51 protein-coding genes are annotated in these 50,940 nt (G+C 61.2%); 16 read left to right on the plus strand and 35 right to left on the minus strand.

The annotated features are described in order from the left end of the window. Positions 1-115 precede the first annotated feature (115 nt). The 9 genes from HX839_RS18820 to HX839_RS18860 form a co-directional block, all read right to left on the minus strand. On the minus strand, positions 116-880 hold the full coding sequence (locus HX839_RS18820) for an ABC transporter ATP-binding protein (protein ID WP_008432141.1): 765 nt from the start codon (positions 878-880) through the stop codon (positions 116-118). Positions 881-893: 13 nt separating this feature from the next. Then, positions 894-2,012 (minus strand): succinylglutamate desuccinylase/aspartoacylase family protein, encoded by a 1,119-nt coding sequence (locus HX839_RS18825; protein WP_177067531.1) that lies wholly within the window; start codon positions 2,010-2,012, stop codon positions 894-896. Between the two features lie 9 nt (positions 2,013-2,021). Then, positions 2,022-2,732 carry an ABC transporter permease gene (locus HX839_RS18830; RefSeq protein WP_003209532.1) on the minus strand — a complete coding sequence of 237 codons (711 nt, stop codon included), beginning with the start codon at positions 2,730-2,732 and terminating at the stop codon, positions 2,022-2,024. After that, entirely contained in the window at positions 2,729-3,457 is a 729-nt protein-coding gene (locus tag HX839_RS18835) for an ABC transporter permease (protein ID WP_008432134.1), read from the minus strand. The genes HX839_RS18830 and HX839_RS18835 overlap by 4 nt, the downstream gene beginning before the upstream one ends. Positions 3,458-3,514: 57 nt before the next feature. Next, positions 3,515-4,294: a transporter substrate-binding domain-containing protein gene (locus tag HX839_RS18840; RefSeq protein ID WP_003213667.1), complete on the minus strand. Its 780-nt coding sequence runs from the start codon at positions 4,292-4,294 to the stop codon at positions 3,515-3,517. A gap of 329 nt (positions 4,295-4,623) precedes the next feature. Beyond that, positions 4,624-6,258 (minus strand): ATP-dependent DNA ligase, encoded by a 1,635-nt coding sequence (locus HX839_RS18845; RefSeq protein WP_008432132.1) that lies wholly within the window; start codon positions 6,256-6,258, stop codon positions 4,624-4,626. Beyond that, positions 6,255-7,259, minus strand: coding sequence for a ligase-associated DNA damage response exonuclease (locus HX839_RS18850; protein WP_003213671.1), 1,005 nt, complete (start codon positions 7,257-7,259; stop codon positions 6,255-6,257). Before HX839_RS18850 ends, HX839_RS18845 begins: the two co-directional genes overlap by 4 nt. Before the next feature lie 194 nt (positions 7,260-7,453). Then, a complete protein-coding gene (locus tag HX839_RS18855; protein ID WP_177067532.1) occupies positions 7,454-9,895 on the minus strand; it encodes a penicillin acylase family protein in 2,442 nt (813 codons plus the stop codon). A gap of 233 nt (positions 9,896-10,128) precedes the next feature. Continuing rightward, complete coding sequence (locus HX839_RS18860; protein WP_003213676.1) at positions 10,129-10,773, minus strand: glutathione binding-like protein; 645 nt, start codon at positions 10,771-10,773, stop codon at positions 10,129-10,131. 96 nt (positions 10,774-10,869) lie between these two features. Between HX839_RS18860 and HX839_RS18865 the strand changes: the two genes are divergently transcribed. Next, positions 10,870-11,421 (plus strand): cysteine hydrolase family protein, encoded by a 552-nt coding sequence (locus HX839_RS18865; RefSeq protein ID WP_177021281.1) that lies wholly within the window; start codon positions 10,870-10,872, stop codon positions 11,419-11,421. Positions 11,422-11,579: 158 nt separating this feature from the next. Here HX839_RS18865 and HX839_RS18870 read toward each other — a convergent pair whose 3' ends face one another. The 5 genes from HX839_RS18870 to HX839_RS18890 all read right to left on the minus strand — a co-directional run bounded on the left by HX839_RS18870 (position 11,580) and on the right by HX839_RS18890 (position 17,794). Then, the gene (locus tag HX839_RS18870) at positions 11,580-12,368 is read right to left on the minus strand and encodes an ABC transporter ATP-binding protein (protein ID WP_177021282.1); all 789 of its coding nucleotides are present in this window, start codon (positions 12,366-12,368) and stop codon (positions 11,580-11,582) included. Further along, positions 12,365-13,423 carry an iron ABC transporter permease gene (locus HX839_RS18875; protein WP_134325843.1) on the minus strand — a complete coding sequence of 353 codons (1,059 nt, stop codon included), beginning with the start codon at positions 13,421-13,423 and terminating at the stop codon, positions 12,365-12,367. Before HX839_RS18875 ends, HX839_RS18870 begins: the two co-directional genes overlap by 4 nt. Positions 13,424-13,584: 161 nt before the next feature. Continuing rightward, positions 13,585-14,700 carry an ABC transporter substrate-binding protein gene (locus HX839_RS18880; RefSeq protein ID WP_177021283.1) on the minus strand — a complete coding sequence of 372 codons (1,116 nt, stop codon included), beginning with the start codon at positions 14,698-14,700 and terminating at the stop codon, positions 13,585-13,587. A gap of 28 nt (positions 14,701-14,728) precedes the next feature. Further along, positions 14,729-15,409 (minus strand): Fe2+-dependent dioxygenase, encoded by a 681-nt coding sequence (locus HX839_RS18885; RefSeq protein WP_003213688.1) that lies wholly within the window; start codon positions 15,407-15,409, stop codon positions 14,729-14,731. A 3-nt stretch (positions 15,410-15,412) separates the two neighbouring features. Beyond that, a complete protein-coding gene (locus HX839_RS18890; protein WP_003213690.1) occupies positions 15,413-17,794 on the minus strand; it encodes a TonB-dependent siderophore receptor in 2,382 nt (793 codons plus the stop codon). A gap of 196 nt (positions 17,795-17,990) precedes the next feature. Here HX839_RS18890 and HX839_RS18895 point away from each other — a divergent pair, with 196 nt between their 5' ends. Beyond that, positions 17,991-18,701, plus strand: a complete 711-nt coding sequence (locus tag HX839_RS18895) for a response regulator (protein ID WP_003213692.1) — start codon at positions 17,991-17,993, stop codon at positions 18,699-18,701. Beyond that, positions 18,698-20,089, plus strand: coding sequence for an ATP-binding protein (locus HX839_RS18900; RefSeq protein ID WP_177067533.1), 1,392 nt, complete (start codon positions 18,698-18,700; stop codon positions 20,087-20,089). The genes HX839_RS18895 and HX839_RS18900 overlap by 4 nt, the downstream gene beginning before the upstream one ends. Positions 20,090-20,229: 140 nt before the next feature. On the opposite strand, the gene HX839_RS18905 is transcribed toward HX839_RS18900, so the two are convergent. From HX839_RS18905 to HX839_RS18920, 4 genes are all read right to left on the minus strand, one after another. Beyond that, the gene (locus tag HX839_RS18905) at positions 20,230-20,430 is read right to left on the minus strand and encodes an SEC-C metal-binding domain-containing protein (protein ID WP_003213695.1); all 201 of its coding nucleotides are present in this window, start codon (positions 20,428-20,430) and stop codon (positions 20,230-20,232) included. Then, positions 20,427-20,927 carry an LEA type 2 family protein gene (locus HX839_RS18910; protein ID WP_177067534.1) on the minus strand — a complete coding sequence of 167 codons (501 nt, stop codon included), beginning with the start codon at positions 20,925-20,927 and terminating at the stop codon, positions 20,427-20,429. The genes HX839_RS18905 and HX839_RS18910 overlap by 4 nt, the downstream gene beginning before the upstream one ends. A 61-nt stretch (positions 20,928-20,988) precedes the next feature. Then, a complete protein-coding gene (locus tag HX839_RS18915; protein WP_177009888.1) occupies positions 20,989-21,459 on the minus strand; it encodes a YchJ family protein in 471 nt (156 codons plus the stop codon). 4 nt (positions 21,460-21,463) lie between these two features. Beyond that, positions 21,464-21,961, minus strand: a complete 498-nt coding sequence (locus HX839_RS18920) for a DUF6231 family protein (RefSeq protein WP_008432105.1) — start codon at positions 21,959-21,961, stop codon at positions 21,464-21,466. A 180-nt stretch (positions 21,962-22,141) separates the two neighbouring features. Between HX839_RS18920 and HX839_RS18925 the strand changes: the two genes are divergently transcribed. From HX839_RS18925 to HX839_RS18935, 3 genes are all read left to right on the plus strand, one after another. Further along, a complete protein-coding gene (locus HX839_RS18925; RefSeq protein WP_008432103.1) occupies positions 22,142-22,837 on the plus strand; it encodes an OmpA family protein in 696 nt (231 codons plus the stop codon). 128 nt (positions 22,838-22,965) lie between these two features. Continuing rightward, positions 22,966-23,259 carry a DUF1145 domain-containing protein gene (locus HX839_RS18930; protein WP_177067535.1) on the plus strand — a complete coding sequence of 98 codons (294 nt, stop codon included), beginning with the start codon at positions 22,966-22,968 and terminating at the stop codon, positions 23,257-23,259. Continuing rightward, positions 23,252-24,010 (plus strand): hypothetical protein, encoded by a 759-nt coding sequence (locus HX839_RS18935; protein WP_003213707.1) that lies wholly within the window; start codon positions 23,252-23,254, stop codon positions 24,008-24,010. The genes HX839_RS18930 and HX839_RS18935 overlap by 8 nt, the downstream gene beginning before the upstream one ends. Positions 24,011-24,112: 102 nt before the next feature. Here the strand turns inward: HX839_RS18935 and HX839_RS18940 are convergent, their stop codons facing one another. Next, positions 24,113-24,577: a CopD family protein gene (locus tag HX839_RS18940; RefSeq protein WP_003213709.1), complete on the minus strand. Its 465-nt coding sequence runs from the start codon at positions 24,575-24,577 to the stop codon at positions 24,113-24,115. Between the two features lie 99 nt (positions 24,578-24,676). On the opposite strand from HX839_RS18940, the gene dinG reads away from it, so the two are divergent. The 6 genes from dinG (at position 24,677) to HX839_RS18970 (ending at position 33,206) form a co-directional block, all read left to right on the plus strand. Continuing rightward, positions 24,677-26,821 (plus strand): ATP-dependent DNA helicase DinG, encoded by a 2,145-nt coding sequence (gene dinG, locus HX839_RS18945; RefSeq protein WP_008432096.1) that lies wholly within the window; start codon positions 24,677-24,679, stop codon positions 26,819-26,821. Positions 26,822-26,916: 95 nt separating this feature from the next. Next, positions 26,917-29,244, plus strand: coding sequence for a beta-galactosidase (locus HX839_RS18950; protein WP_008432094.1), 2,328 nt, complete (start codon positions 26,917-26,919; stop codon positions 29,242-29,244). Positions 29,245-29,336: 92 nt separating this feature from the next. Continuing rightward, complete coding sequence (locus HX839_RS18955) at positions 29,337-30,482, plus strand: EstA family serine hydrolase (protein ID WP_003211696.1); 1,146 nt, start codon at positions 29,337-29,339, stop codon at positions 30,480-30,482. Positions 30,483-30,624: 142 nt separating this feature from the next. Then, complete coding sequence (locus HX839_RS18960; RefSeq protein ID WP_177021286.1) at positions 30,625-31,785, plus strand: OmpA family protein; 1,161 nt, start codon at positions 30,625-30,627, stop codon at positions 31,783-31,785. A gap of 27 nt (positions 31,786-31,812) precedes the next feature. Beyond that, positions 31,813-32,460, plus strand: coding sequence for a pyridoxamine 5'-phosphate oxidase (gene pdxH, locus HX839_RS18965; RefSeq protein WP_003211693.1), 648 nt, complete (start codon positions 31,813-31,815; stop codon positions 32,458-32,460). Between the two features lie 281 nt (positions 32,461-32,741). Continuing rightward, on the plus strand, positions 32,742-33,206 hold the full coding sequence (locus HX839_RS18970) for a glycine zipper 2TM domain-containing protein (RefSeq protein WP_003189251.1): 465 nt from the start codon (positions 32,742-32,744) through the stop codon (positions 33,204-33,206). A gap of 75 nt (positions 33,207-33,281) precedes the next feature. On the opposite strand, the gene HX839_RS18975 is transcribed toward HX839_RS18970, so the two are convergent. The 3 genes from HX839_RS18975 to nhaA all read right to left on the minus strand — a co-directional run bounded on the left by HX839_RS18975 (position 33,282) and on the right by nhaA (position 36,187). After that, a complete protein-coding gene (locus HX839_RS18975) occupies positions 33,282-33,617 on the minus strand; it encodes a hypothetical protein (protein WP_008432085.1) in 336 nt (111 codons plus the stop codon). Further along, positions 33,614-34,843 carry an S-type pyocin domain-containing protein gene (locus HX839_RS18980; protein ID WP_177037026.1) on the minus strand — a complete coding sequence of 410 codons (1,230 nt, stop codon included), beginning with the start codon at positions 34,841-34,843 and terminating at the stop codon, positions 33,614-33,616. Before HX839_RS18980 ends, HX839_RS18975 begins: the two co-directional genes overlap by 4 nt. A 156-nt stretch (positions 34,844-34,999) precedes the next feature. Continuing rightward, a complete protein-coding gene (gene nhaA, locus HX839_RS18985) occupies positions 35,000-36,187 on the minus strand; it encodes a Na+/H+ antiporter NhaA (protein WP_003211688.1) in 1,188 nt (395 codons plus the stop codon). A gap of 213 nt (positions 36,188-36,400) precedes the next feature. On the opposite strand from nhaA, the gene HX839_RS18990 reads away from it, so the two are divergent. Then, positions 36,401-37,498 (plus strand): PLP-dependent cysteine synthase family protein, encoded by a 1,098-nt coding sequence (locus tag HX839_RS18990; RefSeq protein ID WP_173406096.1) that lies wholly within the window; start codon positions 36,401-36,403, stop codon positions 37,496-37,498. Between the two features lie 135 nt (positions 37,499-37,633). Here HX839_RS18990 and HX839_RS18995 read toward each other — a convergent pair whose 3' ends face one another. Together HX839_RS18995 and HX839_RS19000 are read right to left on the minus strand one after the other, a co-directional pair. Beyond that, on the minus strand, positions 37,634-39,247 hold the full coding sequence (locus HX839_RS18995; protein WP_003211683.1) for an NAD(P)/FAD-dependent oxidoreductase: 1,614 nt from the start codon (positions 39,245-39,247) through the stop codon (positions 37,634-37,636). A gap of 107 nt (positions 39,248-39,354) precedes the next feature. Next, positions 39,355-40,026 carry a COG3650 family protein gene (locus HX839_RS19000; RefSeq protein ID WP_003211681.1) on the minus strand — a complete coding sequence of 224 codons (672 nt, stop codon included), beginning with the start codon at positions 40,024-40,026 and terminating at the stop codon, positions 39,355-39,357. Positions 40,027-40,198: 172 nt separating this feature from the next. Between HX839_RS19000 and HX839_RS19005 the strand changes: the two genes are divergently transcribed. Continuing rightward, complete coding sequence (locus HX839_RS19005) at positions 40,199-40,558, plus strand: hypothetical protein (RefSeq protein ID WP_003211679.1); 360 nt, start codon at positions 40,199-40,201, stop codon at positions 40,556-40,558. Positions 40,559-40,574: 16 nt separating this feature from the next. Here the strand turns inward: HX839_RS19005 and HX839_RS19010 are convergent, their stop codons facing one another. Then, positions 40,575-41,174 carry a short chain dehydrogenase gene (locus HX839_RS19010; protein WP_003211677.1) on the minus strand — a complete coding sequence of 200 codons (600 nt, stop codon included), beginning with the start codon at positions 41,172-41,174 and terminating at the stop codon, positions 40,575-40,577. Positions 41,175-41,278: 104 nt separating this feature from the next. On the opposite strand from HX839_RS19010, the gene HX839_RS19015 reads away from it, so the two are divergent. Then, positions 41,279-42,187, plus strand: coding sequence for a LysR family transcriptional regulator (locus HX839_RS19015; protein WP_177067536.1), 909 nt, complete (start codon positions 41,279-41,281; stop codon positions 42,185-42,187). On the opposite strand, the gene HX839_RS19020 is transcribed toward HX839_RS19015, so the two are convergent. The 10 genes from HX839_RS19020 to HX839_RS19065 all read right to left on the minus strand — a co-directional run bounded on the left by HX839_RS19020 (position 42,184) and on the right by HX839_RS19065 (position 49,902). Further along, positions 42,184-42,669 carry a DoxX family protein gene (locus tag HX839_RS19020; RefSeq protein ID WP_177067537.1) on the minus strand — a complete coding sequence of 162 codons (486 nt, stop codon included), beginning with the start codon at positions 42,667-42,669 and terminating at the stop codon, positions 42,184-42,186. The genes HX839_RS19015 and HX839_RS19020 overlap by 4 nt on opposite strands. Further along, complete coding sequence (locus HX839_RS19025; protein ID WP_003211670.1) at positions 42,666-43,442, minus strand: DUF2063 domain-containing protein; 777 nt, start codon at positions 43,440-43,442, stop codon at positions 42,666-42,668. Before HX839_RS19025 ends, HX839_RS19020 begins: the two co-directional genes overlap by 4 nt. Then, a complete protein-coding gene (locus HX839_RS19030; RefSeq protein WP_177067538.1) occupies positions 43,439-44,314 on the minus strand; it encodes a DUF692 domain-containing protein in 876 nt (291 codons plus the stop codon). The genes HX839_RS19025 and HX839_RS19030 overlap by 4 nt, the downstream gene beginning before the upstream one ends. A 26-nt stretch (positions 44,315-44,340) precedes the next feature. Then, on the minus strand, positions 44,341-44,646 hold the full coding sequence (locus HX839_RS19035) for a DUF2282 domain-containing protein (RefSeq protein WP_003211666.1): 306 nt from the start codon (positions 44,644-44,646) through the stop codon (positions 44,341-44,343). A gap of 260 nt (positions 44,647-44,906) precedes the next feature. Next, a complete protein-coding gene (locus HX839_RS19040) occupies positions 44,907-45,608 on the minus strand; it encodes an ABC transporter ATP-binding protein (RefSeq protein WP_003211664.1) in 702 nt (233 codons plus the stop codon). Position 45,609: 1 nt separating this feature from the next. Next, entirely contained in the window at positions 45,610-46,377 is a 768-nt protein-coding gene (livG, locus tag HX839_RS19045) for a high-affinity branched-chain amino acid ABC transporter ATP-binding protein LivG (RefSeq protein WP_003211663.1), read from the minus strand. Further along, entirely contained in the window at positions 46,374-47,627 is a 1,254-nt protein-coding gene (locus HX839_RS19050; RefSeq protein ID WP_003211661.1) for a high-affinity branched-chain amino acid ABC transporter permease LivM, read from the minus strand. Before HX839_RS19050 ends, livG begins: the two co-directional genes overlap by 4 nt. Continuing rightward, positions 47,624-48,547: a high-affinity branched-chain amino acid ABC transporter permease LivH gene (livH, locus tag HX839_RS19055; protein WP_003211659.1), complete on the minus strand. Its 924-nt coding sequence runs from the start codon at positions 48,545-48,547 to the stop codon at positions 47,624-47,626. Before livH ends, HX839_RS19050 begins: the two co-directional genes overlap by 4 nt. Next, complete coding sequence (locus HX839_RS19060) at positions 48,547-48,729, minus strand: hypothetical protein (protein WP_003211657.1); 183 nt, start codon at positions 48,727-48,729, stop codon at positions 48,547-48,549. The genes livH and HX839_RS19060 overlap by 1 nt, the downstream gene beginning before the upstream one ends. 45 nt (positions 48,730-48,774) lie before the next feature. Further along, entirely contained in the window at positions 48,775-49,902 is a 1,128-nt protein-coding gene (locus HX839_RS19065; RefSeq protein ID WP_087693197.1) for a branched-chain amino acid ABC transporter substrate-binding protein, read from the minus strand. 340 nt (positions 49,903-50,242) lie between these two features. On the opposite strand from HX839_RS19065, the gene HX839_RS19070 reads away from it, so the two are divergent. Beyond that, positions 50,243-50,545 (plus strand): DUF2288 domain-containing protein, encoded by a 303-nt coding sequence (locus HX839_RS19070; RefSeq protein WP_003211652.1) that lies wholly within the window; start codon positions 50,243-50,245, stop codon positions 50,543-50,545. Positions 50,546-50,940 lie beyond the last annotated feature (395 nt).

Genomic DNA, 50,940 nt, shown 5'->3' on the forward strand with positions numbered 1-50,940 from the left:
TGGTGGGGCAAGAGCGTTTTGCTTACTTTTGCGCTGTTCAAAAGTGAGCCGCTGTAAGAGCGGAACCATAAGTGGCCGTTACCTAAATAACGGATATACACCCAACCCCTGCGGGCTACTTCAAATTCCCACTCAAAAACTGCTGCAACCGCTCGCTCTTCGGATTACCCAGCACATCCTCCGGCGCACCCTGTTCCTCCACCAACCCCTTGTGCAAAAACAGCACCTGGCTCGACACCTTGCGCGCAAAGCTCATCTCATGGGTCACCATGATCATCGTCCGGCCTTCCTCAGCCAAACCCTGGATCACCTTCAACACCTCACCCACCAACTCCGGGTCCAGCGCCGAAGTCGGCTCGTCAAACAGCATCACCTCCGGCTCCATCGCCAGCGCCCGGGCAATCGCCACCCGCTGTTGCTGGCCACCCGACAAAAACGCCGGATATTGACCGGCCACCCGCGCCGGCAACCCAACCTTGTCCAGATACCGGCGAGCGCGATCCTCGGCGTCCTTCTTGCTGCAACCCAGCACCCGGCGCGGCGCCATGGTGATGTTCTCCAGCACACTCATGTGGCTCCACAGATTGAAATGCTGAAACACCATCGCCAACCGCGTACGCAGGCGCTGCAACTCAGCATCATCCGCCACGCGCATCCCATGGCGGTCACTGACCATGCGAATCTGCTGCCCATCCAGCGTCATGGCGCCGTCATTCGGCTGTTCAAGAAAATTGATACACCGCAAAAAGGTACTCTTGCCCGAGCCACTGGCGCCGATCAAGCTGATCACATCACCGGTCCTGGCCTTGAGCGAGACACCTTTGAGCACCTCATTGTCGCCATAGCTTTTATGCAGGCCTTCAACGGTCAATTTGTACATGGGGCGTGCATCCTCAAGGCGAAAGTAGGTAGCCGCTGCGATAGGCTTCAGTGCCGGCGACATGGGCAATGACCATCCCGGCAGTGGCCATGCGCCGCAGCGAACGAGCGTAAAGCAGCCCGGCATTGCGGCAATGCACTGGCGTTACGCGGTCGGAAATGGGGTCGATGATTTCGGCGATCAGTTGCCCGGCGTCCACGTATTCCCCAGGCAGCGCGCTGAATACCAGCAAACCGCCCACGGCTGTGGCCACCGGCTCGACGCCCGCCAGCGGTGTGGCGGGGTAGGGCAATTCCGGCAGCGGTGCCGGCTCGCCGCTGATTGCGCCGAAGTGAATCAGGTAATCGATGATCGCCTGGCAGTCGAGGCTGGCCAGGCCGTGGTTGACGTCGCCCTGGCCGCGCAATTCGACGGTGACGGAAAAGCTGCCCATCGGAATCGGGAAGCGCTCGCCAAACCGTTGTTGCAATTGCCACCACACCAGCGTGAAACACTCATCGAACGACTGCCCACCGGAATCGGTGGCCAACAGGCTGGCCTCCGAACCGATATAGCGCGCCAGCGGCTCCACCTGCGGCCACGCCTCGGGGGTGGTGTACAGGTGTGCAACGGCTTCGAAGTCGCAGTGCAGGTCCAGCACCATGTCGGCATCACACGCCAGGCGTTGCAGCACCAGGCGTTGGGATTCCAGTTGTGTGACGGGCGTTTGCGCCGCCAGGGCCATGGTCAGCGCATCACGGATCAGTTCGACGTTGTGCGCAGGATCATCTCCCAGCAGGCCTTCGACTTGATTGCCAACCTCGTCGGACAGGTCGACAAACAGGCGGTTGAAGTTCTGCCCGCTTTCCAGCTCGTAGCGGCCCAGGGGGATGTCCATCAACACCTGTTCCAGGCCGGTCGGGTTGGCGATCGGCACCAGCACGATCTCGCTGCGCAGGCGGCCGGCCGCAGCCAGCTCCGCCAGGCGCGCCTTCAAGTGCCAGGCCACCAGCATGCCCGGCAATTCGTCGGCGTGCAGCGACGACTGGATGTAGACCTTGCCTTCGGCCTGCTCCGGCCGGAAGTGGAAACTGTGAATTTGTCGCTCCGTGCCCGGCACCGGCGCCACAAGTGGATGAATCTGATGACGCATGAAGGCTCCTTAGTGGCTGGGGCCGAGAAAGGCCAGCCAGCGACGCTCCGCCAGACGAAACAGACCGACCAGGGCAAAGGTCACGGTCAGGTAGATCAGCGCAGCGATACCGAATGATTGAAAGGTCATGTAGGTGGCCGAGTTGGCGTCCCGGGCGACTTTCAGGATATCCGGGATGGTCGCGGTGAAGGCCACCGTCGTCGAATGCAGCATCAGGATCACTTCATTACTGTAGTACGGCAGCGAGCGGCGCAGGGCCGACGGCATGATCACGTAGGCATACAGCTTCCAGCCGCTGAGGCCGTAGGCTTTCGCCGCTTCGACTTCGCCGTGGGCCATGCTGCGGATCGCCCCGGCAAAAATCTCCGTGGTGTAGGCGCAGGTGTTGAGGGCGAAGGCGAGGATGGTGCAGTTCATCGCATCGCGAAAGAACGCATCCAGCACCGGCTGCGCGCGAACCGCCGCGATGCTGTAGATCCCGGTGTAGCAAATCAGCAGCTGGATATACAGCGGCGTGCCGCGAAACAGGTAGGTGTAGAACTGCACCGGCCAGCGCACCCAGCGATTGCGCGACACCCGCGCAATGGACAGCGGGATCGATACCAGGAAGCCGATGAAGATCGACGCGCTGAGCAGCCACATCGTCATGGCCAGCCCGGTGATGTGCTGGCCGTCGCTATAAAGGAAGGGGCGCCAGTATTGCTGGATAAGTTCGATCATCGCACTGCCTCCCGGGAGCCTGCGGAGTAGCGCCGTTCGAGGCGGCGCAGGACGAAGTTGGACGCGCTGGTGATCAACAGGTAGATAAACGCGGCGATCACCAGGAAATAGAACAGCTGATAAGTACTCTTGCCGGCATCCTGCGCGGCCTTGACCAGGTCGGCCAGGCCGATGATCGACACCAGTGCCGTGGCCTTGAGCATCACCATCCAGTTATTGCCGATGCCCGGCAGGGCGAAGCGCATCATCTGCGGGAAGGTCACGAAGCGAAACCGCTGGCCACGCGTGAGCCCGTAGGCCGTGGCGGCCTCCAACTGGCCACGGGGCACGGCGAGGATCGCGCCGCGAAAGGTCTCGGTGAAATACGCACCGTAGATAAAGCCCAGGGTGATCACCCCGGCGCTGAATGGGTCGATCTCGATGTAGTCCCATTCCATAAAGTCGGTAAAGCTGGTCAGCCAGATTTGCAGGCTGTAGAAAATCAGCAGCATCAGCACCAGGTCGGGCACGCCGCGAATCAGGGTGGTGTAGATCTGCGCGGGAATCCGCAGGAACGGCAGGCTGGACAGTTTGGCAGTAGCCCCGAGCAGGCCCAGCAACACGCTGACGGCCAGGGAGAACACCGACAACTTGACAGTCATCCAGGTGCCTTGCAGCAACAGCGGGCCGAAACCCTTCAAGCTGAAGGCACTGAGCCCCAGGGTTTGCAAAAGATCTTCGAACATAAATCAGGACCTATGGCGATAAAAAAGCGCCCCTCCAGAGGAAGGGCGCCCCAGGCATTATTTGCCGCTGTACAGGTTCAGATCGCCAAAGTGTTTCTTCTGGATGGTGGCGTAGGTGCCATCATCGTGTAACGCTTTGATACCTTTATCCAACAAGGCCTTGAGGTCTTTGTTACCTTTTTTGATACCGACCGCAGTTTTGGACGGCAGCAGTGGATCGTCGATGGCCTTGCTGACTTCGTAGTCAGCACCGGCTGGCGACTTCAAAAAGCCCAGTTCGGCTTGCAGCATGTCCTGCACGGAAGCGTCCAGGCGGCCGGAAGTCAGGTCGGCGTACACCTGGTCCTGGTTGGCGTAGGCCTTGGTGGTGACACCGGCCTTGTCCAGTACGGCCTTGGCGTAGGCTTCCTGGATGGTGCCTTGCTCGTAGCCAACGCTTTTACCCTTGAGGGACTCAGGCGTGGAGTAGTTCGCGCCCTTTTTGAACACCAGGGAAGTTGGGCCGGAGAACAGCTCGTTGGAGAAGTCGATCGCCTTTTCACGGGCTTCGGTCACGGTCATCGAGGAAATCACGCCGTCAAACTTGTTGGCGTTGAGGCCTGGGATCATGCCGTCGAAATCACTTTCGACCCACTTGCACTTGACCTTCAGCTCGGCACAGATGGCATTGCCCAGGTCGATATCGAAGCCCACCAGGCTGCCGTCAGCGGCTTTAGACTCAAACGGCGCGTAGGACGGATCGACACCAAAACGCAATTCCTTGTATTCCTTGGCCAGCGCGGAACCGGCGGCCATGCACAGAGCCAGTGCAGAAAGGGTCAGCAATGCTTTTTTCATTATGTAATCCCTGGAAACCAAGATAAGCGCTTGTGGCGCGGTTAGGACTGTTACTGAACGGTGTCAGACCGGACTCAAGTAGCAATTTCTGCACCATAGTTCCGAATGGTCGTTTTAAAAGGTGAGATTAAGGAGTTGTGCCAGTAGGAAATGCCCGAAAATGGGCATTGATCAATCTATGCATTATTTTGGGGCGTGTGAGGTTTTCAAACGTGGGAGCGGGCTTGCTCGCGAATGCGGTGGATCAGTCGGTACATGTATTGACTGACACACCGCATTCGCGAGCAAGCCCGCTCCCACATTGATCGGTGGCGTTCGTGAGAGGCGTGTCAGGCCAGTAAATCCTGCAGGGTCGCCAGGTTGTCGGCTTCCTCGACGGCCTTGTCCTGGCGCCAGCGCAACATCCTCGGGAAACGCACCGCAATTCCGCTCTTGTGCCGCTTGGACAGGGCAATCCCTTCAAAACCCAGTTCAAACACCATGCTCGGCGTGACGCTGCTCACCGGGCCGAATTTCTCCACGGTGGTCTTGCGTACGATGGCGTCGACCTTGCGCATTTCTTCATCGGTCAGCCCCGAATACGCCTTGGCGAACGGCACCAACGTACGCTCAGTACCGGGCGGGCCGTCCCACACCGCAAAGGTGTAGTCGCTGTACAGGCTGGCGCGCCGGCCATGGCCGCGCTGGGCATAGATCAGCACGGCATCGACACTGAACGGGTCGACTTTCCACTTCCACCACACGCCCATGTCCTTGGTCCGGCCCACGCCGTAGAGCCCGTCCCGGGCCTTGAGCATCATGCCTTCCACGCCCAGGCTGCGAGACGCCTCACGCTGCTCTGCCAAGTCTTGCCAGCTATCGCCGATCAGCACTGGCGACGTGCGCAACGTTGGCTGGTCGCAGTCGCTGACTACCAGCTCCAGTTGCGCCCGGCGTTCGGCCTGGGTGTGGTTGCGCCAGTCTTCGCCGTGGTGTTCCAGCAGGTCATAAGCCAGCACGGCGACCGGCGCGTCTTCGAGGATTTTCTTGCCCAGGGTCTTGCGGCCGATACGCTGTTGCAGCAGGGCGAAGGGTTGCACCGAGTCCTTCCACACCACGATTTCGCCGTCGATCACCGTGCCATCGGGCAGGCTGTTTTCCAGGTCATGAAGCTCCGGAAAGCGCTCGGTGACCAGTTCTTCGCCCCGAGACCAGACCCACAAGCGGCCTTCGCGCTTGACCAGTTGTGCGCGGATACCGTCCCACTTCCATTCCACTTGCCAGTCAGCAGGGGAGCCGAGCAAGGCATCGAACTGTTCCACCGGCTGGGCCAGGCCATGGGCGAGGAAAAACGGATAAGGCTGCCCGCCACGCTGGGCGTGTTCGTCGGACGATTCGGCGGCAATCAGCTTCAAGTAGCCTTCGGCCGTCGGACGGTTCGACAGGTCGGTGTAGCCCACCAGCCGCTGGGCCACGCGTTTGCTGTCCAGCCCGGCCATGGCGGCCAGGGCGCGGGTGACCAGCAACTTCGACACACCGACCCGGAAGCTGCCGGTGATCAGCTTGATGCAGAGCATCAGGCTCGGCTGATCCAGCTGGGCCCACAACGCGGGCAGGCGTTCTGCCAGTTCTTCTGGCGGCAGGCCACGCAAGGGCAGGAGTTTTTCTTCCAGCCACACGGCCAGACCATCGTCCGAGGTGTGGGGCGATTCCGGTAACAGCAGGGAAATGGTTTCCGCCAGGTCGCCTACCGATTGATAACTTTCTTCGAACAGCCACGGCTCAATGCTCGCGGCTTCGGTGGCCATGTCCCGCAGCAACCGGGTGGGCACCAGTTGTCGGGGCCGGCCGCCGGATAAAAAGTACACCGCCCACGCAGCATCTTCCGCGGGCGCCTGTAGGAAATAAGCCTGCAAGGCGGCGAGCTTGGCGTTGCTGGAGGTGGTGGCGTCGAGGTTGGCGTACAGCTCGGCGAAGGCTTTCATGACGTGGCCTCCTCTTCGTCATCGCCGTATTCGGTGGTGAATCCCTGGGCATCCAGGCCCTTTTCCCGCAGGTGCCTGACCAATACGCCCACAGAACCGTGGGTGACCATTACCCGCTCGGCACCGGTTTGCTCGATGGCCCATAACAGTCCGGGCCAATCGGCGTGGTCCGAGAGCACAAAGCCGCGATCCACGCCGCGCCGCCGCCGGGTGCCGCGCAGGCGCATCCAGCCGCTGGCGAAGGCGTCACTGTAGTCGCCGAAGCGGCGCATCCAGGTGCTGCCACCGGCGGAGGGCGGGGCGATGATCAGGGCCTGGCGCAACAAAGGGTCGGTCTTTTTGAAGTCGCCGGCGTAGAGGGTTTCAGGGATATAGATGCCAGCTTCGCGGTACACCCGGTTCAAGGGTTCGACCGCGCCATGGCTGAGGATCGGGCCGATGCTGGCGTCGATGCCGTGGAGAATCCGCTGGGCTTTGCCGAAGGAATAACAAAACAACACGCTGGCCTTGCCGGCGGCGATATTGGCCTGCCACCAGTCGTTGATCCCGGCAAAAATCTGCGCCTGGGGCTGCCAGCGGTAGATCGGCAGGCCGAAGGTCGATTCGGTGATAAACGTATGGCAGCGCACCGGTTCGAACGGCGCGCAGGTGCCGTCGGGCTCGACTTTATAGTCGCCGGAGGCGACCCAGACTTCACCCTGGTATTCCAGGCGCACCTGGGCGGAGCCGAGGACATGGCCGGCGGGGTGGAAACTCAAGGTGACGCCGTGGTGGCGCAGGCTTTCGCCGTAGGCCAGGGTTTGCAGGTTGATGTCCTGGCCGAGGCGCGAGCGCAGGATGCCTTCGCCGGGGGCGGCGGCCAGGTAGTGTTGGTTGCCGGTGCGGGCGTGGTCGCCGTGGGCGTGGGTGATGACCGAACGTTCCACCGGACGCCAGGGGTCGATGTAGAAATCCCCGGCGGGGCAGTAGAGGCCTTCGGGCCGGGCGATAACAAGGTCCATGGGCGTGCCGTGGAGGTGGGCTTGTTAATTAGGAGGCGAGGGCGGGTGGAGAAGTTCTATCGGAATGCATGCGATCAACTGGGGGAGCTGGCTTGCCGGCGATGCTGGCGACTCGGTCTGACAGTCAGACCGGGTTGATGCCATCGCAGGCAAGCCAGCTCCCACATTGATTTGGTTGAGGCTGGGAAACCGGGTTACTTGCCCGGCACCAGCGTCAACCGCGTCTTCCCGTACACCCCGTCAAAGTTCTGTGGCTGCATCGGGAAGCTCAGGTATTGCGCCTTCAGCCACGGGTCGATGCCATTGGCATAGTTCGGGCTGGCCGGGTTGCCGGATTGGCCGATGCCGCTTTGGCCCATCATCGGTTCCGCCAGGCCGAAGTCGACAATCATCCGCAGCGCCGGCACCTGGGTCGTGTCGAAACTCTGGCCCCAGCTATACGGTGCACTGTTCAGGGTGTTGTGATCGCCGCCCGCGGCCAGTGGGCCGCGAATGGCCTGGCCGCTGGTGTTCTTCCAGGTGTAGCTGTGCAGTTTGCCCCACTGCCAGGCCTTGTGATCGGCGCCCAGCGCGCTGTCGCCTGCGGTGATCGCGGCGGCCAGGCTGCGGGCGAGGATCGCCGGCTTGTCGGTTTTCTGCCCGGTGCGGGCGTCATTCCAGAACGGGCTGTCTTCGCGCCCCAGCAGGTGGTCGGCCACCGCCGAGTACGACAGGTTGGCGTTACCGATAAAGGCTTTCCAGGTGGCGCTGTTTTCCGGACCGAGTTCGTCGAGGAAAATCTGCTTGGCGCTTTCCTGCAGGAACAACTCATAAATCGCCGCGTCGGCGGAGGTGGATGCCAGCCGACCGTCGAAGGCCATCAGGCGGCCCAGTGCTTCCCGCGCCTTGGCCTGGTCTGCCACCGGCAATCCATCGATCGCCTGTTTCAGCGGCTGGGCCATGCCCGGCGCCTGGAACATGCTCTTGAGCTTGGCGGCAAACGTGGTGGTCTGGTCGTACTGCATGGCAATCATGCTGCGGCTGTCATGCTTGCCGCTGCCGGCCAGTTGCGCGATACGTTCGGCGCGTTCCGGCGCGGCCCACGAGTTGGACAGTTGCATGCCGTAGCCACGGGGAATGGTGCGCTGGTTGGCCGTGCCGATCCAACCCTGGGCCGGGTCCTGATCGTAGGGGTGCAGCATCGCGTCGGCGTAGCCATCCCAGTCGAAACGCCCGTCCCAGCCCGGCGATGGCACCAGGCCTTCGCCTTCACGGCGGTTGGGGAACCGCCCGGTCACTTGCCAGCCAATGCTGCTGGCGTCGGCGAAGACCATGTTCAAGGCAATTGCGCGAATTTCCCGGGTGGCGTCAGACGCTTTACCGGCGGTTTGCGCACGGGACAGGTCGAAGAACGCGTCCAGGCTCTTGTCGTCCTTGAAATCGGCGGTTTGCAACGCCAGGCCGTAGCCGCTGGTCAGCGACTGGGCACTGTTGAGCAGCGGCCCGTGGCGGGTTTCGTACACCGCTTCGCGAATCGGCCGCTGGCCCTTGGCGAAGTAGGTTTCGTTGCGCACGATGGCGGGCAGCCATTTGCCGTTGTTCTCGTAGTACAGCGCGTTGCCCTGGCGCTTGACCTTCTCCAGGAATACGTCCTGGGTGTCACCCGAGACCTGGCTCATGCTCCAGGCCACCTTGCCGTTGAAGCCGGAAAGCAGGGTTGGCAAACCGGCGATGGACACACCGGCGGCCTGGTATTTCGGCGAGCGGATCTGCACGTAGTTCCACAGCGACGGGGCCTGCATCGAGGTCGACAGGTCATTGGCCAGCAGGCTCTTGTTACTGCGGCTGCGCTGCGGGCCGATCGCCCAGTTGCTGGAGCTGGACGTGCCCAGGGTGTTGAGGGTGTCGAGGTGCTCGCTGAGGCTGGTCAGCGCAGCGAGGCCCGGGATCTGGCCCAGGTTGATGCCCTTGAGCTTGTCGGACTCGGCCACTGGCAGCGGTTCATCCGGGTAGCTCGGGGTCAGCCAGGCGAGTTTGTCGGCACCGACTTTTTGCGCGAGCACCAATGACGACAGCTCTTCCTGCAAGTTGGTCGACTCGCTGAAATTCAGCAGGCAGAACAGCAGCGCCGAATCTTCCGGCTTCCAGTATTCAGGCTTGTAGCCAGTCTGGGCCAGGTCTGGCGGCAGCTTGTCGCGGTAGCGGAACAGGTAGGCGTTGACCCCGCGCGCATACACCTCAAAGAAGCGCTTGAGGCGCGGCGACGAGGCGTTATACAGCTCGCCGGCGCTTTTGCGCAGGTTGACCGCCCGCATGAAACGGTCGACATCCAGCACATCCGGCCCGGACATTTCCGCCAGGCGGCCCTGGGCCAGCAGGCGCAGGGTGACCATCTGGGTGATGCGGTCGCTGGCGTGCACGTAGCCCAGGGTGAACAGCGCATCGTGGAAGGTGCTGCTTTCAATCAGCGGGATGCCCTGGCTGTTGCGGCGCACCGAAACGTTCTGCGCCAGGCCCTTGATCGGCTGTACGCCGGAAACCGGAGGCAGGGTGTCTTGGGTGCTCTGTAACTGGCAACCGGCCAGGCCCAAGGCACTGGCAATTGCCGCGGCAACGCCGAACCGGGGAAGAAAGTGTGAGAGGGCTGGCGAGGCCATGGCAAAGCTCCTGCGGGGGGTAGCGTCAGTAAAGGCGCTACGTTAGTGAGCGCGGCGAAACGACGCAAGCGGGAGGCGATGCTTATTTCAGGATTTGCGTAAGGTTTCCAGTCGGGCACAAATCAGTGTGGGAGCGGGCTTGCTCGCGAATGCGGTGTATCAGCTAAAAGCGTTGTGGCTGATCCACCGCATTCGCGAGCAAGCCCGCTCCCACATTTTGATCCCGTTGACCTTCAGGATTTTGGCGGATTGACCTTCTGCACCAGCTCATAGGCACGCACCGTCGCCGGGCGTTGCTTGATGTGGTTGAACCAGCGTTCTACATGTGGGAAGTCTTCCAGCTTCTGGCTCTGCCACTTGTGGGAAACGATCCACGGGTAGATCGCCATGTCGGCAATGCTGTATTCCTCGCCGGCCACGAACGTGCGGTCGGCCAGGCGCCGGTCCAGCACGCCATACAGGCGGGCGGTCTCATCCACATAGCGTTTGATCGCGTAGGGAATCTTTTCCGGGGCGAACTGGCTGAAGTGGTGATTCTGGCCGGCCATCGGCCCCAGGCCACCCATTTGCCAGAACAGCCATTGCAGCGCTTCCTGACGACCACGCAGGTCCTGGGGAATGAACTTGCCGGTTTTTTCCGCGAGGTACAGCAGGATCGCACCGGATTCGAACAGGGAAATCGGCGCGCCGCCGTCGGTCGGGTTCTGATCGACGATGGCCGGGATGCGGTTATTGGGTGCGATCTTCAGGAAGTCGGGCTTGAACTGATCGCCCTGGCCGATGTTGATCGGGTGTACCTCGTAAGGCAGGCCGGCTTCTTCCAGGAACAACGACACTTTGTGACCGTTGGGGGTGGTCCAGTAATACAGGTCGATCATGAAGCTCTCCAAGGGTGGTGATGCTTGAGCGAATGCCTGTAGGTATAGGTGATGTTAGGGTGACGAAAATTCAATGAAACATTTGGGTCTATCGATATGGAAATTCGTGCGGGCGCAGCGTTGATTCTGATTGACCAGCAAAAAGGCATTCATCATCCCAGGCTGGGACGGCGCAATAATCCGCACGCCGAGGCGCGCATGCTGGCGTTGCTGGCGCATTGGCGGCGCGAAGGCTGGCCGGTGATTCATGTGCAGCATCTTTCCCATTCGCCGGAATCGGTGTTCTGGCCGCAGCAGTCGGGGGTGGAGTTTCAGGATGCATTTATTCCGCAGGCGGGTGAGCAGTTGATCCAGAAACGGGTGCCGGACGCATTTTGTGGGACGGGGCTGGAAGCGAGGTTGCATGAGGCCGGGCTTCGGCAAGTGGTGCTGGTGGGCGTGGCCACCCATAACTCGGTGGAGGCCACGGCCCGCAGTGCCGGCAACCTGGGGTTTGAGACGTGGGTTATCGAAGATGCCTGCTACACCTTCGACAAGGCGGACTTTTTCGGGCAGATGCATTCGGCGCAGGCGGTACATGCCATGTCGTTGGGTAACCTGCACGGCGAGTACGCCACAGTGATTTCCTCCAAACAGTTGCTGGAGTGACCGTTGTGGCGAGGGAGCTTGCTCCCGCTGGACCAGGCTGGAGCTCCAGTGCGAAGCGCTCCCGAGTGCCTCACCTCAGTCCGCCTGAAGACGCGCGTGCACAGATTTTGGGGCTGCTACGCAGCCCAACGGGAGCAAGCTCCCTCGCCACAGAGGATCTAAGCCACCGCGCCGTCCACCAACACCTGCAACGTTTGTTGTGAGCATCGCTCGATGCGTACCCGCACACCATAGACTTCGGCAAACAGCGCCGTATCCAGCACGTCATACGCCGCGCCACTGGCGTACAGCCTGCCCTGGCGCAGCACCGCGATATGGTCGGCATAGCGCGCCGCGAGGTTGATGTCGTGCAGCACCACCACGGCGATCAGGTTGTGTTCCCGCACCAGGTCGCGCACGCAATCCATGACCTTCAACTGGTAGTTCAAGTCCAGCGCACTGGTGGGTTCATCCAGCAGCATCACCTGTGGCCGGCGCGCAATCAGTTGCGCCAGGCTGACCAGTTGCCGCTGGCCGCCGGATAACGTGCTCAATAGCTGATCCGCCAGATGAGCGATGCCAATCCTTTGCAACGCATCAAAGGCCTCGCGCATGCACGCGTCGCTTGAAAGCGCAATGCCCTCGACGTTCGCCACCCGCAGCGCCGCGATCACGCTTTCCATCACACTCAGGCTCAAGCCCGGCGGAAGGTTTTGCGGCATATAGGTCACACGCCGGGCGCGGTCACCGACGGACATTTTCGTCAGGTCCAGGTCACCCAATCTGACAACGCCCTGCATCTTTTCCAGCCCCGCCACCGCCCGCAGCAACGTCGACTTGCCCGCACCGTTCGGCCCGATCAACGCGGTCAGGCTGCCGTGGGCCAGGGTTGGCAAACTCAGGTCATGCACAATCTGGCGCCGGCCATAGCTGACCTGGGCGTTCTGAATCGACAGCCCGCTGCTCATAACTGCCTCCCGCGCTTGAACACCAGCAACACGAAAATCGGCACGCCCACCAGCGCGGTGACGATACCCACGGGTACGATCACCCCGGGCATGATCAGCTTGCTGGCGATGGATGACAGCGACAACAGTAACGCGCCGACAAGCGCGCTGGCCGGCAGCAGGAAGCGCTGGTCTTCACCCACCAGAATCCGCGCGATGTGCGGACCCACCAGGCCGATAAATCCGATGGTTCCCACAAACGCCACGGCGGTGGCCGACAGCAGGCTGATACGCAACAACGAGAAAAACCGCAGGCGCTTCACATCGACACCGAAGCTTTGCGCGCGGTCTTCGCCCATGCGCAACAGGGTCAGGCGTGGCGCGGCCGCGAAGGAAAAGGGCATGACCACGGCGACCACCAACGCGAGGATGCCGAGCTTGTCCCAGTTGGCCCGGGTCACGCTGCCCAGGGTCCAGAACACCAGTTGTTGCAGCACATCTTCGGTGGCGACCAGTTGCAACAGGGCGACCACCGCGTTGCAACTGAACACCAGGGCAATCCCGAACAGCACCAGGCTTTCCACCCCGGCACCGCGCAGCCGCGACATGGCTTGCAGCAAAAAGACCGAGGCGGCGGCAAACACAAAGGCTGAAATGGAAATCGCCGTATTGGCCGACACCCACAGCGTCGTCACCGGAAACACAATCACCAGGGACGCGCCCAACGCCGCCGCCGAGGAAACCCCCAGGGTGAATGGACTGGCGAGCGGGTTGTTAAGGATCGCCTGCATCTCGGCGCCCGCCAGCGACAGCGCGCAACCGACCAACACCGCCATCAAGGCGTAGGGCAGGCGCACGTTCCAGATGATCACCTGGTCGGTGGCGCTCAGGTGGGCCGGGTGCAGCAAGCCATCGAGCAGGGCGCCAAGGCCCATGCCCGACGGGCCGCTGGCCAGGTCCACGAGGATCGCGCACATCAGCGCGCCACCCAGCAGGGCCAGCAGCCAGCAACGACGCGCGAGCAGGCGGCGATAGCCTTGGCTGGCGGTGGCGAGGTCGAGGGTTTGAGTGGTCATTGGATTCGCAGCCTTGAAAACGACGAAAATCCCTGCCGGTACACGGTCAGTGTGGGAGCTGGCTTGCCTGCGATGGCGATGGTGAATCCAACACCGCTATCGCAGGCAAGCCAGCTCCCACAGGAACCGTGTACAGGCAGGGAATGGGTTGTGAGCCTTAGTTACTTGGCCTTGCCATCAATCCAGTAAGCACCCTGCAGCGGCATGCCGAGGAACTGTTGGTTCATCGCTTCCATGGTCGCCTTGGGATCCAGCTTGGCGAACAATTCCGGATGCACCCACTTGGCCAGCGCTTCAATCGCCAGCAGGTTGTACGGCGAGTTGTAGAAGTCATGCCACAGACCGTGGGAATTGCCCTCACGAATCGCCCGAAGGTTCACAAACTCAGGGCGGGCCAGCACGGTATCAAACGCGGCACGCGCGTCTTCGTTGCTCACGCCAGCACCCAGAATCAACCCGGGCTTGTGATTGCCGGTGGCCACATACACATCCGGGTCAGCTTTCAGCGCGTACTCGACACTGATATCTCCCAGCGCCCCCGGCACCACGTCGGCGGCGATGTTGCGCCCGCCCACCAGCTTGATCACTTCACCCATGCCGCTCTTGCCAGTGGTGTGCCCCGGTGCCTGCCAGGCGCCGGCCAGCAATTCCAGGAACACGCTCGGGCGCGGCCCGGCCGGCAAGGTGGCGACGGCGTCGGTGATCACCTTGATGTGCTGGTCATAAAAGTCGAGGAACGCCTTGGCCTGGGTTTCCCGGCCCAGGGCCTGGCCCAGGGCGGTCATGCTGGCGTGGGTGCCTTGCACCGGGTTGATGCGGAAGTCGACGAACAACACTGCAATGCCCGCCTTGGCCAACACGTCCGCCACCGGGCTGTGTTCAGTCGGGCCATGGCCGGAAATGCTGAACACCGCCAGGTCCGGTTTCAGCGAAAGAATTTCCTCGGCGCTGACGCTTTGCTCCGACGCCTGGCCAATCAGCGGAATGTCTTTTACCGTCGGAAATTTCGCCACGTAGGCGTTATAGGTGTGGGCGTCCAACAGTTTCAAGTCATTCTGCCAGCCGACAATCCGTTGGAATGGCGCGTCCTTGTCCAGCAAGGCAAAGGCCGAAATCAGCCGGCCTTCGCCGAGCACCACGCGCTGCACGTGGTCTGGCACCTCGACCTTGCGGCCCAGCACGTCGGTGACTTCATGGGCGGCGGCGGTTTCGGCGTGGCCGAGGATCAGCACGGCAAACAGCGCGCCCAGCTTGAGGAAGTTGCGGGGTTTCAGCATGGCGAGAACTCCAGGTGAAGGCGGCGCATCAGACATCGCTCCAGCGCCGCAAAAGGTTGTGATAGGCGCCGCTCAGTTGCAGCAGCGCGTGGTCGTCGGCGTGTTGCGCGGTGAGGCGTTGAATCGCCACGTCCATGTCCAGCAGCAGTTGGCGCTGGCTGTCTTCGCGCACCAGGCTTTCGACCCAGAAGAAACTGGCGATGCGCTCGCCGCGAGTGACCGGGTTGATCTTGTGCAAACTGCTGCCGGGATAAATCAGCAGGTGCCCTGCGGGCAGCTTCACCGCGTGCTCGCCGAAGGTGTCGCGGATCACCAGTTCGCCGCCGTCGTAGCTGGCCGGATCAGCCAGGAACAAGGTGGCGGAGATGTCGGTGCGCACCCGTTCGCGCACACCCTTGAGGCCGCGAATCGCATTGTCGATATGCCAGTCGAAGGCTTCGCCGCCGCTGTAGCGGTTGAACAGCGGCGGGTAGATTTTCTTCGGCAGGGCGGCGGACATGAACAGCGCGTTGTCCGACAGCCGCGACAGAATCTGCTCACCCAGGCGAATCGCTACCGGCGCGTCTTCCGACAGCTGCCGGTTGTTTTTCGCCATGGCCGAGCGTTGCCCGGCAGTGACCTTGCCGTCGACCCACGGTTGATCGAGCAGGGTGGCGACGGCCACCGCGACTTCTTCGGCACTCAACAGGCCGGGGATTTCGATCAGCACGGCTTAAAACTCATAGTCGACACTGGCGGTGAGCGTGCGCCCGGCGCCCGGAATGCCGTAGAGCTGGAAGCCGTCCAGGGACGCGCCGATCTGGCTGTAGTAGAACTTGTTAAACACGTTGTTCAGGTTGAGGTTGACCGTGGTTTGCCTGGTCACTTTGTATTGCGCAGCCACGTTGTTGAGCCAGTAGCCGGGGGCCTTTTCGTGGTCACGGGTGTAGATCGCGTACACGCCGGACGGGCCGGTGGCGTAGCTGCTGTTGTTGTTCAGGCCGCCGACGTATTTGTTGTCGCTGTAGCGGCGGCGTCCTACGTATTGCGCGCCGTAACTCAGGCTCAGGTCGTCGGTGACGGCGTAGGTGGTCCACAGGTTGGCGGTCAGGTCGGGAACGTTCTTGGCTTCCTCGCCTTTGTTGGCCCCTTTGGTCTGGGTGCTTTTCAGCGCGGAGAACCCGCTGTACACCGTCCAGCGCGGGCTGATATTGCCTTGCAGGCCCAGTTCCACACCGTCTACGCGCTTGGCGGGGAGGGCGCGTACCGGAGCGCTTTCGCCGTCCTGGTATTCCCAGGAGTTGTCCAGTTCTGTGCGGAAGATCGCGGCGGTGACGTTCAGCAGGTCGTGGGCAATGTCCCACTTGGTGCCGATCTCGTAGGTCTTCGACTTGGCCGGGGTGTAGTTGCTGGTGCTCGCGGCGCCGTAGATCTGGTTGTTGGTCGACGCGCCCAGGGCTGACGGTTGTGCCGCTTCGCTGTAGGACACGTAGATGCTGCCGTTAGGCAACGGCTTGTACACCGCGCCGACCCGGCCGCTCACGGCACCGTCGGTGCTGTCGATGGACGCTTGGCCACGCTGGGTGGTTTTGGCCTGCCAGTTGTCGTAGCGCAGGGAGCCGAGCACTTGCCACTGTTCATTCAGGGTGATGGTGTCACCCAGGTAGATGCCGGCGTTGTCGATCACTGAGCGTGGCTGGCCTTCACCCTTGGTCACTTCGCTGCTGGCGAAGCTGTGGTTCGGGTCGTTCATGTCGAAGAACAGGTCGCCGGCTGGCACTTCGGCGTTGCGTTTCAGGCCGCCGTAGGTCTCGTGATAGAACTCGAGCCCGCTGACCACCGCGTGTTCCAGCCCGCCGGTATTGAGCTTGAAGGCGAAGTCGGTCTGGTTGTCGAGGATGGTATAGCGCGTCGACTGGCCGAAGTCGCTCCCTCGCAAAATACCGTAGGCGGTGTTACCGCTGTTGGCGTATCCCGGGTAGGCATTTACCGTGCTGCCGGGCACTTGGCTGATCGGTCCTACGCCGGTGTAGCCCAAGGTCGCACAGCGCGTGCCGGTGCAGGTTTTTTGGCCATTGCCGTTGGCGGCGAAGAAGCGCGCGGGCGAGAGCACCGCGAAGTTGTCGGTACGCTCCCACTTGGTCTGGTTCTTCAGGGTCGCTTCGTTCCAGTCGAAATCATGCTCGAAGCGGGTGGTCAGCGAAGTGGTTTTGGTCTGCTGGGTGTACAGGTGCGAGTCGCCATACCAGTTGGAGCGCTTGACTCCCGGCATGCGGTCGCCGTCGGTGCCGCGCTGGATCGGCACACCGCCGTCCGGCGTGTTGTCGTCCTTCTGGTAGAAGGTGTCGATAAACAGGCGGGTGTCGGTGCCCAGGCCGAAGCCGAGGGAGGTCGCGATGCCCCAGCGGTCGTAGTCCACGTCGTCACGCTCGGCCACCTGGTTGTAGTGCTTCATCAGGTTGATGCGCAGGGCGGTGGTGTCATTCAGTTGTTGGTTGAAATCGCCGGTGAGGCGGCGGTAGCTGTCGGTGCCGATGCCGGCCGAGAGTTTGTTGGCATCCCCCAGATGCGCCTCTTTACTCACCAGGTTGACGCTGCCGCCTACCGCGGAAACGCCGGATTCGATCGAGCCGGTGCCCTTGAACACTTCTGCCTGTTGCAGGTTGAAGGTGTCGGTGCGGGTCGATTGGCCGGCATCGCGCACACCGTCGACGGTCAGGCTCTGCTCCGAGGAAAACCCGCGAATCGAAAACAGGTCGCCCCAGCCCAGGTTGCCTTCGCCGGACATGAAGGTGATGCCCGGCACGTTGCGCAACACTTCCTGCAAGGTCTGCGCGTTTTGCTCCTTGAGCACTTGCTGCGGGACGATGGTTACGCTTTGCGGGGCATCAAGCAGCGGCTGGCTGATTTTTGCCGAGGTCACCCGGTCGACTTTAAAGGCGGAAGTGGCTTCACCGTCGATCTTGATTTCCGGCAGGCTCAGCACTGAATCATTCGACGCCGCCACCGGCGCATCGGCCCAGGCGGTGGGAGAAACGCTGCCGGCGGCAAGCAGGCCGAACATCGGCGCAAGGGTAGATTGCAGCGACAGGGCGCGCGGGGTAGGCAATGGCATTCGGAGTGACCTAGGCTAAATTACAATTAATCTCATTTAGATTCGGTAGTCTAAAGACCGATACCGGCCGCCATGCCGTGGCTTTGTAATGTGGATGCGTGATTACCGCTTCCCACAACATTCCATTACATTTGCGCGTACTCCTGGCTGAAGTTTCGGCTATCTCCTGCCTTTTGAGTTTCGGACGAATTGCCCCATGGCCAAGCAAGACCACCTGCTGATCGTTGATGACGACCCGCAAATTCGCCAATTGCTGTGCGACTACCTGAGTGACGCCGGCTTCCAGGTGTCCACCGCCGGCGACGGCAAGGAAATGCGCCGCCGCCTGGCGCTGAATGTCATCGACCTGATCGTCCTCGACCTGATGTTGCCCGGCGAAGACGGCCTGAGTTTGTGCCGCGAATTGCGCGTCAGCTCCAACACGCCGGTGATCATGCTCACCGCCAAGGGCACGCTGATCGACCGGATCGTCGGCCTGGAAATCGGCGCCGACGATTACCTGCCCAAGCCGTTCGACCCGCGGGAGTTGCTGGTGCGGATCAAGGTGGTGCTGCGCCGGGTGCAGAGTTTTCCGGACCGGGCGCGGCTCGATGAAGCACCGAGCATCAGCTTTGCCGGCTGGCAGCTGGACACTCGGGCGCGGCAATTGCTTTCGCCGGAAGGCGTGGTGGTCAGCCTCGGCAACTCCGATTACCGGGTGTTGCGCCTGTTGTTGCAGCATCCCAACCGGCCGCTGAGCCGCGACTTTTTGCTCAACCACGTGTTCGACAAAGACAGCACGCCGTTCGACCGCTCGATTGATGTGTGCGTCAGCCGACTGCGCTCGCAGTTGCCGGCCGGGTTGATCAAGACTGTGCGCAACGAGGGTTACATGCTCACCGCCGACGACGTGGCGCTGCAATCGTGAAACTGCTGCCGCGTTCGCTGTTCGGCCGGCTGGTGCTGATCCTGGTCAGCGGCATGCTCGCGGCCCAGGCCCTGACCAGCAGCATCTGGTACGACATGCGCCACGGCCAGGTGCTGGAAATCCCCAGCCGGCTGATCGCCACGCGGCTGGCGGACGTGGTGCGGCTGGTACACAGCGATCCGGCGCAGGCGGATGTGCTGATCAAGCTGCTCGATACGCCGCGCTTTCGCCTGACCCTGAGTGACCAGGCCAGTGATGTGACAAGCAGCATCAGCGACAGCGACCAGGCCACCGAGCGCTTGCTGAATAAAGTGCTCTCGGAGAAAACCGGCTACACCCAGAACCTGCATCTGTTGAGCCTCAAGCTGCTGGATGCCGAGGGCCAGCATGCCGGGCTGTCGACTCTGCTCAGCTCCAGGCCTGTGGTGGGGCAATTCCTGATTGACCTGCGTTTGCCGGACGGGCGCTGGCTGCAGGTGCAGGCCACCGAAGAACAAGGCTGGACCAGTACTTCGCCGATGGACTTGCTGTTCGATTACGTGATGCGCATTTATCTGCTGCGGGTATTGGTGCTGGTGATCATTGCCCTGGTGGCGGTGCGCCTGGCCATTCGCCCGCTCAACGCCCTGGCCAAGGCTGCCGAAGCCTTGGGCCGGGACATCCAGCGGCCACCGCTGGCCCTCGATGGGCCCACCGAAGTGCGCCGCGCCGCCCAGGCGTTCAACGCCATGCAGCAGCGGCTGATCGCCAATATCGCCGAGCGGACGCGCTTCCTGGCGGCGATTTCCCACGACCTGCGCTCGCCCATTACGCGCCTGCGGTTACGTACGGAAATGCTCGACGACAACCGAACCAAGGAACGTTTTCGCAGCGACCTGGAAGAAATGGAGCACATGGTTTCCAGCACCTTGGACTTCGTCAGCAGCGGCGAAATCAACGAGAAGCGCCAGAACATCGACATCAACGCCTTGCTGCAAAGCTTGCAGGCGGACCTGCAGGACGTGGGCGAGACGGTGACGATAGAAGGGCGGGCCAAACAGCCATTGCCGGGGTATGCCCGCAGTCTCAAGCGTTGCGTGCAGAACCTGCTGGAGAACGCGGTGCGTTATGGCTCCGAGGTGGTGGTGCGGGTAGAGGACAAGGCGGACAGCTTGAAGATCGTCATCAGCGACCGTGGGCCGGGGATTCCCCAGGAGCAACTGGAACAGGTGATGGAGCCGTTTTACCGGGTGGAAGGCTCACGCAATGTGGAAACCGGTGGTTACGGGCTGGGGTTGAGTATCGCGCATACGATCGCCAGTGCCCATGACGGGCGGTTGGGCTTGAGCAATCGGGAGGGTGGGGGGTTGGAGGTGGTGGTGTTGTTTCAACGCAAATCGCAGCCTTGAAATGCAGACTAAATGTGGGAGCGGGCTTGCTCGCGAAAGCGGTGTATCAGTAACAGAGAGGTTGACTGACACTGCGCTTTCGCGAGCAAGCCCGCTCCCACATTTGGATGTGCAGTGTTTCGAGAATCGGGTTTCTTAACTCAAGCCCCGTGGCACTTCTTGAATTTCTTCTCGCTGCCGCACGGGCAAGGATCGTTACGACCCACGTCCTTCAACGTATTGCGCACCGGCTCCTGGTGAGCGTGGCCGCAGTTCGGGCCGTGGACATGGCCGTGGTCGTGATCATGATGATCGTGATCGTGGTTGCAGTCAGGACCATGGACATGGGGTTGCTGAGTCATCGATGTCGCTCCGGAATAAAATCGCCGGGGATTATCTCGCCATTGCGCAACACCTGCACGTCGTTCCCGATAAATAAACCGGTTTTCAACTCGCCTTCAAGACGATAGGGCACGGGATCGCGCGGATTTTTCAGCATGTCGACCACATCGCGGATCTGCGGCCACAGGTTGGTGCGCACCGATACCCGGAAAAAAGCGTGGCTGTGGGGTGGCACAGTCAGCCATTCGTTGGACTCGCCTTCGGTCAGCACCATCGTGCCGAGGCTGACCTTGTAAACCAGGCCGCGTACGGTCAGGTCGTTGTCGTCACGGTTATCCACGCGGAAATACAGCTTGAACTTCTGCTCCAGCAACTTGACCCGCACGGGGTCGACCTTGACCAGACGCACCTCGGGGGCGGGCGTTTCGTCGGCGAACCACGACGCGCAGCCGGAGAGCCCCAGCATCAATGCCAGCAGAAGGCTGTAAGTCCTGAATACCCGCGCCTGAGAAACCATGCCGTTACTCCGTGTGAAGAGTCAGCATAGCAAGCGAGAGCCTGTCGGGTATCAATGAATGTCAGAGGTAGCCGGAACAGCACTTCTTGAATTTCTGCCCGCTGCCACACACGCAGGCGTCATTACGCCCGGCCTTCACGTCCACCGTCGGGTCGATAAAGTACCAGTGCTCATTGTTCTGTACGAAAGATGAGCGCTCGCGGTGGCTGTGTTCGCCGGTGCTGTCATGCCAGCGAGCGGTAAAGGTCACGAAGGCGTGTTCCGGCTGGCCGCCGAACACCTCGGAGCTTTCCACTGAAAGGCCCAGCCAAGTGCTTTGGGCGCTCCAGGCGCCGATGGCGGTGGTGTCCAGCCCGGCTTGCTGCGCAGGCAGGGTGGTTGCCACCAGGTAGTCCACCAGGCCCAGCACATAGGCGCTGTAGCGCGAACGCATCAAGGCTTCGGCGCAGGGGGCCGGGTGGCCGGCGTGATAATGACCGCAGCAGGCATCCAGCAGGTTGCCACTGCCGCAGGGGCAAATGGATGTACTCATCGGGTTACCACCAATACTTTCCGAAATTTTGCGGGTTGGCCCAGAAGCGGGCATTCAGCCAATCCGGCACCTGTTTATAGTCAAGCAGATCATAGGTAAACAGCGTCAAAACCTGATCGTCGCGCTGGAAACGCTCGCTGGCTTGCAGGGCCAGGGAGAAGAAATCGGTGTCTTTCCAGTGGCAGGCCTCCAGGTCCACCAGCACCGCAATGCGACTGGCATTGAGGTTGCGGATGCCCCCCAGCAGGGTCAGGCCCGCAGGTTTTGACAGGTGTTCCAGGCAACCGACCGCCAGTGCCAGGTCAAAACGCTGGGCCGCGAGGTCGGTGGGCAAGGGACCGGGCTCGGCGAAGGACACCACGGTATCCGGGTGTGCTTCCTTAAAGGCATCCAGCGCCGGGAACTGGCTGGCGCCCAATAACAACAGGCGTTTGGGCGCGTGAAGATCAAGCAGCGCAGCGAGCGCTTGCTGGGGTGTACGGGAAGAAATACCGGCAGTCATCGAAGATCCTCACATCAGGACCGTAGAGACTAGCCTGCCTGAGCGTGCGGGCCTAGAGCGGGCGGCGAGAATAAACCGCTCGGCCCAATGAATACTGGGGTGTGACACGCTGGCGCAGATGAAAAGAGCCGTCTTTACTCCACTCGTCGGCCCCCGCCGATCCCCTCAGGAGAAAGTCAGATGAGCATCATGCGGACAGCTCTACCCTTGGTTCTGCTAACCGGAGTATTGACAGGTTGCGCAGGCTTGCAAAAAACCGACTGGCCCACCTGTGCCGCCGTCGGCGGTGTGACCGGTGCTGCCATTGGTGCGACCCAAAGCTCGTCCTATGCAGGCTACGGCGCACTGCTGATTGGCGGCATGGCTGGCGCCTATTGCTGGGTGCATGGCGACGGTGACGAGGACGGCGATGGCGTACCGGACAGCCGCGACAAGTGCCCTGGCACGCCAAAAGGCGTGCAGGTCGACGCCAATGGCTGCCCTCCGGTGCCGGTAGCGGTGGTTCAAGAGGAAGTGGTGGTGGTCAAGGAAGAAACCATCGTGATTCGTGACGTGCACTTCGAGTTCGACTCCGCGAAGCTCACGGCTGCCGACAAAACCAAGCTCGACGTGATTGCCACCCGCCTGAAAAAAGAGGCCCCGAGTGCGCAGCTGCGCGTCAGCGGGCATACCGACAGTGTCGGTAAAGATGCCTACAACCAGAAACTCTCTGAACGACGCGCTCATTCGGTGACCGACTACCTAGTCAGTTCCGGCATCCCGCGCAGCAGTTTTGTCTCCGTGACCGGCGCCGGCGAAAGCCACCCCGTAGCCGATAACAAAACCGCTGATGGCCGCGCGCTGAACCGCCGCGTGGAAATTCAGATCAACCGCTGACCCCGCCTCAAGGCCCCTGCGGAATCCCCAGGGGCCCCTTCATCAATTTTTTAATCCTTCACTGGCACAACGCCTGTAGAAGTCGTTACTGTGCGCCCAAAGAATAATGTGCAAGGGGAGCGTGCGGGATGAAGGTGTTTTGGGGGCTGGGTAAATTCTTGACGTTGCTGTTCTGGGTCGTGGTGGTGGTCAACCTGATCACTCCGCTGATCAACCCGTTCCACCTGTTGGTCAACCTGGCCGGCAGCCTGTTGTTGCTGACCCATGTTCTGGAACTGCTGTTGTTCAACGGCAGTGTGAAAACCCGTGCCCATCCCTGGCGTGACCGCTTGCAGATCCTGCTGGTGGGTATGTTCCATTTGCAGAGCTTTTCGACGCCGACACCGGCTAATGATGTAAACAAGGAGGCCAATCATGCGTAAGGTTTTTCTGTTGGCCCTGCTGGTCAGCCCCATTGCCCTGGCCCAGAGCGTCAGCGTCGAGACCAACTCGTTGATGCGCCTGCCCAACAGCAGTGGCGTGTTGCAACTGGAGCGACTGGACGTGGCGGATTACGGCACCTTGCTGATTCCCGCCAATATCACCCAGGTGACCGTGGATGAACTGCACCTGGGCCGCGACGCGCGAATCGCCATCGTGCCCGGTAGCACCACGTTGCAACTGCAGGTGCGTCAGGCGCAGCTGGAGCAGGGCAGCCAGATCACCTCACGCGGCGCTCCCGGTACCCATGAGCGCCCGGCCAAGGCGGGGCGTGACCTGGTGTTGCGGATTAACTCGCTGACGGCCGATGAGCTGTCGGTGGATGCCCGCGGTGGCGCGGGTGCCCAGGGTTATGCCGGGCTGGATGGTGCCAACGGCGAAGACCCGGGCTGCACCTGGGGTTCGGCCGGGCGCGGTGCCAATGGCGACAACGGCGGCGACGGGCTGCCGGGCGCGGCGGGCGCGCAGGTTCGTGTGGAATTGCCGCAGGACTTCCCGGGCGAGAAAATCAAGGTCTGGGTGGACGGCGGAGCCGGTGGCTTGGCGGGCACGGCGGGCAAGCCGGGTAAAGGCGGGCAGTCCAAGGGGTGCCTGGTGTACCGCGCGGATGGCGGCGAAAAGGGCCGAGCCGGGTTGGAAGGGCAGCCGGGGCCAGCGGGGCCTGCGGGTGCTGTGACCATTCAGAGGCTCTGAGGCGACTGGCCTGACGCTTTCGCGAGCAAGCCCGCTCCCACATTTGAAACGCATTCCAAATGTGGGTGCGGGCTTGCTCGCGAAAGCGGTCTACTAGGCGCTTTAGAACATCGGCCGTGCCGAAGCAATCGCCACCAGCACCAACCCCACTATCAAGTTGATCCCCACCAATTTACGAATCTGCCCCAAGGCCGCAGCCCCGGCCGGCCAATCCTCCGCCGCCACCGCCACGCGCAGCTCCGGCAACTTCAGCGCCTGAATCCGGATAAACAGCGCCGTCATCACCACATACAACCCCATCATGACCTGTACATAACGCGGTGCGGTCTCAAACCCGCTGAAGCGCAGTTGCAGCAGGCCGACACCGCTGATCGGCAACACCAGCACCGCCACCCAGACCCACACGAAAAAACGTTGAAACACATTTACCCAGAGTTTCAGCCGGGCCGGCCCGTCCAGCGCGGCCATGGCGGCGGGGCGCAGGATCATCCAGGCGAAAAACATACCGCCGACCCAGATCAGGGCGGCCAGTACATGCAGGGTGTAAGCGAAGCTAAAGACGGTCATTGGGGTACTCCGTTCTGCGCGGGATTAATTAGCGGGGTATGATAGCGGCCGATCCGAACCACTGAAAATTTATCCAGCGTTTTTTGCGCCCGACTATCCATGATCAGCACTGAACTCAAAACCACGATCCAGGGCGCCTACTCGCGTTTTCTCGAAGCCAAGAGCTTGAAACCGCGGTACGGCCAGCGCCTGATGATCGCCGAAGTCGCCAAGGTCCTCGGGGATATCGACACCGACGACGAAGGTCGGCGCAGTGGCGACCCCGCCGTGGTGGCCGTCGAGGCCGGCACCGGTACCGGTAAAACCGTGGCCTACAGCCTGGCGGCGATCCCCACCGCCAAGGCCGCCGGCAAGCGCCTGGTGATTGCCACCGCTACCGTCGCCCTGCAAGAGCAGATTGTCTACAAGGACCTGCCCGACCTGATGCGCAACAGCGGCCTGAATTTCACCTTCGCCCTGGCCAAGGGCCGTGGGCGCTATATGTGCCTGTCCAAGCTCGACGTGCTGTTGCAGGAAGGCCACGCGCAAACCGCCACTGCCTCGCTGTTCGAAGAAGAAGGCTTCAAGATCGAAGTCGATGAGGTCAGTCAGAAGCTGTTTACCAGCATGATCGAGAAACTGGCGGGCAATAAATGGGACGGCGACCGCGACAGCTGGCCCAATGCCCTGGAAGACGCCGACTGGGCACGCCTGACCACCGATCACAGCCAGTGCACCAACCGTCATTGCCCCAACTTCGGCCAGTGCGCCTTCTACAAGGCCCGGGAAGGCATGGGCAAGGTAGACGTTATTGTCACCAACCATGACATGGTCCTCGCCGACCTGGCCCTGGGGGGCGGCGCCGTGTTGCCCGACCCGCGCGACACACTCTACGTGTTCGACGAAGGCCATCACCTGCCCGACAAGGCCATCGGCCACTTTGCTCACTACACGCGGCTGCGCTCCACCGCCGACTGGCTGGAAACCACCGCCAAGAACCTCACCAAGTTGCTCGCACAGCACCCGCTGCCGGGCGACCTGGGCAAGTTGATCGAGCAGGTGCCGGAGCTGGCGCGGGAGATCAAGACCCAGCAGCAATTCATGTTCAGCGCCTGCGAGCAGGTGGCAGACTTCAAGCCCGGCGAAGATGTGGAAGGCCGCGAACGGCCGCGCCATCGTTTCGTTGGCGGGCTGATCCCCGAGCACATGCGCGAAATGGGCGTCGAGCTGAAAAAGGGCTTTTCGCGCCTGACCGACTTGTTCACCCGTCTCACCGATTTGCTCAAGGAAGGCATGGATGGCGAGGTCAATATCGGCATCGCCAGCAATCAGGCTGAAGAATGGTACCCGCTGTTTGGCAGCCTGCTGTCCCGGTCCCAGGGCAACTGGGAGTTGTGGACCGCCTTTACCGTCGAAGACCCGGAAGACAACCCGCCCATGGCCCGTTGGCTGACCCTGTCGGAAAGCGGTGCGCTGTTCGATATCGAGGTCAACGCCAGCCCGATCCTGGCGGCGGAAATGCTCCGACGCAATCTGTGGAACGTGGCCTACGGTGCCTTGGTCACCTCGGCTACGCTGACGGCCCTGGGCACCTTCGACCGCTTCCGCATGCGCGCCGGGCTGCCGAAGAAGGCCGTCACCGCCGTGGTGCCCAGCCCGTTCCATCACGCCGACGCCGGTGTGCTGCGGGTACCGGACCTCAAGGCCGACCCACGGGATGCGCCGGCCCATACGGCGGCGATCATTCGTGACCTGCCATCATTGGTGGAGGGCTCACGGGGCACGCTGGTGTTGTTCTCGTCCCGCAAACAGATGCAGGACGTGTTCGACGGCCTCGACCGTGACTGGCGCAAGCAGGTGTTTATCCAGGGCAACCTGTCGAAACAGGAAACCCTGAACAAGCACAAGGCGCGGGTGGATGGCGGCGATTCCAGCGTGCTGTTCGGCCTCGCGAGTTTCGCCGAGGGTGTGGATTTGCCCGGTGCCTACTGCGAACACGTGGTGATCGCCAAGATCCCGTTCTCGGTGCCGGATGATCCGGTGGAAGCCGCGTTGGCCGAATGGATCGAAGCCCGGGGCGGTAATCCGTTCATGGAGATCTCGGTGCCGGACGCTTCCTTGAAACTGGTCCAGGCCTGCGGCCGCCTGCTGCGTACCGAAGAAGATCGCGGCACCATCACCTTGCTTGACCGGCGTCTGGTTACCCAGCGCTATGGGAAAGCTATCCTGAATGCTTTACCGCCGTTTCGGCGGGAAATTTCTTAAGGCCCAGTGGGCGAATTCGCCCACTTTGTGGTCTATCTCACCATCGCTTCACGTCATCAGGCCAGTCACCGGCCGTTTGGGAGAACCTTGTTCACATGATTCGCACGCTGCCCGCTGTTTTTGCCCTGTTGTTTGCCGCGCCATTGCTGGCTGCGCCTGCCGGGCAACAAACCTTGTTCAACTTTGTACGGCCCGCCGATGTGGTCAAGGTGGCGACCCAGGACGCCAGCCTGCCGCAATACAACGCCGAACAAACCGCTGAAGGCGAAGTGCTGCGCCGTATCACCTTCAACCCGGCGGCCGAACCGAGCCTGGTGCTCAGCCCGCAGACCGGCGCCTGGGACTGGTCGCAATCCGGTGCCATGAGCCTGCGGATTCAAAGTGCGATGGACTGGGCGCTGACCCTGTACGTCAAGGTGCAGAGCAATGACGGCCGGACACTGTTCAGCCGTATCGACCTGCCAGCCGGTCCCGCGCAAACGCTGTTGATTCCGCTGCAAGCCAACTCGCCCCTGAGCCAGGGGATGAAGGCCGGCCCGCCGATGCCGATCACCGTCGATGGCCAGCGCGTGCTGCTGGCCAGCAGCGAAGGGGAGATCGACCGCAGCCAGATCGTGTCGGTGACCCTGTCGATGATCAAGCCGAACGTTGCCCAAAGCATCTTGCTCGAACGCTTTGGCGTGCAGGACATCGCGCCGGTACTCAAGGCTACCTACAGCGATCTGGTGGACGCCTATGGGCAGTCCACCCGCGCCCGGTGGCCGGAGAAAGTCAGCAGCGACGAGCAGTTGAGGGCCGCAGCGGTCAAGGAACAGCAACAGCTCAAGGGCTGGCTGGCCGAGCGCGACAAGGCCTCCCTGGACAAATTCGGCGGCTGGAACAAGGGCCCGGCCTTTGACGCCAGCGGCTTCTTCCGCACCGAGAAGCGCGACGGGCGCTGGTACCTGGTGACACCGGAAGGCCATCCGTTCTACTCCCTGGGCGTCAACACCGTCGCCCCGGACAACAGCCAGACCTACGTGGCGGGCCGCGAATGGATGTTTGCCGCGCTGCCCAAGGCCGGCGAGCCTTTCGACAAATACTACGGCAGCGGTGACAGCCGCAGCGGCAATGGTGCCGATCAGGGGCGCAGCTTTAATGTCGGCCGCTGGTACGACTTCTATGGCGCCAACCTGCAGCGTACCTATGGCCAGCCGTGCGTGCCGCCGGCACCTTGTGCTCCGGAAGGTTTCGACCAGAAACGCTGGGTCAGCCACACCCTCGACCGCCTGCGGGCCTGGGGTTTCAATACTGTGGGCAACTGGAGTGCGCCGCAGCTGGCGACCGCCGACCGCGTGCCTTATACCTTGCCACTGTCGATCGTCGGTGATTACGCGAGCATCAGCACCGGCACCGATTGGTGGGGCGGCATGCCCGACCCGTTCGACCCGCGCTTCGCCATGGCCACCGAGCGTGCGGTGGCAATTGCCGCCCGTGACCATCGCGACGACCCGTGGCTGATCGGCTTCTTTGCCGACAACGAACTGGCCTGGGCCGGTCCCGGTGATGATGCGAAATCCCGCTACGCCCTGGCCTACGGCACCCTGCGCATGACCACCGACGTGCCGGCCAAGCGCGCGTTTCTCAAGCAATTGCGCGACAAGTACCGCAACCAGGAGGGGCTTTCCAGGGCCTGGGGCATCGAGCTGCCCGCCTGGGAACTGATGGAAGACCCGGGCTTTGTGCCGCCAATGCCAAGCCCGGAGCACCCGGAAATCGAAGCGGACTTCAAGTACTTCCAGAAGACCTTTGCCGACGCCTACTTCAAGACCATCTCCGATGCATTGAAATGGCATGCGCCCAACCAGCTGTTGCTGGGTGGCCGATACGCGGTCAGCACGCCGGAAGCGGTGGCGTCCTGCGCGCAATATTGCGATGTGCTGAGCTTCAACATGTACACCCTCAAGCCTCAGGACGGCTACGACTTCGCGGCCCTGCGGACGTTGGACAAGCCGGTGCTGATCACCGAATTCAACTTCGGCTCGGCGGACCGCGGCCCGTTCTGGGGCGGCGTGACGCAGTTGGCCCGGGAAGAGGATCGTGGGGTTGCCTACGCCAACTTCCTGAAGCAGGCCATGGCCGAGCCGTCGATCGTCGGCGTGCATTGGTTCCAGTACCTGGACCAGCCGGTTACCGGCCGTTTGCTTGACGGCGAAAACGGCCACTTCGGCCTGGTCGGCATCACCGATGTGCCGTTCCAGGGGTTTGTCGACAGTGTGCGCAAAAGTAACCTGGCTGCCGTCGATCAGCTGGGCAAGGAGGCCGAAAAGGCCAAGGCTGCCGCAGCGGTCCACGCCGGTGAGGGCGGCAAGCCCGGGCGTGAAGGCAATGCAGCAGCGCCGGGTGCAGAGCATTCCGGCGGGCATTCCGGCAAAGGTCATTGATGGGGGCTGATCGACGAGAGCGGGTTCACAAATCGCTCAATGGCTGGAACAATGTCGGCCACTTTCTGTAGTACTTTTCCAAGGGGGCTTAGGTGCAGATTCAGGGTCATTACGAGCTTCAATTCGAAGCGGTGCGTGAAGCCTTCGCCGCGCTGTTCGACGACCCTCAGGAACGTGGTGCCGCGCTGTGCATCCAGATTGGCGGCGAAACCGTCGTCGACTTGTGGGCCGGTACCGCCGACAAGGACGGTGCCGAGGCCTGGCACAGCGACACCATTGCCAATCTGTTCTCCTGCACCAAGACCTTTACGGCCGTCACGGCGCTGCAACTGGTGGCCGAAGGCAAGTTGCAGCTGGATGCGCCGGTCGCCAAGTACTGGCCGGAGTTTGCTGCCGCGGGCAAGGAAGCCATCACCCTGCGCCATCTGCTCTGTCACCAGGCCGGGTTGCCGGCCCTGCGTGAAACGCTGCCCGCCGAAGCCCTGTACGACTGGCAGATGATGGTCGACGCCCTCGCCGCCGAAGCGCCATGGTGGAAGCTCGGGGAAGGGCACGGTTATGCGGCGATTACCTATGGTTGGCTGGTGGGCGAGTTGCTGCGCCGCGCCGACGGTCGTGGGCCGGGCGAGTCCATCGTGGCCCGGGTTGCACGGCCACTGGGCCTGGATTTTCATGTGGGGTTGGCAGATGAAGAGTTTTATCGAGTTGCCCATATAGCCCGAGGCAAGGGCAATGTTGGCGATGAGGCGGCACAACGTTTACTTCAAGTAACGATGCGCGAGCCGACGGCGATGACTACCCGTGCATTTACCAATCCACCGTCTATTCTGACCAGCACTAATAAACCCGAATGGCGGCGTATGCAGCAGCCAGCGGCAAATGGTCACGGTAATGCGCGAAGTCTGGCGGGTTTTTATAGTGGGCTGCTCGACGGTAGTTTGCTGGAAGCCGATATGCTCGAAGAGTTGACCCGCGAACACAGTATCGGCCCGGATAAAACCTTATTGACACAAACCCGGTTCGGGCTGGGTTGCATGTTGGATCAACCGCATGTGCCAAACGCCACCTTCGGCCTTGGCCCACGGGCCTTCGGGCATCCCGGGGCCGGTGGTTCGGTGGGGTTTGCCGATCCGGAACATGATGTAGCCTTTGGTTTCGTGACCAATACATTGGGCCCTTATGTACTTATGGACCCGCGGGCGCAAAAGTTGGTAAGAATATTGGCCGGTTGTCTGTAAATAGCTTGCTGTCTTGCGTTTTTTTGTTACAAAGGCACATACAAAAAGACGCTAGGCAAAATGTTGTAACTTTAATGTTCCAAAAGCGTCTGTTTAACGGGTCATTCAGGCCCCTGGTTTTTTCTCATTTTGTGGATATCTCATGTTATCGAACAAGTCCTTGGCACTGGCGCTATGCCTCACTATTACTGGCTGTGCACAAACCCCACAAAATGATGCCGAGGGCGGGCATTGGTGGTCATTTGGCTCCGATAAGGCTGCTACCAAGGACGCAGTGAGCCAGGCCGACACCAAACCGGATGCCAAGCCGGCGGTCGCCGCCAAGGCGCCAGCGCCGGTAGCACCCGCTGCTGCTGCACCTGCACCGGTTGCGAAGGCGGATACCGGCTCGAGCTGGTGGCCGTTTTCGTCGAAAGCCGACGACGCCAAGGCAGACCTGAAGGCCGACCTCAAGGCGGCAACGCCTGCCTCCGGCGCCCCGGCTGATGCACCGGCCGCTGCACCTGCCGTTGCCAAGACGGATACCGATACCAAATGGTGGTGGCCGTTCGAAAGCAAGCCAAAGCCATTGGCCAAGGTCGACGTCGCCAACATCCCGATGCCTGATCCAAAAATCACCCAGGCCTGGCTGGACGACTACGAGCCACGCCTGCGTCTCGCGATCAAGGACAGCAACCTGCAACTGGAACGCCGTGACAACGTATTGGTGGTGATTGCCCCGGTTGATGGCTCCTACAACCCGAAACGCCCGGCGATGTTGCTGCCCGTGACCCTGGGGCCGTTCACCCGTGTTGCCAAGGCCGTTGAAGGCGATCCGAAGACCGCCGTACTGGTCCTGGGCCATGTAGATACCTCGGGTGCCGAGCCGGTGAGCCAGGCCCTGACCAAGGAACGTGCACAGTCCATCGCTTCGATCTTCAGCCTCAGCGGCCTGAAGCAGGACCGCCTGATGCTGCGTGGCATGGGCGACCTGATGCCGCGTGCCGCCAACGACAGCAACCAGGGCCGCGCCCTGAACCGTCGCATGGAAATCATGTTCACCCAGCGCACCACCATGCTGGCCTTGTTGAGCAAGTACAACTCGGCCAATCCGCCGAAGGCTGAAATGGTCGCTGTGCAGGACGTTCCTGCTCCAGCCGCTGCTCCGGTCAAAAAAGCTGCCGCTCCGGCGAAAAAAACCGTCGCCAAGAAAGCTGCCGCCAAGCCGGCTGCCAAAAAGGCCCCGGCCAAGCCTGCTGCTAAAAAGCCAGCACCTGCCAAGGCCGCCGCTCCAGCTGCTACCAACGACCAGGCGAAGAACTGATTATTTGAGCAAGAAGGATAAAGCCGCATGACCCAGGCACTGGCCGATATGCGCCGTGACTACACACGGGACGGTTTGAGCGAGGCCCAGGCCCCGGATGAACCGTTTGCCTTGTTCCACCAGTGGTTCGCCGACGCGGTGAAAACCGAACAGCCACCGGTGGAGGCCAATGCCATGACCCTGGCTACGGTGGACCAGGACGGTCGCCCGCACTGCCGGATCCTGCTGCTCAAAGGCCTGGATACACAGGGCTTTACCTTCTTCACCAATTATCAGAGCGCCAAGGGCGAACAACTCGCGGCGCGACCGTTTGCCGCCATGACCTTCTTCTGGCCGACCCTGGAGCGCCAGGTGCGCATCGAAGGTCGGGTGGTCAAGGTCTCGCCCGAGGAGTCGGATGCTTACTTCCAGGTCCGTCCCCTGGGTAGCCGCCTGGGTGCCTGGGCTTCACCGCAAAGCCGGGTAATCAGGGACCGCGAAGAGTTGCAGGCGCTGCTCAAGGCCACCGAACAACGCTTCAGCGATACCCAGCCTGATTGCCCCGAACACTGGGGTGGTTACCGCCTGCTGCCGGAGCGCATCGAGTTCTGGCAAGGCCGCGCGAGTCGTTTGCACGACCGCTTGAACTTCCGCTTGCAGGGGGCCGACTGGACCCGTGAGCGCCTGGCGCCCTGAGCCCACCTTTCGTCACCTCGCCTGAATGTAGCGCTGCACGCCGAAGTCTCTAGTCAGAGGCCTTGGATGGGTAGCGCTGCGCTGCGTTATGCGGCCGTTAGCTACAATGATGACAGCGTCCATCAAGATCCTGAGGGAGGTGGGAACGCTACCGTTCGTCGAGTTTTTCGGTACAGGTTCTCTGTACTAAGGCTGAATGAAAACAATTTTCTGCCCGGCATGCCGTGACAGGCGGCAAGCCACAGCGGTTTAATGGATACCTGTCCTTTGGAGTTGATGCTATGCGTAAGTCCGTTTTACTAGTTGCCTGCTTTACCACCCTGTCGCTGCTGCTGGGTGGCTGCGCCTCGAGTCTGACCGGCGACTCGTACTCCCGTGACGAAGCTCGTCGTGTACAGACTGTTCGCATGGGCACCATCGAATCCCTGCGTCCGGTGAAAATCGAAGGCACCAAGACCCCAATCGGCGGCGCTGCGGGCGCAGTCATCGGCGGCGTTGGCGGCAGCGCCATCGGCGGCGGCCGTGGCAGCATCGTGACCGCCGTTATCGGCGCAGTCGCCGGCGGCCTGCTGGGCTCGGCCACCGAGGAAGGCCTGACCCGCACCCAGGGTGTTGAAATCACCGTCCGCGAAGATGATGGCAGCATGCGCGCCTACGTCCAGGCGGTTCAAGAGAACGAAATCTTCCGCATCGGCGACCGCGTCCGCATCATGACGGTGGACGGAACCAGCCGCGTTACTCGCTAAGGGTAAGGTTGCAGGAAAAGAAAAACCCCAACCGGGTGGCCGGTTGGGGTTTTTTGTTGGGGTATATGTGGGATATCAGGTGAACATCTGAATGTCGTCAAGCGTGTCTTGTACGACTCCGCTCAGAGAAGGAGATTTCCTTTTTGCCTGTTGCAGTACGGGCGTAACTTTCGCCATGTCCAACTCGCCGAAACGGCGTGCAATGTGGCCTATCGCGATGATGGCAGCCGACGCGATGTCCTCGTTGTCATTGTTTGCGTACTTGAGACAGGTTTCTTGTGCCCAGATAGCATCTGTCTCGTTAAGGCCGATGGATATTAGAGCTTCTGTGACCTTGGTCAGGTCATTAGTGGCTATAAAGCTTATAGCTTCATCCTGACTTAAAGAAGGGTCGTGATAGCGCAAACTCATTTTTCGGCTCCCAGAATCTTTCCTTTTCGATCTGTTTTGTTCGCTTTTATTAAAGCATTTTTCATCTCTTGTCTTAGCTCACTCCACAGTCTCACATGACCGTGGTAAACGCCTTCTGAGGTGCGATCGATCACTACAAACTCTTTTGTGTGTGGGTCAATCCCTATGCGTCTACGTGAGTTTGGCGGATTCAGCTCTACCGAGTTATTAAGCGCATCCAGGCCGTTAGTCGGCTTTCTGCTTTTGACAGCGTTATCTTTTTTTCCGTGATAGGGGGCGTCCTCATACCTCAGGCTTACGACGATATACAGAGGTCGAATACCCGAACCCGCCGGAAACACCAGAATAAAATCCCTGTATTCCGGCGGATAGATCGGATCAACGATGATGTTGTCGGCCTTCTCGGTTGGCGGATACACCCAGATTTGCGGCGCCTGCGGTGCAGCCTCCAACGCAGGAATGCCGAGGGTGTCAGCGGGGTCGACAGCAGGCGTCCAGATCAGCTCGACGCCGTCGCCCAAGTCCGCGACCTGCTGCGTGCCGCGCTGGCCAAACTGCACGACATCAACCATTTCCCAGTCGCGATTTTTCCCGGTGTAGAAGGCGTATCCCTTGAGCGTGCCGTCAGCAAGTTGCTCGATATGCAGGCGGGCTCGGGTGCGTGCCCGTGGCATTGAGCGCAGTTGACGGTCGCTGTAAAGCGCACTATCGCCCAGGCTGGAGGGCCAGACGAGGGCTGCAACCCCAAGCATCAGTCCGGCCCCAGCTGTTCCAACACTCGCTGCGATGCTGGAGGCGCCACTAACCGCTGAGCCACCCAGTGCCAATGTCCCTAGCCCAGCCGGGAGTGCGCTGCCGCTGATCTTTTTGAGTGACAGCAGCCCCTCGATGTCCGTTTCACGACCACCCAGCAGAACGTGCTCGCCATAGTCTCCTATGGGGTCAAGCGGTACATAGCCGGATGGATTGTTGTAGTCGATGTGGGCGTCCGGCAGGTTGCAGGACTTGGCGAAGACGCAGCCCGCGATGGGCAATGTTGCTGGCGGTCGCTCCACTTTGCGTCTGGCCTCGTAGACCTCCTGACGGGCAAGCATGGCTTCGTATGCTCGCTGCCTGGCCTCACGATCAGCCAGCTCGCGCTCGCTCATGTTCTCGAGCCGACGGTAACCCCCCGTGCCGGTCCCGTAGCATCGCCAGACTTGGGGGATATCCTTGCTGTTTGCCATCGTGCCCTCCTGGCGTGTTGCATAACGACGTCCGGCGGCGGAGCCGGGAGCACGACGTTATTGCAAGCAGCGGAGGGTGGATGTAGGACGGTTCTGTGAGATGGCGCCGAATGGGCCTAGAGGAGGTTGGAGCCGGCAAGCCGGCTCCAAAAGCGGTTACGCCTGAACGAGCGCCTGCTTGCGACTGGCCATCGCCGTCACTGCATACCCGATCAGCGCCGCCAATATCGATCCGGTCAGGATGCCCATCCGGTCCATACCCGCGTATTCACTGCTGCCCGGCACAAACGCCAGGGAGCCGACAAACAGGCTCATGGTGAAGCCGATGCCGCACAGGACCGCCACGCCGAGCACCTGGCCCCAGTTGGCGCCGGCGGGCAGTGCGGCAAGGCCGGTTTTTACCATGACCCAGGTGAAGCCCAGTACGCCAACGGTCTTGCCCAGCAGCAGGCCGGCGGCGATGCCCATTGGCACGTGGTGGGTGAAGCTTTCCAGGTTGACGCCCACCAGCGAGACGCCGGCATTCGCAAAGGCAAACAGCGGCAGGATCGCGTAAGCCACCCAAGGATGCAGGGCGTGTTCCAGGGTCAGCAGCGGCGATGGCTCGGCGTTTTTGGTGCGCAGCGGGATGCAGAAGGCCAATGTCACGCCCGCCAGGGTGGCGTGCACGCCACTCTTGAGCACGCAGACCCACAGGATCAGCCCGACAATCATGTAGGGCCCCAGCTTGACCACACCCAGCCGGTTCATCGCAATCAAGGCGATCAGGCATGCCGCTGCGCCGGCCAATGACGCCCCGGACAGGTCGGTGGAGTAGAAGATGGCGATCACGATGATTGCGCCAAGGTCGTCGATGATGGCCAGGGTCATCAGGAACAACTTAAGCGATACCGGCACGCGCTTGCCCAGCAGGGCCAATACGCCCAGGGCGAAGGCAATGTCGGTGGCCATGGGGATTGCCCAGCCACCCAGGGCGGCCGGGTTGTCCTTGTTCAGCGCCCAATAGATCAGCGCCGGCACGACCATGCCGCCGATGGCTGCCGCTCCCGGCAGTACTACTTGCGAAGGCTTGGACAGTTGGCCGTCGAGCAACTCGCGTTTGACCTCAAGGCCGATCAGCAGGAAGAACAGGGCCATCAGGCCGTCGTTGATCCACAGCAGCGCCGGCTTGGCGATTTTCAGGGCGCCGATTTGTGCGACCACCGGCACGTCGAGAAAACTCGCGTAGAGGTGCGACAGCGGTGAGTTGTTGATGATCAGCGCCAAAGCGGCAGCAGCGATCAGGAGCAGACCGCTGGCGGCTTCCAGCTGGAAGAAACGGGTGAAAGTGCTACGCAGAGGCAAGGGATGCTCTCCAATCAAAGTTCAATAGGTGGGTACCCTAACCCGTACCGTTAGTTGTTAAAACAAAAGTTATATTCTTATTTGTTATAAGGGATCGGTCTGATCACTTGCGCGCCAGACCCCGGAAATTGTGTGTCCAATTGAGTCATGACTGTATCTGTGTGGAGTGTAGGAAACATCCTAAGATCAGGACTGAAATCCTTAGAGAAACCGATCATGAGCGACAACCGCCAATGGGCCCGCGAAGCCATTCGCATTATTGAAGCGGACTTCCAGCGCAGCGCCGACACCCACCTGATCCCCTTGCCAATGCAGGGTTTGCCAGGTATCGAGTTGTATTTCAAGGATGAGTCCAGCCATCCCACCGGCAGCCTGAAACATCGGTTGGCGCGTTCGTTGTTCCTCTATGCGTTGTGCAACGGCTGGCTCAAGCCCGGTGCACCGGTGATCGAAGCCTCCAGCGGTTCCACGGCGATTTCCGAGGCGTACTTCGCCAGGCTGCTGGGCTTGCCGTTTATTGCGGTGATGCCGGCCACCACTTCCCAGGAAAAGATTGCGCAGATCGCGTTCTACGGGGGCAAGAGCCATCTGGTGCAGGATCCGACGCAGATCTACGCCGAATCCGAGCGCCTGGCGCAGGAAAGCGGTGGTCATTTCATGGACCAGTTCACCTATGCCGAACGTGCCACTGACTGGCGCGCCAACAACAACATCGCTGAATCGATCTTCCAGCAACTGCGCTTTGAGCGTTATCCGGAGCCGAGTTGGCTGATTTCCAGCCCCGGCACGGGTGGCACCACGGCGACGTTGGGGCGTTATGTGCGTTATCGCCAGCACTGCACCCGAGTGTTGTGCGCGGACGCGGAGCGTTCGGTGTTTTTCGACTACTACCTGAGCGGCGACGCCAGCCTGCGCCTGGACTGTGGCTCGCGCATCGAAGGCATTGGCCGGCCACGGGTTGAGGCGTCGTTCCTGCCGAAAGTGATTGATGCGATGGTCAAGGTGCCGGATGCGCTGTCCCTGGCGGCCATGCATTACCTGGCGCAGCGCTTGGGGCGGCGAGTAGGCGGCTCAAGTGGCACCAACCTGATCGGTGCATTGATCGCGGCGCAGCAGATGAAGGCGGCAGGGGAGTCGGGCTCGATCGTGGCGATCTTGTGCGACGGCGGTGAGCGCTATGCCACGACCTATTACGATCAGGCCTGGCTTGCAGGGCAGGGGTATGAGTTGGAGGGTTTGATTGCGGCCGTTGCGGCGAGTGTCGAGCGGGGGCAACCGTTGCCGGAAAGCATCCTGCGCGCCAATATTTGAAACACCGCATTACCAATGTGGGAGCGGGCTTGCTCGCGAATGCGGTGTGTCAGCCAATACATCATTCGGCTGATCCACCGCATTCGCGAGCAAGCCCGCTCCCACATTTGATCTGCTGCGTTTTCAGCGCAGTGGTTAAGCCTCGATACCCAACATATCCCGCGCCAGCGCCTCGGCAATCCGAATCCCGTCGACACCAGCCGACAAAATCCCACCGGCATAACCGGCACCTTCGCCCGCCGGGAACAGGCCTTTCACGTTCAAGCTTTGCATCGACTCATTACGGGTAATCCGCAGCGGCGATGAAGTGCGGGTCTCGATCCCGGTCAGGACCGCGTCGTGCAGCGAGTAGCCCTTGATCTGCTTCTCGAACGCCGGCAACGCTTCGCGGATGGCTTCGATGGCAAACTCCGGCAACGCCAGCGCCAGGTCACCCAGGGCTACGCCGGGCTTGTAGGATGGCTCCACGGTACCGATGGCGGTGGACGGCTTGCCGGCGATGAAATCACCCACCAGCTGCGCCGGTGCTTCGTAGTTGCTGCCGCCGAGGATGAACGCGTGGGATTCCAGGCGTTCCTGCAACTCGATCCCGGCCAGCGGGCCGCCCGGGTAATCCACTTCCGGGGTGATGCCCACCACGATCCCGGAGTTGGCGTTGCGTTCATTACGCGAGTACTGGCTCATGCCGTTGGTTACTACGCGGTTCGGCTCTGATGTCGCCGCGACCACGGTACCGCCCGGGCACATGCAGAAGCTGTACACCGAACGGCCGTTCTTGGCGTGGTGCACCAGTTTGTAATCGGCGGCCCCGAGTTTCGGGTGGCCGGCGTACTTGCCCAGGCGTGCAGCGTCGATCAGCGACTGCGGATGTTCGATACGGAAACCCACCGAGAACGGCTTGGCTTCCATGTACACGCCACGGCCATGCAGCATGCGGAAGGTATCGCGGGCGCTGTGGCCGAGGGCCAGGATTACGTGCTTGGACAGGATCTGCTCGCCGCCATCCACCACCACGCCATTCAACTGGCCGTCTTCGATCAGCACGTCGGTGACCCGCTGCTCGAAGCGCACTTCACCGCCCAGGGCGATGATCTGCTGGCGCATGTTTTCCACGACGCCGGTCAGGCGAAACGTACCGATGTGCGGCTTGCTGACGTAGAGGATTTCGTCTGGCGCACCGGCCTTGACGAACTCGTGCAGCACCTTGCGACCGTGGAATTTCGGGTCCTTGATCTGGCTATAGAGCTTGCCGTCGGAGAAGGTCCCGGCGCCGCCTTCACCGAACTGCACGTTGGATTCCGGGTTCAGCACATTCTTGCGCCACAGGCCCCAGGTGTCCTTGGTGCGCTGGCGCACTTCGCGGCCGCGCTCGAGGATGATCGGCTTGAAACCCATCTGTGCCAGCAACAGCCCGGCGAAGATCCCGCACGGGCCAAAACCGACGACGATCGGCCGCTCGGTCAGGCCTTCCGGCGCATGGCCCACGACCTTGTAGCTGATGTCCGGCGCAGGGTTGACGTTGCGGTCGTCGGCGAACTTGAGCAGCAGGGCCGCCTCGCCTTTGACTTCCAGGTCGATGGTGTAGATGAAGCACAGCTCCGACGATTTCTTGCGGGCGTCGTAGCTGCGTTTGAACAGGGTGAAATCGAGCAGGTCATCACTGGCGATGCCCAGGCGTTGCACAATGGCAGGCCGCAGGTCTTCTTCGGGATGGTCGATGGGCAGCTTGAGTTCGGTGATTCGTAACATGACAGGAATCCGGTAGGCGGCGGGCAAAGAGGCCGGCTGTTTTGCAAACCGGCGATTATAAGCCCCAACAGCGGTTTCCCGTCATGCTAAAACAGCGCAGGGCGCAATCAGTCGTCTCGCGAACCGCCGAACGACGCGCAACCGCGTTGCACCTGGCCGTTGACCCGAAGCTCGGCGGACATGTGCTGCAGGCTGCCGCTGGCGCTGTCGACACAGCGTTGCGGGGCCACCCAGAGTTCGATGTGCTGGTTATTCGCTTCGGTCATCAGGTTGAACCGTCCGTCGCCCGATTGCTCTTCCACATACGGCACGGCCAATGGTGGCTGGCCTTCACGCTCCAGCACCATGCCCTTGGCGGTGACGTTCATCGCCCAGGCCGGTTTGTGGCCGTTGGCCCGCAGGATCATGCGCTTGAAGTCCGGGTCATCACAGGCCGAGGTCGAGCGCTCGACGCGGTACACCTGTTGCAGGTCCACCGTGCCCTGGGTACCGCTGGCGACGCCGGAGAACTTGCCACGCAGGTCGGCAAACAGTGCGCCTTGCTGGCCGGCCAGGGAGGCGGCCTCCTGCAGGATGCTGGTGCCACCGGTGTCGTTGACCACGTAGTTGCGTTTGTCGTTGCAGGGCTGGAACAGCAGTTTGTCACCCTGCGCCGTCAACTCGCCCTGCATGCGGGTCATCCCGGCGAGAGAGGGCTTGGCCGGCTCGTTATCGAACATCTGGCAGGCGGCGAACAGGGGCAACAGGGCAAACAAGGCTAGGGTACGGGCGGCACGCATTATCGGGTCTCCTGATAAGTGCCGCCACGTTACGCAGGCTGGCGGTGCATCACAAGCCCGGGACACAGGTTGAATAAGGTGTGCCGGGGGCGATCATCCCTGCTGGGACTTTTCCTATAGAGGGATCTGAACGGTCATGGGAACGTCTTTCTCTTTTATTCGGAAAGCCGCGATGACTATTCGATGGAATCTGTGGGGGCTGTTACTGGTGACGGGTTCTGCACTGGGCAGTGAACCGGCGCGGCTGGAGTACTCCTCTGCCACTGACTTTACCGAGATCTCGATCACCGTGAAGAGGACGCCTGACAGTAGCCCGGACTTTATTTCGGTCAATGTCACGCTGAGCCCGGAGGCCAGGGCCCGCACGGCTGCAATTACTTTACTGGCTTACAACAAGCAGGTTTCGACATACGTAGACGGCTACAACGTGAGTGATGGCGCCACTGTCATGGGTGTGCTGAACACACGAGAAATACAGTTTTCCGTCCCCCAGGACATGCTCCGTAAATGGATGCCCTGGGTTCAACGGTGACGGCTTTTCAGGCTGGTCAGCCTACGATAAACGTCTGCCCGGTCTGCAAGCCTTCCACGCTTTTCGCGTAGGCCAACGCCACTTCTGCACCCGGAGCCGGTTTGTACCCACGGAAGTACGGCGCGTAGCTGCCCATGGCTTCCAGCAGGACGGTAGGGCTGACCGAGTTGATGCGCAGGCCGCGGGGCAGTTCGATCGCAGCGGCTTTCACGAATGCATCCAGCGCGCCGTTGACCAGGGCAGCCGAAGCACCGGTGCGAATCGGATCGCGGTTGAGAATGCCGCTGGTGAAGGTGAACGACGCGCCGTCATTGGCGAACTCGCGGCCAATCAGCAGCAGGTTGACCTGGCCCATCAGCTTGTCTTGCAGGCCCAGGTCAAAATCGGTTTCGCTCATGTCGCCCAGGGGCACGAAGTTGACGCTGCCGGCGGCGCAGATCAGTGCGTCGAATTTGCCGGTCTGTTCGAACAGTTTGCGGATCGAGGCGCTGTCGCTGATATCGACCTGGAAGTCGCCACTTTTGCGACCGATGCTGATCACTTCATGCCGTTGGGACAGTTCTGCCTTCACCGCCGAACCCACGGTACCGCTTGCGCCAATCAACAGGATTTTCATCGTGCCTTCCTCCAGATGTGTAGGTGAGGTTTCAGTCTAGAGTGATTTTTTGCGCGGATAAGTGCACTAATAGGCAACCTTTGGTTTTCAATTGGAAACAATCCATGAGCGAAATGGATGACCTCGCCGCGTTTGCCGTGTTGATCGAAGCCGGCAGCTTTACCTTGGCGGCCCAGCAACTGGGCTGCAGCAAAGGGCAACTGTCCAAGCGCATCAGCCAGTTGGAAGCGCAGTTTTCGGTGGTGTTGTTGCATCGCACCACCCGCCGCCTGAGCCTAACGGCGGCGGGTGTGGCGCTGTTGCCGCAAGCCCAGGCGTTGGTGGTCCAGGTGGAGCGGGCACGTCAGGCATTGGCCAGGCTCAAGGATGATCTCGTCGGCCCGGTGCGTATGACGGTTCCGGTGTCCCTGGGCGAAACCTTCTTCGACGGTCTGTTGCTGGAGTTTTCCCGGGAGTACCCACAGGTGCAGATCGAGTTGGAACTCAACAACCAGTACCGGGACCTGGCGCGGGATGGCTTCGACCTGGCGGTACGTTCGGAGGTCGCCAACGACGAGCGTCTGGTCGCCAAGCCGTTGCTCGCCTGGCACGAGATGACCTGCGCCAGCCCGGCTTACCTGGAACAGCACGGCGAGCCGCTGACGCCGGCGGAACTGGTGGGCCACAACTGTTTGCTGAACAGCCACTACAGTGGTCGTGAAGAGTGGCTGTATCACCAGCAGCATGAGCTGCTGCGGGTTCGCGTATCCGGGACCTTTGCCTCCAACCATTACAACTTGTTGAAGAAGGCTGCACTGGTGGGGGCGGGCATCGCGCGCTTGCCGTCCTACGTGCTGCACGCGGAATTGGCTGACGGTCGCCTGCGCTGGCTCCTGCGGGATTATCAGACCCGCAGCATGCCGATGTACCTGGTCCATCCGTATCAGGGCGGCCTGCCGCGCCGCACCCAGGTACTCGCAGATTATCTGGTGGGCTGGTTCAAGCGCAGCGGCGAAGCCCTCGATCGCCTTTAGCGGTAGCGTCGCGCAATCAGGTGATCAATCGAGAAGCTGCCCGGCCCCTTGGCCATCAACAGCAGCAGCAATGCGATCCAGGTGCCGTGGGTCGGGTAGGCGTCCGGGTAGACGAAAAGCTGGATGGTCAGGGTCATGCCCAGCAGCGCCAGCGCCGAGAATCGCGTGGCAAACCCCACGAGGATCAGCACCGGGAAAAAATGCTCGGCGAACGCAGCCATGTGCGCCGCCACTTCCGCAGACAGCAGCGGCACGTGGTATTCGCTGCGAAACAGCGGCAGGGTGGACGGCGCCAAGTGCGGCCAGCCCAGTTGGAACGTGCCGCCGATCAGGTCCACGGCGAAGCCTTCGACCTTGGTCTGTCCGGATTTCCAGAACACCGCCGCGATAGAGATGCGTGCGACAAAGGCGATCAGGCTGTAGGGGATTTTCTCGAAGCACTGGATGATCCGTTGGATCAGCCCGGGAGCGGTGGTGTTCATGGCGATACCTTGGGTTCTGTGTGCAAGTGGGTGATGGCGCCGTGACCGATCAGCAGGGCCAGGCATTGGTGCAGGTCAAATTCGGCGGCCGCATCGAGGGCGTAGGCCACGGCCATTTCCAATGGCCAGCCGTTGTTCAGGCTGTTGATAAACGTCGCTGAGCCGCTGTCGATGTGAAATACCTGCACGTGCAGGCCATTGCGTAGCACCAGCGCGCTTTGGGCATGGAAGGGGTCGAGGGTGGCGAGGGATTCGCCGGTCTGATGCGCCGCCCATAAAGCCACCACGGCGTAGGCCGAGTTCAGGGTGGCCAGGGATGGATGCAGTTGCAGGCGCAGTTCGCCCAGGTCCGACTGTTGTTGCAGGGTGGCGATGACCTCCTGTTGATCCAGTGGCTGTGCGTCTGCCGCGTGGTAGGCCCTCACCCGCAATCGCTCCAGGCGCGCCACATCAGCCAGGTAAGGCACGCTGGCGGCGGGCGCGAAGCCCTGGATAAAGTCCGCCAGGTCGCTGCCGTACTCATTGATCAGAGGGCTTGTCGGCGGGAAACCCTGGACATACACACCGGCCATCGCCCGAAAAAACTCATCGCCCACCAGTTGCAGGGTGACCGGGTAGCCGGCGGCCAGCGCGTTGATCAGCGAGCTATGGACATTGTTGCGATACACCGCAAAACGACCGGCCGGATCGGCGCCGTTGCGGCTGAACAAGCCTTGCGGGCAGTTTTCCTCGGGGGACAGCAGGGCGCGGCTAAAGACGTCCTGGCGGCTCATGCACGCACCTCCAGCAGAAACCGGTCGGCCTCGCGTGCTTCAGCGTGCAGCACGCTGAACGCCGGCACCTGGTTGTCGCGCTCGATCAGCGTGGCGACCGGGCCGGTGCGGGTGAGCACGTGCTGGTAGAGCTGCCATACCGCGTTGTCGATGGGGGCGCCGTGATCGTCAATCAGCAAACGGTCGCCGAGGCTGTCGGAGTCTTCGGCAAACCCTGCCAGGTGAATCTCGCCCACGGCGTGCAACGGCAAGGCCTCGATGTACTTCAGCGGGTCTTGCTGATGGTTGATGCACGACACATACACATTGTTCACGTCCAGCAGCAGCCCGCAGCCGGTGCGGCGAATCGCTTCGCTGATGAAGTCGGTCTCTTCCAGGGTGGAGCACTGGAATTGCAGATAGGTCGACGGGTTCTCCAGCAGCATGGTCCGCTGCAGGCGGGTTTGTACCTGGTCGATGTGTTCGCACACCCGCTTCAGGGTTTCATCGTCATACGCCAGCGGCAGCAAATCATTGAGAAACACCGGGCCGTGGCTGGACCAGGCCAGGTGTTCGGAAAAGGAGTGGGGTTGATAGCGTTCGATCAGCGTGGCCAAGCGCGCCAGGTGCTCGTCGTTCAGCGGACCTTCGCCGCCAATGGACAGGCCTACACCGTGCAGCGACAGCGGGTACTGTTCGCGGATCAAGCCCAGGTAGTGATGGAAAGGCCCGCCGGCCACCATGTAGTTTTCGGCGTGGACTTCAAAAAAACCGATATCGGGGGACGTCTCGAGCACTTCACTGAAGTGCTCGTTCTTGAGCCCCAGCCCGGCCCGACGGGGGAGGCCGGGCGCCTGAGCCTGGGAGATGGAGTGGGTGAATGAGAGCGTCATCGTCAGTACTCAGGCTGTGCAGGGTTTCAGGACTTGGCGGTGAAGGCAGCTTCCTGGCCGAAGCCGGTTGGCGAGGTGGTGCTTGGGGTTTTCAGGCAGGTACCGGCCGGGACCAGTTTCCAGGCGTTGGCCTGATCCTTGACCTTCGAGGTGCCCGCGCAGGAAGTGCCCGCGCCTGCAGCGCAATCGTTCTTGCCGGCTTCGGCTACACCGAAGCATTTCTGCATGTCATCGGCGGCGTGGGCGGTGGTGGTCAGGGCGGACAGGCTCAGGGCCGAACCCAGGGCCAGGACGAGGGTGGCGGCGGACAGCGAGCGGGTTTTGGTAGTCATGGTGTATCTCCAGCAGTGGGTTGAGTTGGCAAGCATGTTCGCCTGCTTACACCACTAGAGAAAGGGGGAAGGGATTCGTTACAAAGCCGGGGGAAATAATTTCAGGTTTCGCCAAAATCTTTGGTTCACACCAAACAAATGTGGGAGCGGGCTTGCTCGCGAAGGCAGTGGGTCAGTCACCAAACAAGTTGGCTGATCCGCCGCCTTCGCGAGCAAGCCCGCTCCCACAAAAGCCCGCTCATACATTGACCAGATGGGCATCAACCGCCCAGATAAGCCTCACGTACTTTCGGATCGGTCAGCAGCTGTTCGCCGCTGCCCTGCATCACCACGCGACCGTTTTCCAGCACGTAGGCGCGGTCGGCAATCTTCAGCGCTTGGTTGGCGTTCTGCTCCACCAGGAACACCGTCACACCGTCCTTGCGCAGCTGTTCGATGATGTCGAAGATCTGCTGGATGATAATCGGCGCCAACCCCAGGGACGGTTCGTCCAGCAACAACAGCTTGGGCTTGCTCATCAGCGCGCGGCCGATGGCGAGCATTTGCTGTTCGCCGCCGGACATGGTGCCGCCGCGCTGGCTGAAGCGTTCCTTGAGCCGCGGGAACAGGTGCAGCACCTTGTCCATCTGCTCCTGGTAATCGCCCTTGTCGGTGAAGAACCCGCCCATGGCGAGGTTCTCTTCCACGGTCAGGCGGGCAAATACCCGGCGGCCTTCCGGAACCACGGCAATGCTCTTGCGCATGATCTCGGAGGAGGCCTGGCCCACCAGCTCCTCACCCATGTAGCGGATGCTGCCGCTGTGAGCCTGGGGCGAACCGCACAGGGTCATCAGCAGCGTGGATTTACCGGCACCGTTGGCGCCGATCAGGGTAACGATTTCGCCCTGGCGCACCTCCACGTTGACGCTGTGCAGCGCCTGGATCTTGCCGTAGAAAGTGGAAACGTTTTCGAATTGCAGCATTTTACGCTTCCCCCAAATAGGCTTTGATCACTTCCGGGTTGTCGCGGATCTGCTCCGGCGTACCGTCGGCCAGTGGCGTGCCCTGGTTGATCACGACGATATGGTCGGAAATGCTCATGACCAGTTTCATGTCGTGTTCGATCAGCAGCACGGTGGCGTTGTTTTCTTCACGCAGCACACTGATCAGCGCCTTGAGGTCTTCTGTTTCCTTGGGGTTCAGGCCGGCGGCCGGTTCGTCGAGCATGAGGATCCGCGGGCGGGTCATCATGCAGCGGGCGATTTCCAGGCGCCGTTGCTGACCGTAGGCCAAGGTGCCGGCAGGACGGTTGGCAAACTCGGTGAGGTTGACCTTGTCCAGCCAGTACGCTGCATATTCCATGGCCTCGCGCTCGCTCTTGCGGAACGACGGAGTCTTGAACAGGCCGGCAAAGAAGTTGGTGTTCAGGTGGCGATGCTGGGCGATCAACAGGTTCTCGACCGCCGTCATGTCCTTGAACAACCGCACGTTCTGGAAGGTCCGCACCACGCCCTTGCGGGCGATCTCGTGGCCGGCCAGGCCCTGGATCGGCTGGCCGTCCAGCAGGATGGTGCCGCCAGCCGGCTTGTAGAAGCCGGTCAGGCAGTTGAACACCGTGGTCTTGCCGGCGCCGTTGGGGCCGATCAGGGCCACGACTTGTTTCTCTTGCACGGTCAGGGCCACGCCGTTGACCGCCAGCAAACCGCCGAAGCGCATGCTCAAGTTTTCGACTTTCAGGATCTCGCGGCTCATTTGCGCAGCTCCATGTGGGGACGTTGCATGGGCAGCAGGCCTTGAGGTCGCCAGATCATCATCAGCACCATCATGGCGCCGAACATCAACATGCGGTATTCGCTGAATTCACGCATCATTTCCGGCAGCAGGATCATCACGATCGCCGCGAGGATCACGCCCAGCTGCGAGCCCATGCCGCCCAGTACCACGATGGCGAGGATGATTGCCGACTCGATGAAGGTGAACGACTCCGGCGTCACCAAACCTTGGCGAGCGGCGAAGAAGCTGCCGGCAAAACCGGCGAAGGTTGCCCCGAGGGTGAATGCCGAAAGCTTGATGACGGTCGGGTTCATGCCTAGTGCACGGCAGGCGATTTCATCTTCGCGCAGCGCTTCCCACGCACGGCCGATCGGCATGCGCAGCAGGCGGTTGATCACGAACAGCGCCGCCAGTGCCAGCAGCAGGGCCACCAGGTACAGGAACACCACTTTGCTCACCGGGTTGTAGTCGATCCCGAAGTACTCGTGGAACGTCTGCATGCCTTCGGCCGCGGTGCGGTCGAACGTCAGCCCGAAGAACGTTGGCTTGGGAATGCTGCTGATGCCGTTGGGGCCGCCGGTGATATCGGTGAGGTTACGCAGGAACAGACGGATGATTTCACCGAAGCCCAGGGTCACGATCGCCAGGTAGTCACCGCGCAAGCGCAGTACCGGGAAGCCCAGCAGGAAGCCAAATGTGGCCGCCGCCATGCCGGCCAGTGGCAGGCAGATCCAGAAGCCCCAGCCCAGGTAATGCGAGAGCAGCGCGTAGGTGTAGGCACCCACCGCATAGAAGCCCACATAGCCCAGGTCGAGCAGGCCGGCGAGACCCACCACGATGTTCAGGCCCAGGCCCAGCAACACGTAGATCAGGATCAGCGTCGCGATATCCACCGCACCACGGGAGCCGAAGAACGGCCAGATCAACGCGGCCACGATCAGGCCGATGATGATGTAGCGCTGGGTGCGCGGCAGGGTCAGGAACTGGCTGACCTTGGGCGATACCAACGGGCCACGGTTGGACTTGAGGAGCGCACCGACCTGTTGGGTGAACAGCACGCGCAGGAACATCAGCACCGAGCACAGGGCAATGATGGTCAACGTCACGGGACCGGTGCCATGCACTTCGAGGTTGATCCCGACAATGCTCAACTTGAGCCCGAGTACCGGGAAGGCCACGGCCCAGACCAGCAAGGCGCTGAAAAACGCCGATTTAAGATATCTGCTCATACTTTCTCAACCTCCGGACGGCCCAGAATGCCGGTCGGCCGGAACAACAGCACCAGAACCAATAGACCGAATGCCACCACGTCCTTGTACTGGTCACCGAATACGTCAGCGCCAAAGGCTTCAGCCACCCCCAGCACCAGCCCGCCGAGCATCGCGCCCGGAATGCTGCCGATGCCGCCCAATACCGCCGCGGTGAAGGCCTTGAGGCCCACCAGGAAACCGGCGTTGGGGTTGATCACGCCGTACTGCATGCTCAGCAACACGGCAGCGATAGCCGCCAGTGCGGCACCGATGACGAAGGTCAGGGCGATGATGTTGTTGGTGTTGATGCCCAACAGGTTGGCCATCTTGATGTCTTCGGCGCAGGCCCGGCAGGCGCGCCCCAGACGGGAGCGGGAGATGAACAGGGTCAGGCCGAGCATCGCCACCAGGGTGACGACGAAGACCAGGATCTGCATATAGGAAATCAGCACTTCCTGTGCGCCGCCTGGGCCGAAGGAGATGCTCCCCGGGATCAGGTTGGGAATGGATTTGTCCTTGGAGTCCTGGGACAGCAATACGGTGTTCTGCAGGAAAATCGACATGCCGATCGCGGAGATCAGCGGGATCAAGCGGTTGCTGCCACGCAAGGGGCGGTACGCAACGCGTTCGATACTGTAGCCATAGGCACTGGTTACGACGATGGACGCCAGGAATGCAGCGGTCATCAACAGCGGCAGGGAATGGATACCCAGCATGGCCAGCCCGGCAAGGGCGATGAAGGCCACGTAGGAACCAATCATGTACACCTCGCCATGGGCGAAGTTAATCATTCCAATGATGCCGTAAACCATTGTGTAGCCAATGGCTATCAAGGCATAGGTGCTGCCAACGGTCATGCCGTTAACCAGCGTTTGGAAAAAATGATAGATCTCAGGCATTACAGCGCTCCTAAAAACCCGATACGCATTTCACTGGTGGAGTCAATTTCCGGCTCGGTGCCCTGTTCTGTGATCAGGTTGCACAAAGCGTTTGCCAGCGAACCGCTGGTGACGGTTTTAAGATTTTCAGGTGAGCCAGCGCCCGGATCGCGGGTGACAGGCCCATAAACCTCGTAAAACAAAGCCCACTGCTTGCACAGTGGGCTTGTTGACCAGTAACGCCTGGCTTACTGAGGGGAAACTTCGGTTTTTGGTTTGCCGAAGTGCCATTCGTAGACCACGAACTTGAAGTCCTTCAGGTCGCCCTTGGCGTCGAAGCTCAGGTCGCCGGTCGGGGTCTTGAAGGTACCGGCGTGGATGGCCGCTGCCACCTTGGCGGTGTCTTCGCTCTTCGCGGCAGCGATACCGCCGGCGATCACTTCAACTGCCGAGTAGGCCGGGAACACGAACGGACCGGTTGGGTCCTGCTTGTTCTTGGTGAACTCTTCAACGATTGCCTTGTTGGCAGGATCGGTGTCGAAGGATTTCGGCAGGGTAACCAGCAGGCCTTCGGACGCGTTCTGGGCGATTTGCGAGATGGAGTCGTTGCCGACGCCTTCAGGGCCCATGAACTTGGCGTTCACGCCTTTTTCCTTGGCTTGGCGCAGGATCAGGCCCAGCTCAGGGTGGTAGCCGCCGTAGTAGACGAAGTCGACGTTGGCTTGCTTGAGCTTCTGGATCAGCGAACCGAAGTCTTTGTCGCCAGCGTTGATGCCTTCGAAGAGGGCAACTTTCACGCCTTTCTTCTCGAGGGTTTGTTTAACGGCAGTGGCGATGCCTTCACCGTATTGCTGTTTGTCGTGGATAACGGCTACGACTTTCGGCTTCACGTGGTCGGCGATGTAGTTACCGGCGGCAGGGCCCTGGGCGCTGTCCAGGCCGATGGTACGGAAGACCAGCTTGTAGCCACGGGACGTGATTTCCGGGCTGGTGGCAGCCGGGGTGATCATGATCACGCCTTCGTCTTCGTAGATGTCGGATGCTGGCTGAGTGGAGCTGGAGCAAAGGTGACCGACCACGAACTTGACGCCGTCGTTGACCACTTTGTTGGCTACGGCCACGGCTTGTTTTGGATCGCAAGCGTCGTCGTATTCCTTGGCTTCGAGCATTTTGCCATCTACGCCGCCCTTGGCGTTGATGTCGGCGATGGCCTGCTTGGCACCCATGAACTGCATGTCGCCGTACTGGGTCACAGGGCCGGTTTTAGGGCCGGCAATACCGATCTTGATGGTGTCAGCTGCGAACGAATGGCTGGCAACCCCGGCCAGGACCATAGCGGCAAACAGTTTGGAAATCTGCTTAGTAGCCTTATTCATAGTGCTCCACTCTTACTGTTGTATTTTTTATAGTTCTAGCGGCCTTGTGAGCTGCAGAACCGGATCAGATATCTCGGATATCCCCCGGCAGCGGCCTGGCAACTGTACCGGTACAGTGTAGAGCGCCGGTTGATCGCTTGAAAAGCTGGCTGCTGGGGGCAAAACCCGGGTATGTCGCTTAAATGAAAGAAAAAGACAGAATTGCGGCGGGGTGATGCCAGAGTTTCGGGCAATCCTTGGCTTTCCTGACACTTTCGTTCGGTGCCTCATTTGCAACTGGGTTTTTCTGCCTGGGGCTCGACGGTATGATTGCGCCGATTTTTTCTTCAGGTGAACTCCCATGACGCAAGAACCTAGCACCCTCTATGCCAAGCTGCTTGGTGAAACTGCCGAAATTTCCTGGAAGGAGCTTGAGCCGTTCTTTGCCAAGGGTGCCCTATTGTGGGTCGATGCCGGGCTGGATTTGATCGAGGCCGCCGAGGGCATGGCTGAGGACAACCGTGAGAAAGTCGCTGCCTGGCTGGCTGCGGGGAGTCTTGGCGAGGTGTCTGCGACGCGGGCATTGGATCTGGTTGAGCGGGATCCGAGTTTGTGGGCGGTGGTGGTTTCGCCGTGGATTCTGATCCAGGAAAGGGCAGTGTAGGAAATGCATGCGCGAAAAAGGTGCGTGATTTTTCCGAGTTTAAGTGTGTAGGCGGGTAACTGCATTTGCGGTGATGGCACCTTGCCGTAGAGAAAGGTCACAGGCGGGGGTTACGTGCGCGTCATGGGAACAGTTTTGGTAGCGGCGGAGTGCGGGGGGAATTGTTTCTGGGTATGTGTACATATCCGTTATTTAGGTAACGGCCACCTATGGTTCCGCTCTTACAGCGGGTCACTTTTGGCAAACGCCCGGAATGCCGGCCCAGCCAAAAGTAACCAAAAGGTCTTTGCCCCACCACTCGGTGCCTCGCCTAGGCTCGGCATGCCCGCACTCCGGCCCGGTTCCGCGGGCCGCCGCGACGGGCCATCCATGGCCCGGCGCGGCTAAATCGGCAT

Source organism: Pseudomonas sp. I8001 (assembly GCF_013385345.1).
In the GTDB taxonomy this organism is placed as follows: domain Bacteria; phylum Pseudomonadota; class Gammaproteobacteria; order Pseudomonadales; family Pseudomonadaceae; genus Aquipseudomonas.

What these genes read in the sequence shown, in the direction of transcription:
- HX839_RS19070 (WP_003211652.1), top strand. Translation starts at nt 50,243, where the DNA reads ATGACGCAAGAACCTAGCACCCTCTATGCCAAGCTGCTTGGTGAAACT.
- HX839_RS18920 (WP_008432105.1), bottom strand. Translation starts at nt 21,961, where the DNA reads ATGACTGCCGGTATTTCTTCCCGTACACCCCAGCAAGCGCTCGCTGCG.
- HX839_RS19015 (WP_177067536.1), top strand. Translation starts at nt 41,279, where the DNA reads ATGAGCGAAATGGATGACCTCGCCGCGTTTGCCGTGTTGATCGAAGCC.
- HX839_RS18855 (WP_177067532.1), bottom strand. Translation starts at nt 9,895, where the DNA reads ATGGCCTCGCCAGCCCTCTCACACTTTCTTCCCCGGTTCGGCGTTGCC.
- HX839_RS19035 (WP_003211666.1), bottom strand. Translation starts at nt 44,646, where the DNA reads ATGACTACCAAAACCCGCTCGCTGTCCGCCGCCACCCTCGTCCTGGCC.
- HX839_RS18825 (WP_177067531.1), bottom strand. Translation starts at nt 2,012, where the DNA reads ATGCGTCATCAGATTCATCCACTTGTGGCGCCGGTGCCGGGCACGGAG.
- dinG (WP_008432096.1), top strand. Translation starts at nt 24,677, where the DNA reads ATGATCAGCACTGAACTCAAAACCACGATCCAGGGCGCCTACTCGCGT.
- HX839_RS19030 (WP_177067538.1), bottom strand. Translation starts at nt 44,314, where the DNA reads ATGACGCTCTCATTCACCCACTCCATCTCCCAGGCTCAGGCGCCCGGC.
- HX839_RS18995 (WP_003211683.1), bottom strand. Translation starts at nt 39,247, where the DNA reads ATGTTACGAATCACCGAACTCAAGCTGCCCATCGACCATCCCGAAGAA.
- HX839_RS18925 (WP_008432103.1), top strand. Translation starts at nt 22,142, where the DNA reads ATGAGCATCATGCGGACAGCTCTACCCTTGGTTCTGCTAACCGGAGTA.
- HX839_RS19065 (WP_087693197.1), bottom strand. Translation starts at nt 49,902, where the DNA reads ATGAATAAGGCTACTAAGCAGATTTCCAAACTGTTTGCCGCTATGGTC.
- HX839_RS18980 (WP_177037026.1), bottom strand. Translation starts at nt 34,843, where the DNA reads ATGGCAAACAGCAAGGATATCCCCCAAGTCTGGCGATGCTACGGGACC.
- HX839_RS18960 (WP_177021286.1), top strand. Translation starts at nt 30,625, where the DNA reads ATGTTATCGAACAAGTCCTTGGCACTGGCGCTATGCCTCACTATTACT.
- HX839_RS18870 (WP_177021282.1), bottom strand. Translation starts at nt 12,368, where the DNA reads ATGAGCAGCGGGCTGTCGATTCAGAACGCCCAGGTCAGCTATGGCCGG.
- HX839_RS18840 (WP_003213667.1), bottom strand. Translation starts at nt 4,294, where the DNA reads ATGAAAAAAGCATTGCTGACCCTTTCTGCACTGGCTCTGTGCATGGCC.
- HX839_RS19040 (WP_003211664.1), bottom strand. Translation starts at nt 45,608, where the DNA reads ATGCTGCAATTCGAAAACGTTTCCACTTTCTACGGCAAGATCCAGGCG.
- HX839_RS18895 (WP_003213692.1), top strand. Translation starts at nt 17,991, where the DNA reads ATGGCCAAGCAAGACCACCTGCTGATCGTTGATGACGACCCGCAAATT.
- livH (WP_003211659.1), bottom strand. Translation starts at nt 48,547, where the DNA reads ATGCCTGAGATCTATCATTTTTTCCAAACGCTGGTTAACGGCATGACC.
- HX839_RS18850 (WP_003213671.1), bottom strand. Translation starts at nt 7,259, where the DNA reads ATGGACCTTGTTATCGCCCGGCCCGAAGGCCTCTACTGCCCCGCCGGG.
- HX839_RS18930 (WP_177067535.1), top strand. Translation starts at nt 22,966, where the DNA reads ATGAAGGTGTTTTGGGGGCTGGGTAAATTCTTGACGTTGCTGTTCTGG.
- HX839_RS18845 (WP_008432132.1), bottom strand. Translation starts at nt 6,258, where the DNA reads ATGAAAGCCTTCGCCGAGCTGTACGCCAACCTCGACGCCACCACCTCC.
- livG (WP_003211663.1), bottom strand. Translation starts at nt 46,377, where the DNA reads ATGAGCCGCGAGATCCTGAAAGTCGAAAACTTGAGCATGCGCTTCGGC.
- HX839_RS18860 (WP_003213676.1), bottom strand. Translation starts at nt 10,773, where the DNA reads ATGATCGACCTGTATTACTGGACCACCCCCAACGGTCACAAAGTGTCG.
- HX839_RS18935 (WP_003213707.1), top strand. Translation starts at nt 23,252, where the DNA reads ATGCGTAAGGTTTTTCTGTTGGCCCTGCTGGTCAGCCCCATTGCCCTG.
- HX839_RS18970 (WP_003189251.1), top strand. Translation starts at nt 32,742, where the DNA reads ATGCGTAAGTCCGTTTTACTAGTTGCCTGCTTTACCACCCTGTCGCTG.
- HX839_RS18890 (WP_003213690.1), bottom strand. Translation starts at nt 17,794, where the DNA reads ATGCCATTGCCTACCCCGCGCGCCCTGTCGCTGCAATCTACCCTTGCG.
- HX839_RS18835 (WP_008432134.1), bottom strand. Translation starts at nt 3,457, where the DNA reads ATGTTCGAAGATCTTTTGCAAACCCTGGGGCTCAGTGCCTTCAGCTTG.
- HX839_RS18865 (WP_177021281.1), top strand. Translation starts at nt 10,870, where the DNA reads ATGGAAATTCGTGCGGGCGCAGCGTTGATTCTGATTGACCAGCAAAAA.
- HX839_RS18915 (WP_177009888.1), bottom strand. Translation starts at nt 21,459, where the DNA reads ATGAGTACATCCATTTGCCCCTGCGGCAGTGGCAACCTGCTGGATGCC.
- HX839_RS18905 (WP_003213695.1), bottom strand. Translation starts at nt 20,430, where the DNA reads ATGACTCAGCAACCCCATGTCCATGGTCCTGACTGCAACCACGATCAC.
- HX839_RS19000 (WP_003211681.1), bottom strand. Translation starts at nt 40,026, where the DNA reads ATGCGTGCCGCCCGTACCCTAGCCTTGTTTGCCCTGTTGCCCCTGTTC.
- HX839_RS19050 (WP_003211661.1), bottom strand. Translation starts at nt 47,627, where the DNA reads ATGAGCAGATATCTTAAATCGGCGTTTTTCAGCGCCTTGCTGGTCTGG.
- HX839_RS18910 (WP_177067534.1), bottom strand. Translation starts at nt 20,927, where the DNA reads ATGGTTTCTCAGGCGCGGGTATTCAGGACTTACAGCCTTCTGCTGGCA.
- HX839_RS18950 (WP_008432094.1), top strand. Translation starts at nt 26,917, where the DNA reads ATGATTCGCACGCTGCCCGCTGTTTTTGCCCTGTTGTTTGCCGCGCCA.
- HX839_RS19005 (WP_003211679.1), top strand. Translation starts at nt 40,199, where the DNA reads ATGACTATTCGATGGAATCTGTGGGGGCTGTTACTGGTGACGGGTTCT.
- HX839_RS19010 (WP_003211677.1), bottom strand. Translation starts at nt 41,174, where the DNA reads ATGAAAATCCTGTTGATTGGCGCAAGCGGTACCGTGGGTTCGGCGGTG.
- HX839_RS18820 (WP_008432141.1), bottom strand. Translation starts at nt 880, where the DNA reads ATGTACAAATTGACCGTTGAAGGCCTGCATAAAAGCTATGGCGACAAT.
- HX839_RS19020 (WP_177067537.1), bottom strand. Translation starts at nt 42,669, where the DNA reads ATGAACACCACCGCTCCCGGGCTGATCCAACGGATCATCCAGTGCTTC.
- HX839_RS18940 (WP_003213709.1), bottom strand. Translation starts at nt 24,577, where the DNA reads ATGACCGTCTTTAGCTTCGCTTACACCCTGCATGTACTGGCCGCCCTG.
- HX839_RS18880 (WP_177021283.1), bottom strand. Translation starts at nt 14,700, where the DNA reads ATGCTGAAACCCCGCAACTTCCTCAAGCTGGGCGCGCTGTTTGCCGTG.
- HX839_RS18875 (WP_134325843.1), bottom strand. Translation starts at nt 13,423, where the DNA reads ATGACCACTCAAACCCTCGACCTCGCCACCGCCAGCCAAGGCTATCGC.
- HX839_RS18975 (WP_008432085.1), bottom strand. Translation starts at nt 33,617, where the DNA reads ATGAGTTTGCGCTATCACGACCCTTCTTTAAGTCAGGATGAAGCTATA.
- HX839_RS19025 (WP_003211670.1), bottom strand. Translation starts at nt 43,442, where the DNA reads ATGAGCCGCCAGGACGTCTTTAGCCGCGCCCTGCTGTCCCCCGAGGAA.
- pdxH (WP_003211693.1), top strand. Translation starts at nt 31,813, where the DNA reads ATGACCCAGGCACTGGCCGATATGCGCCGTGACTACACACGGGACGGT.
- HX839_RS18830 (WP_003209532.1), bottom strand. Translation starts at nt 2,732, where the DNA reads ATGATCGAACTTATCCAGCAATACTGGCGCCCCTTCCTTTATAGCGAC.